The organism is Microbacterium dextranolyticum (genome assembly GCF_016907295.1).
In the GTDB taxonomy this organism is placed as follows: domain Bacteria; phylum Actinomycetota; class Actinomycetes; order Actinomycetales; family Microbacteriaceae; genus Microbacterium; species Microbacterium dextranolyticum.
In genome coordinates, this window is record NZ_JAFBBR010000001.1 from 2,854,662 (window position 1) to 2,910,730 (window position 56,069).

Consider the following 56,069-nt stretch of genomic DNA (forward strand, 5'->3'; position numbering starts at 1 on the left):
CGTGCTGTTCGCCAACTGCGGCTCGCTGCCGGCCGGACTCGAGCTGATCCCGGAGGCATCCGTCGCCGACGGCGACCTCGATGTCGTCGTCTTCCAGCCGAAGAACCCCATCGGGTGGATCGCGGTGTGGCGCCGGGTCGCGTGGGACAACAGTGTGCTGCGCCGGTTCCGCGCGGGGCGACGGATCCTACGACTGCGGACGAAGGACAACTCGGTGCGCTACGCCAAGGGGCCGGGCCTCGAGCTCGCCGCCTCAGGCCCCCAGCCGGTGCAGCTGGACGGCGACGAGTTCGGCCAGGCGAAGTCGGTCAGTGTGCGCGTCGACGCGGGCGGTCTGCTGCTCAGCATGCCGCGGGGCCACCGCTCGCCGGTGATCTAACCCGCGCCGCCGACATCGCGAGAGATGTCGTCGAGATGCCGCGCCAGAATTCCGGCCGCCCGATCGGGAGCCACCGCCGCGACATCCCACACCAGCTGCAGCGCGACGCCGTCGATCAGCGCGTGCAGACGGTCGGTCTCGACGTTTACGTCTCGGCCCGACCCGAGCGCGCCGGCGCTGTCGAGGATGCCCAGACATGCTCGACAGGCCTGCCCGACCGCGTCATTCAAACGCGTCGTCGAGGCACGCAGACGAACATCCGACAACGCAAGCACACCCAACTGGATCTGGGCGACGAGCTCGCTGCGACGCTCCGCGTCGAGAGGCAGCAGCTGCGCGAGGATCGCCTCGACGAGCGCCCTGCCCGCGGCTCCGCCACGCACGTCGGCGATACGCGCGGTCACACGCTCCTCGATCAGGACGAGGCAGTACTCGCGCAACGCGTGCTGGGTGGGGAACGCGCGTCGCAGCGACGCCGCGGCGATTCCCGCCTCGTCTGCCACGCCGCGAACCGACAAGGCACCGAGCCCATCGCGTTCCAGCACACGCAACGAGGCCGCCGCGATCTCGCGATGACGGGCGTCGTGGTCGATGAGCCGAGGCACGCCCCTCAGCTTTCCACAGCCGCCGAGGCCCTCGGCGACCGCTTCGGCCAGATCGTATAGCTCAGCGCCCACACGACGTCGACGACGAGGATGACGCCCAAGATCCGGGCGTTCACAAGAAGCTCGGCTGTGCTCACGGGGTCGTTCGCCACGACGATCAACCCCCAGGTCAGGCCGCCGGCGATGACGACCATGAGGCCCGTGCGTGCCACGTCCTTCCAACAGGCCACCGTGTACGACACCCCCGCGAGCCGCACCGGCGCGGGTCCGCCGGCGAATCGATGGGCGAATCGGACGTCGGCCCAGGCGATGACCCGGTGCCCGAACGCCACCGAGAAGCCGATGTAGATCGCTGCGACACCGTGCTGCCACGAGGCGGTGCCGCCGCGGAGGAGGTCCGTGGCGACGAGCACGAGCAGCACCACGTCGATCACGGGGGCGGAGACGAGCAGGGCGGCCCCGAGGCGCGGCCTTCGCAGCGGGTAGCGGACGACCAACCCGGTGAGGATCGCCATCCAGAAGCCCACCTCGCACGCCACGATCAGTGTCAGGATCACGGATTCCCCACCTCTCGGTCGCCGTCGGCGCTCGTTTTATTAGTACGAGTGTACTCACAAAGTCTCTTCAGTAGCCATCGGCGCCGGCGCCGCGCAAGCCCTCGCGACGATCCGGAACCGGCGGCACGATGGGAGCATGACGACCACGCCCTCCCTCGTCTGGTTCCGCGACGATCTGCGGCTCGCCGACAACCCGGCTCTGCGCGCCGCGGTCGATCGCGGCGCGCCGGTCATCGGCGTCTACCTCCTCGACGAGGCCTCCCCCGGCGTGCGCCCGCTCGGCGGAGCCGCGCGCTGGTGGCTGCACCACAGCCTCGCCGAGCTCGGCGAGCGCTGGGCAGAGAAGGGGTCGATGCTGGTGCTCCGCCGCGGCGCCGCGGCCGAGGTCATCCCTGCGCTCGTCGAAGAGACCGGGGCGGGTGCCGTGTTCTGGAACCGGCGCTACGGCGGCGCCGAGCGCGAGATCGACACGGCGCTGAAGGCGTCGCTGCGCGAGACGGGCATCGAGGTGTCGTCGTTCGCGGCATCCCTGCTCTTCGAGCCGTGGACCGTCCGCACGGGCGCCGGCACGCCGTACGGCGTGTTCACGCCGTTCTGGAAGGCGTGTCAGCAGCTCCCCCCGCCGCGCGCTCCCCTCCCCGAGCCGCGTGAGATCTCGGGCCCGCCCCGCAGTCCCGCATCCGACAACCTCGATGAGTGGGCGCTGCTGCCCACGACGCCGGATTGGGCCGGGGGCCTGCGCGAGCGCTGGACGCCGGGCGAGCGGGCAGCGAAAGCGAGGCTGCGCGAGTTCCTCACCGACGATGCCGACGACTACGACCGCGCGCGCGACGAACCGTCGGCGGGTGCCACGTCGCTCCTCTCGCCTCGACTGCGCTGGGGCGAGCTGAGCCCCCACGAGGTGTGGCACGCGGCCGTCTCGTCGGGGCAGCCGCTCGGCGGGTTCCTGTCCGAGCTCGGCTGGCGCGAGTTCGCGTGGCACACGCTGTTCCACTTCCCCGATCTCGCCACGAAGAACCTCCGCTCCGCGTTCGATGCGTTCCCCTGGCCTCGCCTGCGCCCGGCGATGCTGCGCGCGTGGCAGCGGGGCGAGACGGGCATTGCGCTCGTGGATGCCGGCATGCGCGAGCTCTGGAGCACCGGATACATGCACAACCGGGTGCGGATGGTCACGGCATCCTTTCTCATCAAGAACCTGCTGATCGACTGGCGACGCGGTGAGGAGTGGTTCTGGGACACCCTCGTCGACGCCGACGAGGCGAGCAACCCGTTCAACTGGCAATGGGTCGCCGGGTCCGGAGCCGACGCAGCCCCGTACTTCCGGATCTTCAACCCGGAACTGCAGGCGAAGAAGTTCGATGCGGGCGGCCACTACGTCCGCGAGTGGGCCCCGGATGCCTCAGGCCGCGACCCGATCGTGGACCTGGCCGAGACGCGTCGAGAAGCCCTCGACGCCTACGAGGTGGTCAAGCGCTCGGGCTGAGCCGGGCCGAGCCGTCGCCCCGAGCCGGGCTCCGCGCGCCCCGGAATGCGAACCGGCGGTCGCGCGTTCGGTAGGAGTGATGTCTTCTCCCGCTCTCTCCGTCCTCGATCTCGTCCCGGTGCGCGCCGGTCAATCCAGCGCACAGGCGATCTCCGCGTCCCTCGACCTCGTGCAGCGCGCCGACGCGCTCGGCTACCGCCGGTACTGGTTCGCCGAGCACCACAACATGCCCGCCGTCGCCTCGACCACGCCTCCCGTGCTGACCGCGGCCGCCGCGGCCCGCACCCAGCGGATCCGCGTCGGGTCGGGCGGCGTCATGCTGCCCAACCACTCGCCCCTCGTCGTGGCCGAGCAGTTCGCCGCGCTCGAGGCGATCGCGCCCGGCCGCATCGACCTGGGCATCGGACGCGCGCCCGGCAGCGACCCCGTGATCACGCAGCTGCTGCGGATGTCGGGCACGACGAGCGACGTCGATCGGTTCCCCGATCACATCCGAGACATCCTCGCCCTCGCCTCACCGGACGGTGCCACGCTCCGCCTCACCGGGCGCCCGAGCGGCGACGACCGCTACACGGTCCACGCCACCCCCGCCGCCGGCGGCTCGCCCGAGCTCTGGCTGCTCGGCTCGTCGGACTACTCCGCGCAGCTCGCCGCGGCCTTCGGCCTGCCATACGTGTTCGCGAACCACTTCACGGGCGAGGGCCTCGAGCGCGCCCTCGGCCTCTACCGACAGGCGTTCCAGCCTTCGGAGCACCTCGACGCGCCGCGCACCTTCCTGACGGCCAACGCGGTCGTCGCCGACACCGCCGCCGAAGCCGACGAGCGCATGCTGCCGCAGGCACGGATGATGGCGCGGCTGCGCGGTGGCCGCCCGTTGACCGCTCTCGAGACCGTCGAGCAGTCGGCGGATGCGGAAGGCTCCGATCACCTGGCCGCACCGCTCATCGACGCGCTGCGCCGCCGCTGGTTCGTCGGCGATGCGGGTTCGGTGCGCGAGCGTCTGGACGCCTTCGCCGCCACGCACGGGGTCGACGAGATCATGATCTCGCCCGTCGCCGGCGCCTACGACGGCGAGCCGCTGGACGCCGCCTCCGGCCGCACGCGCACCCTCGAGCTGCTCGCCGCCTGATCGGCTCGCCCCGGTCGCTTCCGGGCGAGCGGAACAGCGGAACCGCGCGCGCTCAGCCCTCGGGCTCGCCCGAGATGAGCCCGCGCAGCCAGTCCCTCGCCTCGACGAACACGTCGTCGGAGTACCGATCGGGATAGTGCACGATCGCTCTGTCCGCCCGAGGGTACGAGCCGAGGAAGAGCACCTTCGGGCTGAACCGACGCAGCCCCAGCAGCGCGTCGGCCATGCGCTCGTCACGGACGTGCCCGTCGGCGTCGATGACGAAACGGTACCTCCCGAGGGCGTCACCGATCGGCCGCGAGGCGAGCAGCGACAGGTTGATCCCCCGCGTCGCGAACTGCTCGAGCAGTTCCAGCAGTGCGCCCGGGTACTCCTCGGGCAGTTCGACGATCAGCGACGTCTTGTCGGCACCGGTCGGCGGCGGAGCCACCACCGTACGGCTGACGAGGACGAACCGCGTCACGGCGTTCGCGTTGTCGCCGATGCCCTCCGCGAGGAGCTCCAGGTCGTAGTGGTCGAGGATGCCCGGTGGCGCGATCGCGGCATCCGCATCGCTCACCCCGTCGACGATCCCCACGGCCGACGCGACATTGCTCGCGGCAGGCAGGTGGGCGTGTTCGGGGAGGCGGGCGGTGAGCCACTGCAGGCACTGGGCGTAGGCGACCGGGTGAGCGGCGACCAGCGCGACATCGTCGAGGCGCGTTCCCGGGCGGCCGACGAGGACGAAGTTCACCGGCACGAGGTACTCGCCGACGATCCGCAGGCCCGGCATCGTCGCGAGGGCGTCCTGCGCCGTCGAGACTCCGCCGTCGACCGAGTTCTCGATCGCGATCATGGCGGCATCCGACCGCCCCTCGACGACGTCCGAGAGCGCTTCTCCCACGTTGCGGACGGGCCGCCAGATCTGATCGCGCGCCTCGGGCACCTGGCTGAGCGCGGCCTCGGTGAACGTCCCTGCGGGACCGAGATAGCTGTAGGTGCGGCGCGCGGGCGAGGGCGCCTCTGCCGAGTCCGCGTGATCGTCGGAGGAGCCACCGGAGTGGTCGGGCGCGAGAGTCACGCGCCTCAGCCTAGTTGCGTCCGCCGGGCGGATGGACGGGCGGACGGATGACGGTGGACGCACCTACTGTGGAGACATGATCCGTCGCGCCGCCCCCGTCGCCGCTCTGGCCTGCGCCCTCGCCCTGACTCTCGGGCTGTCGGCATGCGTTCCCGAGAGCGCACGCCCGCAGACGAGCGCGAGCGCGACCCCCACGGGAACGAGCGGCGCCGTCGGTGTCACGCCGTCGCCGGATGCCTCGGCGCCCAGCGTGCCGTCGACGCCGGCTCCCGGCGCGACCCCAACCGGCCCGGCGGTCGACCCGGCGGCGTGCCTCGCCGGCACGTGGACGATGGATCAGGCCGCGCTGGAACGGTTCTTCACCGACGTCAACACCGCGATGGCGGGGACGGGCGCGACGTTCGCCCCGACGGGATCGGCGACGCTGACGCTCACCCCGACCGGTGGATTCACGTGGTCGCCCGCCGCGTCCATCGACGCCGCCGTCGCCGGCACGACGGTGCTCATCTCGGTCGGCGGCAGCGCGCAGGGGGTGTTCACCGCGACATCCGACCGCATCTCGACGGGATCGACCTCGACGGACGGCCTGACCGTCACCGCCACGATCAATGGATCGGCGACCGATCCCGGCCCCATCGCCCGGCAGATCGTCGAGCCCCCTGTCACGGATGCCTCGTACACGTGCACCTCCGACACCCTCACCCTGGTCTCCGCGATCAGCGGCGGCACTGCGACGAGCGTTCTGCACCGCTGAGCAGCGCCGGACGGGTATCCCGACGCCTCTCGACGGGCTCTCACGGCATGACGCCAGGAAGGACGCCCTACCCTGGGAGAATGATCCGCCGTCTGCTGCCCCTCACCGCCGGGGTCACCGCCGTCGCCCTGACCCTCGTGCTGAGCGCCTGCTCGCCGGAGAACGCCGAGCCGGCCGGTGCGGCGTCGCCGACGCCGAGCGAGACGGCATCGACCGCCCCCTCCCCCACGCCGAGCGCGGTGTCTCCCACGCCGAGCCCGTCGCCGACGACGGCGGCGTGCCTCGTCGGCACCTGGACGATGGGGCAGGAAGACCTCGTCGGCTACTACGACGATGTGAACCGCCTGATGTCGAAGTCGGACGGCACCTTCCTGCCCGCCGGCAACGCCACCCTCACCCTGAACGCCGACGGGACGTTCGTGTGGGCGCCGGAGATCGCCGTCACCGGCGAGGTGTCGGGCCAGACGATCGTGATCTCCTTCGCCGGCCAGGTCACCGGTTCGTACGATCAGAAGCGCTCCAGCCGCGGCGACCGCATCTGGGCGCCCAGCCAGTCCACCGAGGCGCTGCGCGTGCTCGCGACCGCCAACAGCAAGCCGACCGATGGCGGCGCCCTCAGCCAGCAGATCGGCGCCGTGCCGATCGCCGATGCCCGGGTGTCGTGCACGAGCGACACTCTCGTGCTGGTCTCGACGTTCTCGGACAGCATCGCGACCTCGATCCTGCACCGCGGCTGACCCGGGCCGTCGCACGGAAGGCAACCCGGCGATGCGAACGTGGCGGCGCGGTGCCAGACTGGCCTCATGAGCCGCGCAGGATCCCCCGCTGAAGCATCCGACCTCATCGACATCGATGAGCTCATCGCCGCGTATTACGACCGCAAGCCGGATGCCTCGGTGCCGGCCCAGCGCGTCGCGTTCGGCACGAGCGGCCACCGCGGCTCGTCGCTGAGCACGAGCTTCAACGAGGACCACATCCTCGCCACGACCCAGGCGATCGTCGACTACCGCGCCGCACAGGGCATCACCGGTCCCCTGTTCCTCGGCCGCGACACGCACGGGCTGTCGCTGCCGGCCGAGCGCACCGCGATCGAGGTGCTGGTGGCCAACGGCGTGGACATCCGCGTCGATTCGCGCGACTCGTGGGTGCCGACGCCGGCGCTCAGCCACGCGATCCTGGCGTACAACAGGGGGCGCGCCACGGATGACGCCGGTCGCGCCGACGGCATCGTCGTCACCCCCTCGCACAACCCGCCGCGCGACGGCGGCTTCAAGTACAACCCCCCGCACGGCGGGCCGGCCGACACCGACGCCACGGGCTGGATCGCCGATCGCGCCAACGCGCTGATCACCGCGGGCCTCGAGGGCGTCCACCGCACCCCGTTCAAGGACATCGACGGCGACACGCTGGGCACCTATGACTTCCGCGAGGGCTACGTCGCCGACCTCGCCGACATCATCGACGTCGCCGCGATCGCGAAGGCGGGCGTCCGCATCGGCGCCGACCCCCTCGGCGGGGCATCCGTCGAGTACTGGGCGCTCATCGCGGAGCGCTACGGCCTCGATCTCACGGTCGTGAACCCCGAGGTCGACCCGACCTGGCGTTTCATGACGCTCGACTGGGACGAGAAGATCCGCATGGATCCCTCGTCGCCTTCGGCGATGGCATCCCTCGTCGCGCGACGCCACGAGTACGACATCCTCACCGGTAACGACGCCGACGCCGACCGCCACGGCATCGTGACCCCCGACGCCGGGCTCATGAACCCCAACCACTACCTGGCCGTCGCGATCGACTACCTGTACGCGAACCGCCCGCAGTGGCCGGCGGATGCCGCCATCGGCAAGACCCTCGTGTCGTCCATGATCATCGACCGCGTCGCGGAGGCCCTCGGCCGGACGCTGCTCGAGGTCCCGGTCGGGTTCAAGTGGTTCGTTCCGGGACTGCTCGACGGCTCGGTCGCCTTCGGCGGCGAGGAGTCGGCGGGGGCATCGTTCCTGCGCTTCGACGGCACCGTGTGGACGACGGACAAGGACGGCATCCTGCTGTGCCTGCTCTCCGCCGAGATCCTCGCCGTGACGGGCAAGACGCCGTCGCAGCGCTACGCCGAGCTCGAAGCCCAGTTCGGCGCGTCGGCGTACCAGCGGGTGGATGCCCCGGCATCCCCCGCTCAGAAGGCGGCCCTCGCGAAGCTCGCCCCCGAAGCCGTGTCGGCGACGGAGCTCGCCGGCGAGCCGATCACGGCCAAGCTGTCGCACGCGCCCGGCAACGGCGCGGCGATCGGCGGCCTCAAGGTGCAAACGGAGCACGCCTGGTTCGCCGCGCGCCCCTCGGGCACGGAGGACGTCTACAAGCTGTACGCCGAGTCGCTGCGCGGCGAGGAGCACCTGCGCGAGGTGCAGGCCGAGGCCCGCGCCGTCGTCTCTGCGGCGCTCGGCGGGGTCTGACCCGCCCGGCGCGCCCGTGCCGGGCGACGACGGAACCCTGCCGCTCCCGGGGGATCGCTTCGCGCGCACACCTCCGGAAAGCGGTCGTCAGGAGCGGCGGGTGGCGAGCGCGGCTCCGGCCGCGTGCAGCCAGCGAGCCGGCTCGTCGAGAGCGCCGCGCGCGCTGCCGGCGAACGCCGTGAGCGAGAGCGCCGCGGCGAAGCCGCTCGTGTCGGCATCGGGGGCGATGCGGCCGGCGACCAGAGCGATCGGCACCCCGGCGCCGGCGGCGAGCGCCGCGACGTGTGCGGGAGCCTTGCCCGCGGCGGACTGCCCGTCGTAGGCCCCCTCCCCCGTCACGACGAGGTCGGCGCCCGCGATCGCCTCGGCGAGTCCGATGAGTCGGGCTACCTCCGCGGCCCCCGGAACGAGGAGCGCGCCCCACGCCCGCAAGGCGAGGCCCGCGCCGCCCGCAGCGCCGGCGCCCGGCGCGTCCGGATCGACGGCTGTACCGACGGAGGGGTCTGCGGCCAGGTGCGCAGCATAGCCCCGAAGGTCGGCGTCGACGGATGCCACGGCGCACGCGTCCAGTCCCTTCTGAGGCCCGAACACCGCCGCCGCGCCCCGCGGGCCGAGGAGCGGATTCGTCACGTCGGTGAGCACCGTCGCGCCGCCCGCAGGCACGGGCCGCAGCCCCGACAGGTCGACGGAGGCGATCTCGCCCAGGCCGCGCGCCCCCGGCGCGACGGGCCGCCCCGCGGCATCCCGGAATCGTCCGCCCAGGGCGGAGAGCATGCCGGCGCCGCCGTCGGTGGACGCGCTCGAACCGATGCCCAGCACAAGGCGACCGACGCCGTGGTCGAGGGCCGCCGCGATGGCCTGGCCGAATCCTCGGGTGTCGGCGTCCCAGGGGCGCAGCCGCCCGCGGAGGAGCTCGATCCCGCTCGTCGAGGCCAGGTCGACGACGCCGGTGCCGTCCGGCAGGAGCAGCCACTGCGCCGCGTGGTCGCGCCCGTCCGGTCCCGCGACGACGACGGGCATCCTCCGCGCACCGGGCACCGCGGCGGCGAAGGCGTCGAGCGTGCCCTCTCCGCCGTCGGCCATCGGCCGCCGTACGACCTCGTCACGGGGCCGCACCGACAACCACCCCTGGCGGAGTGCGTCCGCGGCGTCTCGAGCGACGATCGATCCCTTGAAACTGTCGGGCGCAACGACGACGCGGGTCATGGTCGCGATGCTACGCGCTCGGTCCCGCGTGGCATCGCGGGCAGTCGCCGATCGGGCAGGATGGAGTCATGACGTGGCTTGTGACAGGCGGAGCAGGATACATCGGAGCGCACGTGGTGCGCGCACTCCAGGCATCGGGCATCGCCCCGGTCGTCGTGGACGACCTCTCGAGCGGCCACGCGTCGTTCGTCCCCGACGGCGTGCCGTTCGTGGAGGGGACGATCCTCGACCGGGATCTGCTCGCCGACGCGATGCGCACCCACGGGGTGACCGGCGTCATCCACGTCGCCGGCTTCAAGTACGCGGGGGTCTCGGTGCAGCGCCCCCTGCACACGTACGAGCAGAACGTCGAGGGCACCCGCGTCGTGCTGGCCGCGATGGCGGATGCCGGTGTCCCCAACATCGTGTTCTCGTCGTCGGCCGCCGTCTACGGCACCCCCGACGTGCCGCTGGTCACGGAGGACCTGCCCAAGCGCCCGGCGTCGCCCTACGGCGAGTCGAAGCTCATCGGCGAGTGGCTGCTGCGCGATCAGGGCGTCGCCACGGCATCCGACGAACACCCGCTGCGGCACACGTCGCTGCGCTACTTCAACGTCGTCGGCTCGGCTGACCCGTCGGTCTACGACACGAGCCCGCACAACCTCTTCCCGATCGTGTTCGAGAAGCTGCTGGCCGGCGAGACCCCGCAGATCAACGGTGAGGACTACGACACTCCCGACGGCACCAACGTCCGCGACTACGTCCACGTCGGCGACATCGCGGCGGCCCACGTCGTGGCCGCCCAGCGACTCGAGTCGGGTGAGCCCATCGAGGCCGCCTACAACCTCGGCTCGCAGAACGGCCTGAGCGTGCGCGAGATCATGGATGCCATGGCCCGCGTCACGGGGATCGACTTCACCCCGAAGATCGGCCCGCGCCGCCCCGGCGACCCCGACCGCATCGTCGCGACGGGCGAGCTCGCCGCGCGCGACCTCGAGTGGCAGAACCGGTACACGGTCGACGAGATGGTCCGAACGGGCTGGGAGGCGCGCCGCGCCGCGCGCTGACGCCCCCGAGCTCACCCGCGAGAAACCATGTTCGGCGCGAGAAACACCCCGTGGGGTGGTTTCTCGCGCCGATTGTGGTTTCTCACCCGACCGATGGGCAGTTCTCCCCATAGGCGCGGCGAAATGCCTGCACGTAAGCTCGCATCGACATCAGGAGGCGACCCGCAGTGAGCGACATCCAGCTGGACACGGCCACACTCTCCGACTCGCGCTCGCGGGTCGACACCGCCGTGAGCACGTTTCAGGGCGCACAACGATTCGGCGACGACATCGCGGACCTGACGGGCGAGGATCGTCTCGCGGGCAAGGTGCGAGACTTCGCGGGCAACTGGGATGCTCATCGTGCCGCCCTCGAGAAGCAGCTCATGTTCATCCGCGACGCGCTCGGCGCTGTCGTCGACGTCATGACCGATCTCGACGTGAAGCTCGCCGACTCGCTGAACAAGAACATGGTCGACGCCGTGATCCCGGGGGGCGAACGATGACCATCATCGAGGCGGACTACGCCGACATCTTCGCGGGGAAGCCGGATCAGCTGGGCGCGCGCACGCAGGATCTCGGTGCCGCCGCCGACGCCATCGCGGAAGCCACGAATGCCCTGAACGATCTCGTCGACGGGCAGAAGAGCGACGCCATCGACGCCATCTCCTCCGTCGCGGTCGAGACCCGCTCCGCGCTCACCGGGGCGGAGAGGAGATATCGGGGAACGGCGGCGGCTCTGAAGGAGTTCGCGATCGCCCTCGCACCGATCCAGGCGACCGCGCGTCGAGCCATCGAATCGGCCCAGTACTACGAGAAGCAGACCTACAGCATCCAGTCGGGCCTCTCCAAGAACCAGAACGACACCACTCGAGCCGAAGCCCTCGGGCAGCCGACGGACGATCTGCGGGACGAGTATCTGCAGCTCAACCGGCGTCTCGGCACAGCCATGCAGTCCGTGGAGGATGCCCGCAAGACGCTGCACACGGCTCGTGACGACATCCGGACCGCCGCGGATCGAGCGATCGCCGCGATCGAGACGGCGATCGCGGACGGCGCAGACTCTTTCGCCGACAACTGGAACCAGTTCTGGGGCGGCGTCGGCGACGTGTTCGCCGCGATCGGGAAATGGGTCGGCGAGGTCCTCACCGTCGTCGTCTCGAAGCTGATCGACATCATCGCCGCGGTGCTGGGCGTGTTGCTCGTCGTCCTGATGCTCGTCTTCGCGATCGTCGCCGCCATCGCACTGATCGGTGTGCTGCTCGTCGCGCCGGAGCTGCTCATCCCGATGCTTCTCTCCGTGGCCGCCGTGGTCGCGCTGTTCGTCGCGACGCTCGTGGCGATCCGCGTCGCCAGCGACGTCCAGAAGCTCACGCCGACGGTGCGCCCGTACAAGCCCGATCACGTGGTCGAGGCCAGTGGCTTAGACGGAGTGTTCAACGAGGCGGGCTCCGTCGACGTCGAAGGCGGTGCCGACAAGACCGTTGTCAAGATCGAGAAGATTGTCCAGGCCGACGGAACGGTGTCGTGGCGGGTCGTGCTCCCCAGCACGCAGGACTGGCAGGCGCTGGCATCCACGATGTCCGGCAAGGACTTCGAGCTCTTCCAGGCAATGAAGGACTCCGGGGCGGTCAACGACGTCGACAGCAACATGGCGCTTGTCCTGTTTCCGAGTCTGCGCACCCAGTACGAGCGCGCCACGCTCGAGGCGATGGACCAGGCCGGGATCAAGGGCGGGCCGAACGGCGACCCCGTCATGCTCGTCGGGTTCAGTCAGGGCGGCATCCTCGCCGGTCACCTCGCCGCCTACCGCTCGAACGACTACAACTTCGGCGCCGTCGTCGTCTGCGGCGCGCCGATCGACAACATGCCGATCCCGGACCGTACGCGCGTGATCTCCGTGCAGCACGAGGGCGACCCCGTCCCGCAACTCGACTTCTTCACGCCTCCTCCCACCCGCCCGAACTGGCAAACGATCACAGACACGGCTCCCGGGAATCCGACCGATGTCGCCCAGATCCATCAAATCGATCAGTACGACGGGACACTGGAAAAACACCTGCCGGATCTTGGAGATGTGCACGACCTGGACCACTTCTTCGGCGGTTCGACGTCCTATACGGAAACGGAGTACTACGCGTGGCAAGAATGAGGCGTGCATGGGTGGCTGTGGTGGCGTCAGCCGCCGCGTTGGTGTTGTGTACGGCATGTTCAGGTTCGTCGAGCGATTCCGACGAGGCGCGGGCATCGAAGGTCGTCGCCGGTGTCACCGCAGCAGACTCGCGAGTGGTGAGCGCGTCCGCAAAGCAGAGCGTCAGCGGATTCTCGTTCGGATGGCTCATCGACCTGGTCCTGTCCGGCGATGCTCCTGTCAGCTCGAAGGAGCTCTCCGCAGTGCTGCTGGCTGCACGGCATGCCGGCGACCCCGACCCCGGTCATCTCTACCTCTACGCGACCGATGAAGCCGGCGCGTCACTCGATCTCAGCACCGCAGCGAGTGAGCTGGGCATCCGGTACAGCACGATGGGCGATGGAATCGGCGTCGTCCGCGACGCGATCGACGACGCTCTCGGCACAGGTCGATGACGGACACCGACACGGCGACGACGCCGATGCTCCGCTTTCGGCTGGCCGGCGCGTGGCATCCGGTGCTGTGGAACGAGCTCAGTTCTTCGGAGCTCATCGCCGAGTTCGTCACGTCGGTGGTCGGCACGCGCGATATCGATGCGACCGTGCGGGCCAGGATGCGCCGCGACCTCGCCGAGGCCATCGCCACGGCGAAAGAGGGCCACGCGCAGGCGATGTTCATCGCCACCGAGATCAGGCCGGGGCTGCCGATGCCGGTGACGCTGACCATCTACTCCCCACCCGATCTGCGGATGAGCCCGGCCCTCGGGACGGCTCCCGACGAGGTCATCGACGTGCTGCAGAAGTCGTTCGCGGAGAGCGGTCAGCCGCACCACGAGACGGCGCGGCGGCTCTCCATCGACGGCTCCGAGATCCTGCGTCTCCACCATGTCGACCACCAGATGCTGCCCGAACAGCCCGAGGCGCATGCCGTCACCCTCACTGCGGACTACTGGTACACGGTCCCCGCATCCAAGCAGGTCATGGTCGCGACCTTCTCCACCCCGCTCGGCGACATCGCGAACATCATGCTCAGCTTCTTCGACGGCCTCGTGGCCGCCTCCTCCTGGGACGACGCGGCCGCCTGACGTGCCGCGCGCCCCGAGTCGCGCGCCCGCGAGAAACCACATTCGGCACGAGAAACACCCGCTGCGGTGGTTTCTCGCGGCGGATGTGGTTCCTCACGCGGGAGAAACATCTTGGAGATGTGAACGACCTGGACCACTTCTTCGGCGGATCGACGTCATGTACCGAAACGGAGTACTACTCATGGCAGGAATGAGACGCGGGTGGACGGTCGCGGCCGCTTTTGCGGCGGCGACCGTGTTGTGCACGGCGTGCTCGCCGTCGTCGGGACAAGGCGGGGATGCTGACGCTTCGGCTGTCGTCAGCGCCGTGGAAGCGGCCGATTCTCGCGTCGCGAGCGCAACGGTCGAGCAGGGGCTGAGTGGTTTCTCCTCGGGCTGGATCGTGGAGGTCGTCATGTCCGGTGAAGACCCCGTCACCTCCGATGAACTCTCTGCATTCCTGCGGGCCGCGCGCCACGCGGGCAGCCGCGAGCCCGGTCACATCGATCTCTTCACGAAGAGTCAGTCGGGCGCCTCGCTCGACCTCACCGCCGCAGCCGACCAGCTGGGCATTCTCTACAGCAAGATCGGTGATGGGATCGACGTCAGCAGCGACGCGATCGACGACGCTCTCGGCACAGGTCGATGACGGACACCGACACGGCGACGACGCCGATGCTCCGCTTTCGACTCGCCGGCGCGTGGCCGCAGGACTGACCCTCAGGCCGACACGCGGCGCACGAGTTCGGGTGCGATCACGACCGGATCGGCCGCGTCGCCCGCCATGCGCGCGATGAGCGAGTCCATCGCCGCCACCCCGAGCGCGTCGAAGTCCTGACGCAGCGTCGTCAGCGGCGGGCGGTACTCCGCGGCATCCGCGATGCCGTCGAAGCCCACCACCGCGACATCGCCGGGAACGTTCCGCCCTTGTTCGGCGAGGGCACGCAGGGCGCCGAGCGCCATCTGGTCGTTCGCGGCGAACAGCGCCGTCGCGTCGTGACTCAACGCGCGCGCGGCGGCGTGGCCCGAGGCCGCGGTCCAGTCCCCCCGCAGGACATCGGGAACGCCCCGCCCAGCGTCCTCGAGGACCTCGCGCCACGCGCGTTCACGCGCCGCGGCCGCGAACGACGCGACCGGCCCCGCGATGTGATGGACGGTGTCGTGCCCGAGGCTCAGCAGGTGACGGGTCGCCGTGCGTGCGCCCGCGGCATGATCGGTCTGCACGACCGCGAAGCGGTCGTCGGGCAGCGAGTCCACGACCACGAGGGCGAGTCCCTCGGGAACATCGAGCCCTCGTGCCAGCGCCGTCGCCTCGTTGAGGACGACGGCCCCGTCCACGCCCTGGTCGCGCAGTCGCGCGAACCCGTCGGCGACGGCGTCGCGCCCCGTCGCGGTGACGACGGTCAAGGCGAGACCGCGCGCCGCGGCCGCGTCGGCGAGCGCCTGCAGCATGCGGGAGTTGCCGACGGATGCCAGCGTCGACACGATCACGCCGACGGTGTCCGTGCGCCCCGTCCGCAGTGCCCGGGCCGCACGGTGGATGCGGTACCCGAGATCGGCCATTGCCGCTTCGACGCGGGCCCGGGTGACCGGGTCGACACGCGGGCTGTCGTTGACGACGCGAGAGACGGTCTGGGAAGACACCCCCGCCATCGCGGCGACGTCCGCCATCGACACTCTGCGCTGCATTCCGTCCGGCCCCCTGCTCTCGGCGATGAGCCTATCCCGCGTCACACCGAGTGTTGCTGAGGACATTCACTCGATGTACCGTGTGATCGTGAACATGCAGGACTTCGAACCGACGCCGACGGTGGATGCCGCGACGCTCGGTGCGGGTGTCGTCAAACGCCCCACGCGACTGGCCGACGGACGCGATCTCATCTACTTCGACGACCCCGGAACGACGCTCGGGCCCGAGCGGGCGGTCGACGCCCGCCTTCTCGACCCACGCCCCGGCACGGCGACGATGCGCCAGGACGTCCTCACCGGCGACTGGATCTCGATCGCCGCCGCGCGGCAGAATCGCGCGTTCCTGCCTCCGGCCGAGCTCGATCCCCTCGCCCCGCAGTCGTCGACGAACCCGTCCGAGATCCCGTCGACGTACGACGTCGCGGTGTTCGAGAACCGTTCGCCGTCGTTCGGCCCCGCCCTCGCCGCCGGAGACGATACCCCCCTCGCCCCCGATGCTCCGCGCGGGCTCGACGACCTCGACCATCTCGGACTCGGCCGCACGCGCACGAGTGTCGGTCGATGCGAGGTCGTGTGCTTCTCGCCCGAGCGCACGGGATCGTTCGGCACCCAGAGCGTCGTTCGTGCGCGCACGGTGATCGAGGCCTGGGCCGACCGTACGGCGGCGCTGTCCGCTCTCCCCGGCGTCGAGCAGGTCTTCCCGTTCGAGAACCGCGGAGAGGCGATCGGCGTCACCCTTCACCACCCGCACGGTCAGATCTACGCCTATCCCTACATCACGCCGCGCACGCAACGGCTGCTCGATGCGGTCGATCGCACCGCACCCGACCTGTTCCAGCGCATCCTCGAGCACGAACAGGCAGGGCCGCGCGTCGTGCTCCGAGGAGAGCACTGGACAGCGTTCGTGCCGTTCGCCGCGAGATGGCCGATCGAGCTGCACGTGCTGCCCCATCGCCACGTCCCCGATCTCGCGGCGCTCACCGATGCCGAGCGCGACGAGCTCGCTCCCTTCTACCTGCGTCTGTTGCGCGGTGTCGACGCGCTGTACCCGGACCCGACTCCGTACATCGCCGCCTGGCACCAGGCACCCGTGCACGTCGGACGGGGCGCCGTGCGCCTCAACCTGCAGCTGACCAGCCCGCGCCGGGCCGCGGACAAGCTGAAGTACCTCGCCGGCTCAGAAGCGGCCATGGGCGCGTGGATCGGTGACATCCCACCCGAAGAGGCCGCCGACCGGCTTCGCGACGCGATCGAAGGGGTGCAGCTGTGAGCGCTCCGGCCGCGGCGCCGGCGCAGACGGCGCACGCCCTGTTCATCCAACTCACCGGCGCCGAGCCGGACGGTCTCTGGTCGGCGCCCGGGCGCGCGAACCTCATCGGCGAGCACACCGACTACAACGACGGGTTCGTGCTGCCGTTCGCGATCGACAGCCGGACCACCGCAGCCGTCCGGCGACGCGGCGATGGCCGGATCCGCGTCGCGTCGACCTTCGACGGCACCGTAGTCGACTTGGCCTTAGCCGATCTCGACGGGTTGTTCCCCGCCCGCCGCGACGAGATCGTCGAGTGGGCACGCTACCCGCTCGGCGTGGCGTGGGCCCTGCGTGCCGCAGCGTGCGCCGCAGGCCTCGACGCCACGGCGTTCGCGGGCGTCGACATCGCCGTCGCCTCGGACGTCCCGGTCGGGGCGGGCTTGTCCTCATCCGCCGCGATCGAGGGCGCGACGGCATCGGCGCTGAACGACGTGTGGGCGGCGGGGCTCTCCCCGGTCGACCTCGCGCAGATCGGCCGTCGTGCCGAGAACGAGGCCGTCGGTGCCCCCACCGGGATCATGGACCAGATGGCATCGATGCTCGGCAAGCGCGACGCCGCGATCTTCCTCGACTGCCGGAGCCTCGAGACGCAGATCGTGGATCTCGGGTTCGACGCCGCGGGCCTGTCGCTCCTGGTCATGGACACGGGCGTCACGCACGCGCACTCGACCGGCGGGTACGGCGAGCGCCGCGCCGCCTGCGAGCGCGGCGCGCAGATCCTCGGCGTAGCGGCTCTGCGCGACGTCGCCGTCACCGACCTGCCTCGTGCGCGCGAGCTGATGGACGACGTGACCTTCCGCCGCGTGCGCCATATCGTGACCGAGAATCAGCGCGTGCTCGACACCGTCCAGGCCCTCCGCACGGACGGTCCCCGCGCGATCGGACCGTTGCTGGATGCCTCGCACGTGTCGATGCGCGACGACTTCGAGATCTCGGTGCCCGAGCTCGATCTCGCCGTCGAGACGGCGCGGGCCGCAGGCGCGGTCGGCGCACGGATGACCGGTGGGGGTTTCGGCGGCGCCGCGATCGCGCTCATCGACAACGACCGCGTCGAGGCGACGGCCGAGTCCGTCACGGAGGCGTTCGCGGAAGCCGGCTTCGCGGAGCCGCACATCTTCACCGTCCGCGCCTCCGACGGAGCCCACCGCGACAGCTGACCGGGGAGAGACCCGCGCGAACGCTCTCGACTCGCACGCACGGCGGCGGGCGCAGGTGAACGCCTGTCGAAGAATCCGAGGCCCCCTGGCATCCGCCCGCGGACGTCCGTAGCGTCGATGACAGGCGTCGGCATCGGGCCGCCGCCGGAAGGAGTCACCGTGGCCTACATCACCGTCGCGACCGAGAACTCGACCGACGTCGAGATCTTCTACACCGACCAGGGACCGATGGATGCCCAGCCGGTCGTCCTGATCCACGGCTTCCCGCTGAACGGCGAGTCGTGGGACCTGCAGCAGCGCGCACTGCTCGCGGCGGGCTTCCGCGTCGTCGCCTACGACCGGCGCGGGTTCGGGGCGTCGTCGAAGACGGCGTCGGGCTCTGACTACGACACCTTCGCGGCCGACCTGCACGCCCTGATCGAAGACCTCGACCTGACGGATGCCGTGCTCGTCGGCTTCTCGATGGGCACCGGCGAGATCGCGCGCTACCTCTCCCGCTACGGCGCGGGACGCGTCGCGAAAGCGGCCTTCCTGGGGTCGCTCGAGCCGTACCTGCTGATCACCGACGACAACCCGGACGGCGCGGGCGACCAGGCGTTCTTCGACGGCACCGCGGCGGCGGTCGCCGAGGACCGGCACGCGTTCCTCACCGGGTTCTTCCGCGACTTCTACAACCTCGACGAGTTCCTCGGCGAGCGCATCTCGCAGGAGGCCGTCGACGCGTCGGTGCAGGTCGCGCACCAGGCCGGGAACGCCGCCATCGCCGCCGCGCCGCTGACCTGGCCGACCGACTTCCGAGCGGACATCCCGGCGATCACGGTGCCGACGCTGATCCTGCACGGCACGGCCGACAACGTCCTGCCGATCGACAAGACGGCGCGGCGGTTCAAGGATGCGATCCCCGACGGCACGCCCCTGACCTACGTCGAGATCGAGGGCGCGCCGCACGGGCTGCTGCGCACGCACGGCGTCGAGGTCAATGCGGCGCTGCTCGCCTTCCTCGGCGAGGGATCCGAGCACGCCGACGACACCCAGGACATCCAGGACTGACCCGGCACGGCGCCCCGCGCCGCGCTCGGGGGACCGTACTCTCGAGGAATGGTCGCGCGCAGGGGTCGGATGCCGGGGCGCCGGCGCGCCGCGGCATCCGCCCTGGCCGTGGTCGCCGGGCTCGGGTGCGCCCTGCTCGTCTGGGGTGAGGTGCAGGCCGCGAACGTCGCCCGCGCCGACTACCCGGACACGGATATGCGCCTCGAGGGGCCGCCCGATGGCCGCGACGTGGTGCTGGTGCTCGGCTTCCGGTCGCGCACGGACGGGCGCCGGAACGCCGTGCAGGTGTGGCGCACCCGGATCGCGGTGCGCTCCGCGCCGCGCTCGCACGCATCATCGGCCGGCACGCTCTTCGTCTTCTCGGGCGGGGCCGTGCGCGGGTCGGTGCCCGAGGCCGACCTCATGGCGCGCTACGCCGTTGCCCATCTCGGTGTCGCCGCGGCGGACGTCGCGATCGAGCGCCACGCGACCTCGACGCGCGAGAATCTGACACTGTCGCTCCCGTGGCTGAGCGGCGCCCGCACGATCCGGATCGCGTCGAACACCGCGCACGCGCGACGGGCGCGCCGCTACCTGCGCGAGCTGGACCCGGAGCTGTGGCGGCGACTGCGACGCACCCGCGACTTCATGCCTCTCGAGCTCGGTCCGCTGCGGCTCGCCCTCACGTTCTACGACTTCGTGGCGGGGCGCAAGGCCGCACGGGACGACGCCGACGCGAGCCGCGACGCCGTCCGCTGAGGCTTCTCAGCGCAGAGCCGCATCCGGCATCCGGCGGCGCATGACGGCGATCGCCTCGGGATTGTCGTCGACGAGCACGGCGTCCCGGCCGAGGGCGGCGGCGACGGCACCGGTCGTGCCGCTTCCAGCGAAGAGGTCGAGCACACGGTCGCCGGGGCGCGTCGAGGCCTGCACGATGCGGCGCAGGATGCCCTCGGGCTTCTGGGTCGGGTAGCCGGTCTTCTCGCGGCCGCTCGTGGGCACGATCGTGTGCCACCAGACATCCGTCGGCAGCTTTCCCCGGGCGGCTTTCTCGGGCGTCACGAGGCCGGGCGCCATATACGGCTCGCGATCGACGGCCTCCGAGTCGAACCAGTACGCGCGGGGGTTCTTCACGTAGACGAGGATCGTGTCGTGCTTGGTCGGCCACCGGCGCCGGCTCTTCGCCCCGTAGTCGTAGGCCCAGATGAGCTCGTTGAGGAAGCAGTCCCGTCCGAAGACGGCATCCATCAGCACCTTGGCGTAGTGCGCCTCGCGATAGTCGAGGTGCAGGTACAGGGTGCCGTCGTCGGCGAGTAGCCGCCACGCCTCGCGCAGGCGCGGCTCGAGGAACTCCCAGTAGTCGTCGAAGCTGTCGTCATAGACCCTCAGCCGCCCGCGGACGCGGGCGTAGTCCGTGCCGCGGAACCCCGCCTTGACCGGAGCACGGTCGTAACGCCTCCGATCCGACGCGGATTCCGCCGGATCGGGGGGCTCCGCAGAGTCCGCGTGCGAGATCGGAGGAGTGAGGACCGCCGACTCGATGGCTCTGCTCTGTCGCCGACCCGTGTTGAACGGCGGATCGAGGTACACGAGCGTGAACGAGGCGTCCGGCAGCGTGCGCGCGACGGAGAGGTTGTCACCCTGGACGATCTCGACGCGGCCCGCGGCAGGTGCGTCGTCCGGCACGGCCGGCGTCACGGAACGCGGTGCAGCCACGCGTCGGTGGCGAACTTGGATGCCACGAGGGCTTCCGCCTCGGCGTACTCCTCAGCGGTGATGCGCCCGGGGGCGGCACCGTAGAGGGTCGCGAAGGTGTCCTTCAGCCGCTCGATGATCGCCTCGCGCGGAAGGCCGGTCTGACTGCGGAGCGGGTCGACACGCTTGGCGGCGGAGGTCGTGCCCTTGTCGCTCAGCTTCTCGCGCCCGATCCGCAGCACCTCGGTCATCACCTGACCGTCCATGTCGTACGACATCGTCGCGTGGTGCAGCACGCCGCCGCCGGCGAGACGCTTCTGCGCGGCGCCCCCGATCTTGCCCTTCGGCGAGGCGATGTCGTTGAGGGGCTGGTAGGTCGCGTCGACGCCGAGAGACCGCAGCGCCTGCAGCACCCAGTCGTCGAGGAAGGCGTACGAGTCCGCGAAGGTCATGCCGGCGACGAAGGATGCCGGGACGTACAGCGAGTACGTGACGATCGAGTCGGCGCCCATCATCATCGCGCCGCCGCCCGAGATCCGACGCACGACGTCGTAGCCGTGCCGGGCGGCGCCCTCGGGGTCGACCTCGTTGCGGTAGGACTGGAACGATCCGATGACGACGGCGGACTGATCCCACTCCCAGATGCGGAGGGTGGGGTTGCGCAGGCCCGCACCGACCCGGGCGGTGAGCACTTCGTCGAGGGCAAGGTTCATCCGCGGCGAGACGGCACGGTCGTGGACGATCTCCCAGGTGAAGTCCTTCCAGCCCGGCGCCGTGATGAGGGCCCGCCGCACGGCGGTGCCCACGGACTCCGGCGTGAACCCGAGCAGCTGGGCTCCCTCGGGGAGCGCTGCACGCACCGCCGCGGCGATCGCCGAGGCATCCGTCTCCACCGGCAGCCCCGTGACGGCGGCGTCGATCGCGCCGAGCGCCTCGTCCGGTTCGAGAAAGAAGTCCCCTGCCAGGTGGAAGGCGGCGATGCGTCCGTCCTCCACATCGAGATCGACGACGACGAGCTTGCCGCCCGGAACCTTGTACTCCCCGTGCATGCTCCCCAGCCTACGAGCTGGGGGCGATCGTCAGTCGCGCACGGGCAGCCGGCGATCGAGCCAGGCGAGCAGATCGGCGATCACGTCGGCGCGAGTGACGTCGTTGAAGATCTCGTGGCGGACGCCGGGGTAGACGAGGGTCGTGACATCGGACAGACCGGAGCGGCGCCGGTACGCCTCCGCGAGGCGGTGGGCGCTGCGGGGCCCGCCCAGGGTGTCGTCCCGGCCGACCATGATGAGCACGGGCACGTCGGGGGTCAGATTCCGCGCCGGCAGCCCGAACAGCCGCGCCCCGTCGACGAGGCCGAACAGCGTGCGCACCGTCGCCGTGGTGGTGAGCGGGTCATCGAGGAAGGCCCGCCCGACGGAGAGGTCGGACGAGAGCCATTCCGTTCCCATCGCGTCGGCCGCCTTCCACGGAGCGTTGAGATCGCCGGCATTCATCGCGCCGGGCCACCGCAGAGCGGTGCCGGTGAGGACGACGGCGTCGTACGCGTCGGGATGCCCGTCGAGCAGCATCTGCGCGAGGAGAGACCCCCACGAGTGACCGAGCAGCACGAGCGGAAGATCGGGATGATCGGCGCGGATCAGGCCTGTCAGCCGGGCGCACGCGTCGCGCGCCGCACGCACACCGCCGGGTCCGAGACGCCCGAGCTTCGTGCGGTCGCCGTGGTGCTGCGCCATGCCGGTCCGACCGTGACCACGGTGGTCGTCGGCGTACACGACGTATCCCGCAGCGACGAGGTCTGCGATCGTCCGTGCGTAGCGCCCGGCGTGCTCGCCCACCCCGTGCAGCAGCTGGATCACGGCGCGGGGAGTCGCCGCGGGCGAGTGCACGTCGTAGAAGATCCGGATGCCATGGGAATCGACGAACGCGCGTTCCTCGCGACGGGGTTCGGCCATGGGGGCGAGTCTAGGGAGCGATGCGCGGTCCAGGCGAGCCCCACCGAATCTGCCGGGGCATCCATCCCCAGGTCGTTAGCAGAGCTAATGAGCTATGCTAAATATTCGTATGAGCGCCTCTTCCCCCTCCCCCGCAGCCGCTGTCGCCCGACGCGGCGACGCCGCTCCCTCCGCTGCCGACCCCGGCCTCGAGACCGACCTCGCGACCGAGGCATCCGAGTTCCGGATGGCCACTTTCCGCCTCGCCCGCCGGCTGCGCTCGCAGCGCGCCATCGACACCATGAGCGACGGGCAGTTCGCCGTGCTCGCCGCCCTGTCCGCGCACGGTCCGCACACGCTCGGTGAGCTCGCCGAACGCGAGCGTGTCTCCGCCCCCTCGATGAACCGCACCGTCAATTGCCTCGAGGAGTCCGGCTACCTCACCCGCACCCCCGACGAGACCGACCGCCGCAAGGTCAACATCGCACTCACCGACGCCGGTCGCGAGGTCGTCGTCGAGACTGTGCGGCGACGGGACTCCTGGCTCGAGCAGGCCTTCGCGGAGCTCAGCGCTTCGCAGCGCGAGATCCTGCGCGCCGCCGGCGACCTCATGAGAGAGGTCGCCGCCCGATGAGCCCCCTCCGCTCCGCCCGCACGGCTGCGCGGTCTGCGCGCCGGGCCCCGTCGCCCATGTTCCGCTCCTTCTCGGTCTTCAACTATCGCGTCTGGTTCGTCGGCGCTCTCGTGTCGAACGTCGGCGCCTGGATGCAGGCCACGGCGCTGAGCTGGGTCGTGCTGACCGAGCTCACCCACGGCGACGCCGGCGCGATGGGCATCACGATGGCGCTGCAGTTCGCGCCGCCGTTGCTGCTCGTGAGCGTCACGGGGTGGGTCGCCGACCGATTCGACCGACGGCGACTGCTCATCCTCACCCAGAGCCTGCTGATGCTGCTCGGAGCGACGGTCGGGCTCCTGATCCTCGCGGGAGTGATGACCCTCCCCCTCATGTACGTGTTCGCCTTCGTCCTCGGTCTCGTCGCGGCGTTCGACAACCCGAGCCGACAGGCCTTCGTCTCCGATCTGGTCGACCGGGAGCATGCAGCCAACGCGGTCGCCCTGAACTCCGCATCCTTCAACGCAGCGCGCATGTTCGGTCCGGCCGTGGCCGGCGTGGTCATCGTCGCCGTCGGGACGGGGTGGGTGTTCCTCGTCAACGCGGCGACGTTCCTCGCGATGATCGTCGCTCTGATGGTCATCCGCACCGACGAACTCGTGCCGCGGGTGAAGGCGCCCGGAGCGTCGCGACTCGCCGACGGATTCCGCTACGTGGGCCGGCGGCCCGACCTTCTCGTGACGTTCGTGATGGTGTTCCTGCTCGGCGCCTTCGGCATGAACTTCCCGATCTTCGCGTCGACGATGGCGCTCGAGTTCGGGCAGACTGCCGACGGGTATGGATTGCTCTCCTCCATCCTTGCGATCGGCTCCCTCGCGGGTGCACTGCTGGCAGCACGCCGTGATCGCGCCCGGATGCGCCTCGTCATCATCGGCACGGGCATGTTCGCGGTGGCGTCGACCGTGTCGGCGTTCATGCCGACCTACTGGCTGTACGCCATCACCCTCATGTTCACGGGCTTCGCCGTGGTGACGACGCTGACGACCGCGAACGGCTACGTGCAGACCACGACCGACCCCGCCCTGCGGGGCAGGGTGCTCGCGCTCTACATGGCCATCCTCATGGGCGGGACCCCCGTGGGCGCCCCGATCGTGGGCTGGATGGCCGCCCAGTTCGGTCCCCGTGCGGCGATCCTGCTCTCGTCCGCGATGGTGTTCGTCGCCTTCGCGATCGGCTTCGGATGGTTGGTCTGGTCGGGCCGCCTCCATCGGCACGCTACGCGGCGCTTCGCGCTCTCGATCGATGAGACCCGCTCGATCTCGGTGATCGACCCGATCGCACCGGAGGAGTTCAGCGATGAGGTGGCCGGCACGACCCCGATCCGGATTCCGGGAGGCCGGGACCGGTGACGTCGGCGAGGGCGTCGGTCAGTGCAGGGCGGCGTCGGGGGCCGTACGCCACCACTGCGTGAACGCGACCTCGAAACCCGGTCGCGTGGGTGCGCAGACGAACGGGCCGGCCTCTGCGGCGAGGTCTCCGGGGAACGGAGCGACCCGCAGCAGTCGGAGGGGACCGCCGTCGATGCCCCCGCGCACCGTGAGGGCATCCGCGCCGCGACTCACCCGCACCCGCAGCGGATGCGACACCCAGTCGGGGACCGCCCCGATCGACCAATCGGATCGACCGTCGGTGACGACGGCGCCCGCACCGAGGACTCCATCGGCGAACTCGACTCCCGCCTTGACCCACCGCTCATCGTCCGCTCGCACGAACAGACCCGCCTGATCGAACTGCTCGGCGTAGTCCGCGGAGAAGACCACCTCCATCGCCGTACCGACGGCAAGCGGAGCGACGAGCGCATGTTCGCTGTCGTGCACGAATCCATAGGAGGTATGGCGCCAGGCGTCGCTTCCGGCGGCCGCCGTGACGTGAAGCCCGTCCGTATCGAGGCGGGACTGCGCGGGCGCATGGGTCCAGCGCCCCTCTGCCCAGTCGATGCGGGCCACGGGCGATGATTGGACAGCCATGAACCCATGCTAGGGTCCCGCTCCGGCGGGCCTCGAGCGAGCCGCACCGGCGGAGAACGGCTCCGCCGGAGGCATAATGGCAGGACACCCCCGACTTTTCGAGGATTAGAGGCCCGATGCCCTACCGCAACCAAGCCACCATTCAGGCATGGGTGGACGACTATCTCGCCGCCGCTCCCGATGAGACCACGGCCATCACCGTCCTTGAGAAGGACTTCACTCCCGGCCCGGAGTCGGGGATGGTGGTCGTCTCGCTGGCGAATGCATCAACCGTCACGTACATCCAGGCGGTCAACGCAGACACTGTGCCACGGTGGGTGGTCACCTTCGAGCCCCGCTCCGATTCCTTCGATCTCGACGCCGAGGGGGTTGCCCGGCTCGCCGCCGATCTGGCCATGATCTCGAGCCTCTGCGCATACCTACAGCGTCGAACCGACGACATCATCGCCGGCACCGCGGGCGTAACTGTCCCGCCGTCCGCCGGAGCATCCGCGCTCGCCTGATCATCGACGACCCCGGTCCGACGCCCGGAAAGCGAAACGGCGTCAGACGCCCGGAAAAGTCAACGCGGCGGCACCGAGGGCACCGAGTGCCACGAGGCCTGCGACCGTCGCCGCGCCCTGGAACACCCCCAGGAGGCGAGGAGACATCGATGGCTCGGAGTCTTCCGACGGCGCAGGCGCAGATTCGACCGCACGCTGAGCCTCCGCGAGCGTCTCGTAGCGACCGACCGGGGTGGACCGTCCGTCGAAACCGACGACGTGCCCGTCGGGCGTCCGCTCGGCGAAGCCGACGAACTCTCCCGCCCGCGACGCCACGTGGAACCCGCTCTCGACACGCACCCATGTGACGCGCGTGCGTTCCGCCCGGAGCGGCAGCACGGCGGTCATGCGACGACCGCCAGTGCGGGCTTGGCGTCCTCGATCGCGCGGTCCAGGTCGATGACGATACCCATGGCGGATGCGGCAGCCTGGGCCAGCTCGTTGACATAGGCGGGATCGAGGCGGATCGGCTCGACGCTGTCGAACTCGAAGCGAAGGGGGATCGCGCAGTGGATCCAGACGGTCGAGCGCCCTCGGTCCTGCGAGAAGAACGAGATGCTGAACCCTTCGGAGCGGCGGAGCTTGGTGGTCGCAACCACCTTCAGATGGGCGAGGTCGCGGTCGTCCACGACGATGGCATCCGTGCTGTTTCCGTAGTACAGGCGTCCCATGGTGTCTCCTCGAGATCGATTGATCGAAAGGTTATTCCTTAGATAAGTAGTTAGTCAAGCGAGCTATTTTGAGAGCTATCGCCGAACTGAGTTATATTGATGAAGAAACATCCGGGAGCGAAGACATGGGCGCATCGGTGAGCACCGCGCAGGTGCTGCAGGCACTTGCGCGCTTCCGCGCGTCCGACACGCAGATGCATCAGCGCGTTCGCGCGACGGCATCCCTCGGCGAGAACGAGTTACGCATCCTCGATTTCCTGCTCCGGGAGGATCGGGACGCCCGCGTGGTGAAGCCCAGCGATATCTCGCGCCACCTGGGAATCAGTTCGGCATCGACGACCGCCCTGCTCGATCGCCTGGAGCGTCAGGGCAGCATACAGCGAGTGAGTCACCCGACCGATCGCCGGAGCATCCTCATCGAGCCGACCTCGCAAGCGGAGCAGGAGGTCGCTGATCTGGTCGACGCCTTCGAGGAGCACGCGGCCGACGTGGCCGACGCGCTCGGCGACGACGGCCGGGCCGCCGTCCTCGCCTTCCTGGCTTCCGTGTCGGACGCGGCGGACCGCATCGGCGTCACAGAGCGCGTCGGGTCTTACGCCTGAGCTGACGTTGCGGTCGATGCCTGCACTCAGGAGGCATCGATCTGGTCGACGGCGGATCGCATGGCATCGAGGAACTCGATCACCGTCGCGCGCTCGTCCGGACCCATATCCCGGACGACGCTCATCATGCGGTCGTGCATCGCGGCGAGCGTGTGACGCACTTCGGCATCCGACCTATCGGTCGAGGTGATCAGCACGCTGCGACGGTCGGCGGGATTCGGCGCACGCGTGATGTGACCCGATTTCTCGAGCCGATCCAGGAGCGCGGTCGTCGATGCAGAGGTGATGCCGAGATAGCGACTCAGCGTGACGGGCGTCACCGCCTCGTCGCGTAGCCGGGCCCGAGCGAGGAAGCGCAGCACCAGCAGCTCGTTCTCACCCATGTCCATCGACTGCTGAGTCCGCCTGCGCATCGCGACCTCGGCGGCTCGATACGAGCGCAGCGCCTCCATGACCGATGTCGATCGCGCATCGTCCTCCGCATACCAGTACGACGGCGGCTGCGGGGGTGAGGACGTCATCCCGATATTCTCACCCCTCCGCGCCACCGAGTGAAGCGCTGGACCCGCCATCCCTCCCACCGCTATCCTCGCGACCCGCATCGAGGCTTGCGCAGGGCTCACGTCTCGCTATATCGTTACGGCGACACTATCGAAGCTTTATTAAGTATCTGAAAGTGCATAGTCAATGACGACCAGATCATCACGGCGCCGACGGAGGAACCTGATGCCCGACATCCCCACGACCGAGTACGACGTCATCGTCGTCGGAGCCGGAGCCGGAGGGCTCGCTGCCGCCATCGCCGCCGCGCACGGCGGCAGTTCCGTGCTCGTCCTCGAAGCCGCCGACGTCTGCGGCGGCGCGACGGCCTGGTCGGGCGGATGGCTCTGGGCACCGCGCTCCGTACTCGCGCAGCGCGAGGGAGTCGACGAGTCGGTCGACGACGTCAAGGCCTACCTGCGCGCCACGCTCGGCGACGACTACGACGAGGCGCGCATCGACGCGTTCCTCACGGGAGCGCCGCAGATGATCGAGTTCTTCCACACGAAGACGGCGATGCAGTTCGTCCCGGGCTCGAAGATCAACGACATCTACGGCGACTTGCCCCACGCCGGCACCGGGAACCGCTCCGCCGGGGCGAAGCCCATCAACGCCCGGCGCCTGAGCCCGTCGGTGCGGCGCCTGCTGCGCGGTCAGCTGTACGAGACCTCATTCCTGGGAATGGGGATCATGGCCGGCCCCGACCTCGGAGCGTTCCTCTCCGCATCACGAGGCAACGTGCGCGGCATCTGGCACGCCGGCTGGCGTGTGGGTCTCCACGTGATCGACCTGATCCTGCACCGTCGCGGCATGCAACTGGTCAACGGCACGGCGCTGGTCGGCCGCCTGCTCCAGGCGGCCGAGGACGCCGGTGTGCAGATCCGGGTCTCGTCCCCCGTCCGCCGCCTCGTGACCGATCCAACCGGGCAGGTGACCGGCGTGGTCGCCGACAGTTCGGACGGCGAGCGCACGTTCACGGCGCGACGCGGCGTCGTCCTCGCCGCCGGCGGTTTCCCGCGCGACGTGGAACGCCGCCGCGAGAGGTTCCCCCGCACTCCCACCGGACGAGAGCACTGGACCCTCGCCCCCGAGACCGCGGACGGCTCGGGGATCACTCTCGGCGAAAGCGTCGGCGGGGTGCTGGTGCAGCAGGCATCGGCGGGCGCCTGGTGCCCCGTCTCGCTCGTGCCGTACCGCTCGGGTCGGGTCGGGATCTTCCCGCACATCATGGATCGGGCAAAGCCCGGCAGCATCGGTGTCGTCTCGACCGGCGAGCGCTTCGTCAACGAGGCCAACGGGTACTACGACTACGTGACCGCCATGTTCGAGGCCGCTCCGGCCGACGAGCCCGTGCAGGCGTGGCAGATCGCCGACGCACGATTCGTGCGTCGCTTTCCCCTCGGCATGGCCAAGCCGCTGCCCGTGCCGCTCTTCCCGTACCTGCGCAGCGGATACCTCGTGAAGGGCCGCACCTTGCGCGAGCTGGCGCACAAATGCGGGATCGACCCGCAGGGGCTCGTGCGCACCGTCGAGCAGTTCAACGCCGACGCACGCGCCGGCGTCGATTCGCGCTTCGGGCGCGGCTCGACCCCGTTCAACAGATACGGGGGCGACGCGTCCGCGCGGCCGAACCCGTCCCTGGCTCCCCTGGAGAAGGGCCCGTTCTACGCGGTCCGCATCGTTCCCGGATCGTTCGGCACGTTCGCGGGGCTGGCCACCGATGCCCGATCCCGCGTGCTGGATGCCTCCGGCACCCCTGTCCCGGGACTGTACGCGGCCGGCGCCGACCAGGCGAACGTCATGGGCGGCCACTATCCTGCCGGCGGGGTCAACATCGGCCCGGCGCTGACCTTCGGTTACCTGGCCGGGCGCGAGCTGGCGGCCGCCCGTACGGCGGTCGGACGATGACCCGCCCGCTGGGCGTCGGGCATCTGACCCTGCTCGACCTCACGCCGCCCGAGATGGTCACCGCCGCAGCCGCCGCAGGGTTCGACTTCGTCGGTCTGCGTGTGAGGGCCGTGACGGCGAACGAGATCGCCTTCCCGATGCACGCGGGCTCGCCCATGCTCCGCGAGACCGTCACGCGTCTGGACGATACCGGCCTCGAGGTCCGCGACATCGAGTTCCTTCCCCTGACCGCAACGACCACGGCTGAGGACTGGCTGCCCGCACTCGCCTCCGGCGCGGAGCTCGGCGCCAGCGCGCTCACGGTGACCGGTGCGGATCCCGACCGGCCGCGCCTGATCGACACCCTCGCGCAGCTCACGGCGGATGCGGCGACGTTCGGCATCCGACCCGTTCTGGAGCCGATCTCCTACCAGCCGGTCGCGCGGATCGACGACGCGGCCGACGTCGCGCGCGCCACGGGGGCGGCGCTGATGCTCGACGCCCTGCACATCGCGCGGGGCGGTTCGACCCTCGACGACGTCCGGGCGCTCGATCCCGATCTCGTGCCGGTCGTGCAACTGTGCGATGCCCCGCTCACCCTGCCTACGGCGACGGGTGCGGACCGCATCGCCGCCCTGCAGCACGAGGCACGCATCCAGCGTCTGCTCGTCGGCGAGGGCGAGCTCGCTCTCGCCGATCTGCTGCGCGCCGTCCCGGCGGGCGTCCCCGCGAGCGTGGAGGTGCCGCATGCGGCCCTGCGCGCGCACCTGAGTGCGGCGGAGTACGCCGTCCGCGCTGCCCGCTCCGCCCGCGCACTGCTCGATCTCGTCGACGCGCCCGACGCTCAGGCTGCGGAGTGACCGTGGCCGAGAAGACACCCACACCAACATCGAAGGAGACGACCATGGCGCAGACGGATGCCTGGGACCGCGAGACCGACCTGCTGGTGCTCGGCACGGGAGCCGCCGGTCTCTCCGCCGCGGTCACGGCAGCGGCATCCGGGCTCGATGTCCTCGTGCTCGAGAAGACCGAGTATCTCGGCGGCACGACGGCCTACTCGGCCGGCACGTGCTGGGTTCCCGGCCACCGGCACCAGCGCGCGGTCGGCGCGACCCACGAGCGCGAGGATGCCTCGCGCTACCTCGACGGCGTCGTCGGCGACAAGGCTCCGCGCGAACTGCGCGAGGCGTACCTCGACAGCGGTCCGGACATGATCGATTGGTTCGACAGCCTCGGCGTGCGCTTCTGGCACTCGCGCACCGTCGTCGACTACCACCCCGAGATCGACGGCGCGGGTGTCGGTCGCGCCCTCGAACCCGAGACGTTCGACGGGCGGCTCCTCGGTGCCGAGGACTTCCGTCGCGTGCGCCCGCCGGTGCCCGAGTTCGCCCTCTTCGGGGGCACGCTCATGGTCCGCCGCGCCGAGGTGAACCAGCTGCTGGAGCTGTTCCGCTGGTCACCGCGTGCCGCTGCGACAGCTCTGCGCCTGGGCATCCGATGGTTCTTCGACCGCCTGCGCCACCCACGGGGCACTCGCCTGGCGATGGGGAACGCGCTCGTCGCGAACCTCTTCCACACGCTGAAGAACCGTGGTGGCCGGGTCCTGTTCAACAGCACCGCGACGCGCCTCGTGCGCGAGGACGGCGTCATCGTGGGCGCCATCGTCGAAAGCGGCGGGCGCGAGCTCCGGGTGCGCGCGCGCCGGGGCGTCGTGCTCGCCGGCGGCGGATTCGCGGCGAGCGCCGCGTGGCGTGCCGCGCACCTGCCCCACCCCACGCCGCAGTTCACCCGTGCCGCCGAAGGCGCCACCGGAAGCACGCTCGAGCTGGGCCTGGACGCCGGCGCCGTGCTCGGCCCGGATCACGACGACAACGGCTTCTGGTTCCCGAGTTCGATCGGGCGGCGCCGCGACGGATCGCTCGTCGTCTTCCCGCACATCTGGGACCGCGCCAAGCCGGGCATCGTGGCGGTGACCGGATCGGGGCGCCGGTTCGTCGACGAGTCGGTGTCGTATCACCGCTTCGTGCGCGCGATGTATGCGGCCCAGCGCACCGGAGAGGCGATCCCGGCCTGGCTCATCATCGACTCCCGCGCGCTCCACGAGTACGGCCTGGGCATGATCCGACCGCACACCGCACGTGTGTTCCTGCGCACGTACGTCGCCGACGGCTACATCCGCCGTGCCGACACGATCGCCGAACTGGCGCGCAGGATCGGGGTCGACCCCGCCGGCCTCGCCGAGACCGTGCGACGCAACAACCACGCGGCCGAGACGGGTGTGGACGAGGAGTTCGGCAAGGGCACGAGCCCCTTCGGCCATCAGTACGGCGACGCGCGGCACCAGCCGAACGTCAACCTCGGGCCGATCGCGACGGCGCCGTTCTACGCCCTCCCGCTCGTGCCCACCCCCCTCGGGACCGCACGAGGTCTGCGGACCGACACCGACGCACGCGTCCTCGACGAGAACGGCGCCGTCATCCGCGGGCTCTACGCCGCGGGCAACGATGCCGACTCGGTGATGGCGGCGGAGTATCCCGGCGCCGGCGGGCAGGTCGGCGCCGGCATGATCTTCGGCTACCTGGCCGCGCGCCATGCGAGCGGCCAGACCGTCGACCGCCCGGACGCGCCCGCTCCGTCGCAGGTCGGCCAATGAGCGCCGACCTGCTCGCCCTCTCGAGCGCCCTCGACCAGATCGGTGTGGTCGTGCGCGACCTCGCGCCTGCCGAGGCCGCGATGCGGGCGATCTTCGGTCTCGAGCCCCGGCTGCGCGCCACCAACCGCTACACCGGCAGCGCGTACCGCGGCGAGCTCGTCGATACCGCGGTCGACGCCCTCTTCTACGACCTGCACGGCATCGAGATCGAGTTCCTCTCGCCCCGCGGCGGACCCGACATCTGGCGGGAGTTCGTCGACGAGCACGGCGACGGACTGCACCACATCCGCTTCGCCGTCGAGGATCACGACGCGGTCGTGGCGGCGATGGCCGGGATCGGCGTGCCCGTGCACCAGGAGGGCGACTCGGTGCGCGGCGGCGGTGTCCGGTACGCGTACTTCGACACCCGGCCGGGCCTCGGGTTCTTCCTCGAGGTGCTCTCGACGCCGCGTGGGTGAGGGCGACGCGGCCTCGACGAGAGGCGGCCGGTATGCTCGCGACGTGGAGATCCGCTGGCTCGAGGCATTCGTCGTGGTCGCGGAAGAACTGCATTTCGGACGCGCCGCGCAGCGTCTGCACGTCGCCCAGTCCCCGCTCAGCCAGACCATCCGCCGCCTCGAGGCGAGCATCGGCGCCGATCTGTTCGAGCGGAACACCCGTAGTGTCTCGCTGACGCCGGCAGGCCGGGCGCTGCTGCCGAAGGCCTACCGCGTCATCCAAGACCTCGCCCTCGCCACCGATGCCGCCCGCACCGCCTCGGGGGCGGTGCACGGCACGGTGCGGATCGGGTTCTCCGGCGCGTTCAACCACCTCACCCTGCCCGTGCTCGCCCGATCGATCAGGAGAGAGCTTCCCGAGATCGACCTGCAGTTGGTCAGCAGAGTGCGCACGGGCGACGGCGTCGCGAAGCTCCGCAACGGAACCCTCGATCTGGCGTTCGTCGGCCTGCCGCTGGTCGCAGACGACATCGATTCGCGCCTCATCGCCCGGACGCGGCTCGGGGCCGTCGTCCCCATCGACCATCCCCTGGCCGACGCGCCGTCGCTCGTCGCGCGCCAGCTCGCCGACGACGACTTCCTGTCGATGCCCGTCGACGGCTCATCGGCCATGACCGAAGCACTCCTGCGGTGCTGCATCGCCGCGGGTTTCCGCCCCCGGATCACGCAAGAGGTCACCGACCCGTACATCATGCTCACCCTCGTGGCGGCGGGCCTCGGGGTGACCATCGCCGCCGAGGATCTCGCGTCGATCATGCCCCGCGGTGCTCGCTGGATCCCCCTCGACGACGCGCCGCTGTTCATGCTGCACGGCATCGGCTGGATGGCGGACGAGCAGTCCTCGGCGCTGCGGGCCGTGCTGCGGCTGTCCGAGGCCATCCTCCCGACACCGCCGGATTGAGCTTCCATCTGCACATAGTTCTAGACGAATTCTGTTCTGGACGCGACACAATTCGACTGTCACCCTTGCTCCAGGCGGAATCCTCCGCCGGCGACAGTTCACAGGCGTCTGTTCGCAGCGCCCCTCACTGAAGGCACACGACATGTCAACGAAGACATCCGCCCCTCCGAAGAAGGACAACGCGCGCATCGCCGCCGTGTCCGGCTTCATCGGCAGCGCACTCGAGTACTACGACTTCTTCATCTACGCGTCTGCTGCGGCGCTCATCTTCCCCCATCTGTTCTTCCCCGAGGGGACGCCGGGCGTCTCGACGCTCCTCTCGTTCGCCACCGTCGGCGTCGCCTACGTCGCGCGACCGTTCGGGGCGATCCTGTGGGGCCACGTCGGCGACCGCTGGGGTCGCAAGAAGGCTCTCCTCGCCTGCCTCGGCATCATGGGCGTGGCGACGTTCCTCGTCGGCTGCCTGCCGACCTGGGACACGATCGGCATCGCCGCGCCCATCATCATCGTCGCCCTGCGACTCGTGCAGGGCGTCTCGGCCGGAGGCGAATCGCCCGGCTCCAGCGCGCTGACGCTCGAGCACGCCCCCGATCACCGTCGCGGCTTCTTCACGAGCTGGACGATGAGCGGCATCATGTTCGGCATCGTCATCTCGAGCCTCGTGTTCATCCCCGTCGCGGCCATGCCGGAGGAGGCACTGCTGAGCTGGGGGTGGCGCGTGCCGTTCTGGGCGTCCCTGCTGGTCACGGTGGTCGCGATCATCCTGCGCCGCAAGCTCGACGAGCCCGAGGTCTTCGAAGAGGTCAAGGAGACCGAGGAGGTCGCCAAGATCCCCCTCGTCACGCTGCTGCGCTACAACGGCGGAACCGTCGTGCGCGTGACGCTGATGGCTGTCTTCGCCGCCGTCAACACGATGTTCAACGTCTTCGTCCTCGCCTACGGGACGACCGTCGCCGGCATCCCGCGCGCGGAGATGCTGCTCATCATCACGGTCGCCAACTTCGCCGCCGTGTGCTTCGGCCCCGTGGCCGGCGCGCTGTCGGACCGCTTCGGCCGCAAGCCCGTGTTCCTCATCGGGCTGGTCCTGCAGTCGATCACCATCTATGCGCTGCTGGCGGCGGTGGATGCCGCGAACATGCCGCTCGTCTGGACGCTGAGCATCCTGCTGATCGGCGGGACCTACACCCTCAGCAATGCGGTCTACCCGGCCTACTTCCCCGAGCAGTTCCCGGCGCGCGTGCGATACACCGGCATGGCGGTGAGCCTCATGCTCGGCCTGCTGCTCGCAGGATTCACCCCCGCGATCGCCCAGGGCTTCGTCACGGGCGACGGCAACCAGAACAACTGGCCCGCGGTCGCGTTCTTCACGATCGCCATCGTGCTGGTGTCGGGCATCGCGACGCTGTTCGCCCCCGAGACGGCCTTCACGCCCACCGCGCGTCTGGGCCTGAGCCGCCGCCAGCTCGCCGAGATCGAGCGCCGCGAAGACATCGGCGAAGCGCTCACCGAATCGGTGCGCACCACCCCGTACGATCGCCTCCGCAACCGCCGCTGACCTGAGACACCTCAGACTCCTGAGATCTCGGGGCCGCATCCTCCGGGATGCGGCCCCGAGGCGTCCCCACACCCTCGAAGGAACCCGCATGTCCTCATCGCACCTGGTCGGACTCATCGGCACCGGGATCGGCTCGTCGGCCACCCCCGCACTGCACGAGCACGAGGCGGACGCCCTCGGCATCCGCTATCTGTATCGGATTCTCGACCTCGACGACCGGGGCCGCTCGGCGGAACAGGGCATCGACGTGCTCCGCGCCGCGCAGCTCGCCGGTTACGACGCCCTGAACATCACGCATCCATGCAAGCAGCTCGTCCTGGCCGCCCTCGACGAGCTGTCGCCCGACGCGCGGCTGCTGGGAGCGGTGAACACGGTGCTGTTCCGGGACGGCCGTGCGATCGGGCTCAACACCGACCACTCCGGCTTCGCCGCGGGGCTCCGCGACGGACTGGACTCACCGGTCCTCGACACGGTGGTGCTGCTCGGCTCCGGCGGCGCCGGGTCGGCGATCGCCTACGCCCTGTTGACGGCGGGAACGCGGTCCCTGCGGGTCTTCGACCCGCTCCTCGAACGCGCCGTCGCGCTGCGCGACGCGCTCGCTCCCGCGATCGGCCCGCACGCCGAGGTCACGGCGATCTCCTCCGACGATCTGCCGGGCGCGGTGGCCGAGGCGGATGGTCTCGTGAACGCGACGCCGATCGGGATGGTCGGGCACCCGGGCCTGCCGCTGGACCCCGACCTGCTGCACGCTCGCCTGTGGGTGGCCGATGCCGTCTACCGGCCGTTGCGGACGGCGCTCATCCAGGCGGCGGAGGCGCGCGGATGCGCCGTGCTCGACGGCGGCCGGATGGCCGTCGGACAGGCGGCCGACACCTTCCACCTCATCACGGGGCTCGAGCCCGACCGCGACCGCATGCGTGCGCACTTCCTCCGGCTCGCCGGTGCCGCGGCGGCACGCTGAGGCCCCGGTGGACCACCGACTGCTGACCGACCGCGCCGGTCAGTAGTCGGCGCGCCCACCGGAGAGGTCGAAGACCTGCCCGGTGGTGAACCCGCAGAGGTCGCTGGCGATCCACGCGACCGTCGCTGCGACCTCGTCGACCGTCAGAAAGCGGCCCATGGGGATCAGCGCCCGGGTGCGCTCGATGAAGTCGTCGGTGAGCTGCGAGAACAGCTCCGTCTCGACCATCACCGGGGCCACGGCGTTGACCGTCACACCGTCGCGGACGAGCTCGCGAGCGAGGGCTTTGGTCATACCGACGACGCCGTGCTTGGCGGCTGTATAGGCCGAGAGCGACGCCGTCGCCTCTTTGCCGGCGATCGACGCGATCGTGATGATCCGCCCGGATCCCCGCTCGCGCAGATGCGGCACGACCGTCTTGGCGGCCAGGAACGCCCCGGTGAGGTCGATGTCGACGACGCGACGCCAGTCGTCCGCCCCGCATTCCCACAGGGGCCCCACCGGACCGGTGATGCCGGCGGACGAGACGAGCACGTCGACGGCGCCGACCGTGCGGAGCGTCTGGGTCATCGCCGCAGCCAGCGACGCCTCATCGGTCACGTCCGCGGACACGACGAGAGCCGGATGCCACGTCCCTGTGAAGGCCGCGGGATCCCGGTCCCACACCGTCACCTCCGCGCCCGCTGCGGCGAACACGGCGCCGATGCCGGCCCCGATCCCCCGAGCCCCTCCCGTGACGACGACGGACATGCCCTGAAAATCGAATGACACCTGTGACATGGCGACACCGTAGCGCGGAATTGAGTCGATAAACAGACATAAATAAAGACTCATTCAGTCGTTCAGTTCACACTATTTCCCACACATGCTGGACCCATCGACCGCACGACGAAGGAGTCGACCATGCCCAAGACTGCTGCCCAGAAGTCCGAGCTCTCCGACCGATCGTCACGCCCGGACGCGACCGTCCGCATCGGCCTGATCGGCGCCGGCGCGATCGGGCGTACACACATCGAGACGATCGCCGCGGCGGCCGGCGTCGAACTCGCCGGCATCGCCGACCCCTTCGACGCGGCCGCCGAGCTCGCCACCCGAGCCGGCACCCGTCACCACCGTTCGCCGCAGGACCTGTTCGACATCGAACGACCCGACGCCGTCATCATCGCCACGCCGAACGAGCTGCACGTGCCGCAGGCACTCGAGGCCCTCTCCCGGGGCATCCCCGTGCTCGTGGAGAAGCCTGTCGCCACGACCTTCGCCGAGGCGCAGGAACTCGTGGCGGCATCCGCGGAGACCGGCGTCCCGGTGCTCGTCGGACATCACCGGCGCCATCACCCCGCGACCGCACGCGCGAAGGAGATCATCGCCTCCGGCGAGCTCGGCCGGATCGCCGCGGTCAGCGCCACCTACTTCCTGAGCAAGCCCGACGACTACTTCGACACGCCCTGGCACCGCACCGTCGGCACCGGCGGCGCATTCCTCATCAACCTCATCCACGAGATCGACCTGCTGCGCCACCTCGTGGGAGAGATCGTCGCGGTCTCGGCGATGTCCTCCTCCGCCGTCCGCGGCCTCGATGTCGAAGACACCGGGGCGCTCGCGTTCTCCTTCGAGGGCGGCGCCCTGGGCAGCCTCGTCGTCTCCGACACGGCGGCGGGACCGTGGAGCTGGGACCTGACCGCGGGCGATTCCCCCCGCTTCCCCGCGCACGGCGTCGAGTCGCACCGTATCGGTGGCGTCGCCGCCTCGCTCACGATCCCGACCCTCGAGGTGTGGCGGCACGACGGCGCCCCGAACTGGACCACGCCGCTGCACGCCCACCGGCACGCCGTCGAGCCGACGAGTCCGTACGTGCGACAACTCGCGCACTTCGTCGACGTCGTCGCCGGCCGCGCCGAGCCCCTGGTCAGCGCCCACGAGGGCGCACGCAACCTCGCCGTCATGGAAGCGGTCGCCGAGGCGGCGCACTCCGGACGGACCGTCACCGTCCCGGAGTGAGCCCGCGCGAGACTACGCCTCGCGCGTGATCGTCACCCGTACGTGCAGTTCGCTCTTGAAAGGGCCGGCGTACACACCGCGCAGCGGCGGCACGTCGTTGTAGTCGCGACCTCGCCCCACCAGGACGTGGCGGTCGCCGATCTCGACGCGATTGGTGGGGTCGAACCCCTGCCATCCGCCCGTGAACCATTCGACCCAGGCGTGCGACTCGCCCGTCACGGCGACACCGACCTCGGGGTGCGCACTCGGGTGCAGATAGCCCGAGACGTACCGCGCCGGGATGCCGACCTCGCGCAGGGCACCGAGGGTGATGTGGGTGATGTCCTGGCACACGCCCTTGCGCTCGGTCCAGGCCTCGGCTCCCGTCGAGTGGACGCCGGTGATGCCGGGGACGTAGTGCATGGCATCCCCGATCGCCGTCGCGATCGCGAGCGCCGCGCTGCACGGGTCGTCGTGCTGGGACGCGATCGACCGGGCGATCTCGGCGACCTCGGGATGCGGGGCCGTGCGCGCCGTCTGCCCGAGCATCTCGACCGTCGCCACGGACCGACTCGCCTCGCGCTCGAGGTCGCTCCAGCCGAGATGACCGGATTCGATCGGTCGGGGTCGCACCTCGACGAGCGACCGCGCGGTGATCGCGAGCGAGGAATGCCCCGCGAGCACGTCGAACGCGGCCACGCGCGTGCCGAAGTAATCGGTGTAGTGGTTGACGCTCGTCGACGGCTCGATGTCGAGCTGCGAGCTCAGCACGAACTGGCTGTCGGTCGCGCCCGGCAGCATGCGCGCCTCGTTGTAGGAGGCGCCGACCTCGCCCCGGTACGAGAATCCGGTCGCGTGCTCGATCCGCAGGCGCATCATGAGGTCTCTCCGATCCAGCTGGGCTCGGCATGGGTGGGGAAGAAGCGATCGCGGATCGCCTCGGATGCCTGTCGCGTGACCTTCTGCACGCGCTCCATGTGCTCGGGCAGCTCGCTGAGGATCTCGTCGATGGGGCGGTACTCCAGATCGTTGCGGATACGGCCGAGTGCACGGAGGACCGTATTGGAGTGGCCGACGCGGTCGGTGGCGGGGTCGATCGCACGCATGCATTCCTCGGCCCGCGTGATCGAGTGGATCACCGAGCGCGGGAAGAGCCGGTCGAGCAGCAGGAACTCCGCCGCGTTGGCCGCGCTCGGCATGCCGCGGTAGGTGCGCAGGTACGCCTCGTAAGCGCCGCACGAACGCAAGATCGTGGTCCACGACGGGCCAGATGCCTCGGTGAGCGCCTTGGTCGCAAGGAGCCGAGCCGTCATGTCGGTGCGCTCGATCGAGCGGCCGAGGGTCAGGAACTGCCACGCCTCGTCACGACTCGTGGACGAGTCGGTGATCCCGACGGCGAGCGCGGACCGCTCGCGCACCCACTGGAAGAACTCGTGCACCTTCTCGTTGTTGATGCGACGCGGCATCCGCGAATAGGTCGTGTTGAGCGTCTCCCAGAGCTCCGTCGACACGATCTCGCGGGCCCGCCGGGCGTTCTCGCGGGAGGCCTGCACGGCGTAGGCGATGCTCGACGGGTTCGTCCGATCGACGGCGAGGCTGGTCAGCACGTCGCCGCGGGTGACGCGCGCGGTCTCATCGGAGGGGAAGGACCCCATCACTCCCATGAGCGACCGGCAGGCGGTGTCTTCGTCGATCCAGGGGTCCTCGAGCAGAAGCTGCAGGTGGACGTCGAGGATGCGCGCTGTCCCGTCGCTGCGCTCGATGTAGCGCCCGATCCAGAACAGGCTCTCGGCGATACGGCTCAGCACGATCCCTCACCCCGCTCCTGCATCCCGCTCTGCGAGCCATGTCCCGATTTCTGCGGACCGTGTCCCGATCTCTGTCGGTTTCCGCTGGCCGAAGCGACAGAAAGTGGGACGCCCCCCGCCGGGGCGGGCGGTCCGGACTGCTGCTGTTGCTGCTGCTCCTGCTGTTCGGAGTGCGCCCGCGGCGGGTCCTGCGGCGAGTGCGCCTGCGGTGCCTGCGCGTCGTAGATGATCGGGATCGCCTCGGTGACGGATGCCTGATCGGCCACGAGCTCGGCGAGGCCGCCCGACCCGTGGATGCCGAGGGGACCGCGGCGGGGCGCGTCGCCACCGACGATCCAGGTGTCCTTCGAGCCACCGCCCTGCGATGAGTTGACCACGAGCTGCCCCTCGGGCAGCGCGACCCGCGTCAATCCGCCCGGCAGCACCCAGACCTCGTCGCCGTTGTTGACGGCGAAGGGCCTCAGGTCGGCGTGGCGCGGCCGCATGCCGTCCTCGACGAGGGTCGGGATCGTCGAGAGCATGACGACCGGCTGGGCGATCCATCCGCGCGGGTCGGCGATGAGCTTTCCGCGCAGCGTCTCGAGCTCGGCCGGCGAGGCATCCGGCCCGACGACGAGTCCCTTGCCGCCCGAACCGTCGACGGGCTTGACGACCAGTTCGTCGAGACGGTCGAGCACCTCTTCCAGCGCCTCGGGCTCTTCGAGCCGCCACGTGTCGACGTTCTTGAGCAACGGCTCCTCGGACAGGTAGTAGCGGATGAGGTCGGGAACGTAGGTGTACAGCAGCTTGTCGTCGGCGACGCCGTTGCCGACCGCGTTGGCGATCGTGACGTTGCCCAGGCGCGCGGCGAGCATGAGCCCGGGGGCGCCGAGCATCGAGTCGGCACGGAACTGCAGCGGGTCGAGGAAGTCGTCGTCCACTCGGCGGTAGATGACGTCGACGCGCTTGAGCCCGCGCGTCGTGCGCATGAACACCTTGCCCCCGATGCACTGCAGGTCGCGCCCCTCGACGAGCTCGATGCCCATCAGTCGCGCGAGCAGCGTGTGCTCGAAGTACGCGGAGTTGTAGACGCCCGGCGTGAGCACGACGACGTTGGGGTCTTCGACCCCGGACGGGGCCGACGCGCGCAGTGCCTGCAGCAGCTTGTTGGGGTACTCCCCGACCGGCTGCACCCGCATGGAGTGGAACAGTTCGGGAAGGGTCTGCGCCATGACCCGACGGTTCGAGATGACGTAGCTGACCCCCGAGGGCACGCGCACGTTGTCTTCGAGCACGCGCATCTCGCCGTTCTCGTCGCGGATGAGGTCGATGCCGGCGACCTGGATGCGCACCCCGTTGGCCGAGTGGACACCGGCGGCCTGGCGGTAGAAATACTGGCTCGAAGCGATGAGCGCGGCCGGCAGCACGCCGTCGCGGACGCAGTGCTGCTGCCCGTAGGCGTCGTCGAGGAAGGCTTCGAGCGCCTTGACCCGCTGCTGCACGCCCTTCTCGACGCGGCTCCACTCGTCGTACTCGATGACGCGCGGCACGGCATCGAGCGGGAACGGCCGTTCCTCGCCCGCGAAGTCGAAGGTGACGCCCTGGGCGAGATACGAACTGGCGAGCGATTCGGTGCGTCCGCGAAGCTCCTCCTGCGTCAGCCGGGCGAGGGCCTGATACAGCTCGCGGTACGCGGGACGCGAGGGCGCGGAGTCGCCGGAGGACACCGCGTGCTCGAACATCTCGTCGAATGCCGGCACCCCCGACACGGTCTTTCGCGGTGCCGTCGCGGCGCCGTATCCGTCGAAGAGATCACCCATGCAGCGAGCCTAGTGCGGGCCGTGTTTCGCGGATGTGTCGGATCTCGCACGGTTGTTAGGCTGTGGCCACCGACCCCCGGCGAAAGGCCTCCTGTGCGCGTTCTGGTCACGAGCTCCCGCAACACGTTCGCCCTGGACATCGTCCGCAAGCTCGGCAGCCTCGGGCACGAGGTCCACGCCAGCGACACCTACGGCGGCGCGGTCGGAAGCCACTCGTCCTACCTGGCCGGTCACCTGGTGACCTCGTCGCCGCGGTTCGCGACGGATGCCTTCGTCGCCGAGATCTCCGACTACGTCGCCGAGCACGGGATCGAGCTGATCATCCCCACGTTCGAGGAGGTGTTCTACCTCGCCGCGCGCGCGGCCGAGCTGCCCGCCGGCGTGCGCGTGTACGCCGGCAGCTTCGCCGATCTCGCACGTCTGCACGACAAGGCCAGCTTCCAGCGACTGGCGCAGGATGCCGGGGTCCCGATCCCCGAAACGGTCGTCGCCACGAGCCCCGCCGAGCTGAAGGATGCCACGGCGCGCTTTCCGCGGTACTTCGCCCGAGCCGCGTTCTCCCGCGGCGGCGTGGGTCTGCTCACCAACACGGGCCCGCTCGCCGGTGCGGTCTCGATCGACGACTGCGTCCCCACACCCGATCAGCCCTGGCTCGTCCAGCCGTACGTCGACGGGCCGATGGTCTGCTCGTACAGCACGATCGTCGACGGCCGGGTGACCGCGCACTGCACCTACACCGCCCCCGAGCAGTGGCACCACAGCACGGCGATCGCCTTCCTCGCCGTCGACAGCACCGACACGCTCGCCTACGCGCAGCGGATCGTCGACCGGCTGGACCCCTCGTTCACCGGACAGCTGTCGTTCGACTTCATCGACACCGGCGAGGGTCTGCGCATCATCGAATGCAACCCCCGCCCGACGAACGGCGTGATCCTGCTCGAGGCCGAGGGCTTCGCACGCGCCCTCGTCGGCGAGGTCGAGACGACGGTCGTCGCCGCGCCGGGCACCGAGCGCGAGATCACGCTCGCCGTGCTGGCCGACTGCTTCACCGAGCCCCTGTCGCACCTGAAGACGTCCCTGCACGATCTGCTGCACGTGCGGGACGTCGATGCCGGCTGGCACGACTCGCTCGCCATGCTGTGGAGCCCCGCATCGATCGTCCACGGGGCGAAGATCGAGCACGGTTCGCGCACCGAGATCCTCAAGGCGCTCGGCGACGACATCGTCTGGAACGGAGAACCGATCGACGGCATGAGCGTCGCCGATGCGGCCGCCCTCGAGGCCGTGCACGCGGGACGGGTCTGAGTCCCCCGGAGCTCAGTCGGGGAGAATCCCGTCGATGCGGGCGAGCGCGCCGAGCACGGCGGGAAGCCGTGCCGACCATCCGCGCAGCGGAAGCCGGTCAAGAGCGTCCTGCTCGGCGGGCAGCCGATGGTGGCGACCCGCGACGAGGCGGCGCACGGCGTTCAGCAGGGCGATCGGGTGCGTGTCGAGAGCGCTGTGTCCGTTGTGCAGGCGCACGAGCACCCCGCCGGGCGAGGATGCCACCACGCGCTCCGCGATGACGGGCGGCGTCCGCAGATCGCGGTCGCCGGCGAGGGCGACCAGCGGCCCGTCGAACGCCGGGAGGGCGGAGAAGTCGTCGGGCGCTCCCTCGAACGCCGGGAAGCGGTCGGCCAGAGGCGCGTAGGTGAGAGCCGGGTCCAGCGGGCCGCCGTCGGCGGGTGCGCCGTAACCGAGCTCGCGGAAGCCGATCGCGCCGACGAGGTCGAACTCGTACACCCCGGGAATCCGCGCGATCGAGGCATCCCGCGTCGCGTAGGCGCTCGCCACACGCCACGCGAGACCGCTGCGCCCCTCGGCGCGACGGCGCACCAGCGGCTCGACGAGCGCGCGACCGCCGAGCTCGTACGCGGCGCGTGCGACGTCGAGCAGCGTGCGCTCGTCGACACCACGCCGGGCGAGCGTGCGGATGTCCGCCGACAGCCGGTCGCCGCCGTCCCAGAACAGCCCGCGCAGCGCCCGTCGCTCGATCTCGATGTCGGCCGGCGAGCGCAGCGCCGAATCCAGCAGGAGCCCCGCGACGCGATCGGGGCGGCGCGCCGCGAGGGCGGCGGCGAGGTAGCTGCCGTAGGAGGATCCCACGACGAAGGCGCGGTCGACACGCTCGTGATCGAGCACCGCGACGAGGTCGTCGAGCACGAGGTCGATCCGCATCGCCGTGAGCGGCAGATCGCGGCCGGCGAGGTCGTGGCGCGACCGGCCGACACCGCGGTGCTCGACCATCAGCAGGTCAAGGCCGCCCTGCGCCGCCCACCGACGGAGACCGCGATACGGCACGAGGGAGGCGAGACCGGGGCCGCCGGGGATCACGAGGACGGGCGTCGCGGTGCGCGGCCCCGAGCGCACGAACGTCAGATCGAACGCCGGACCGTTCGCACCTGCGCGCCGGCGGACCGTCAGGACCTGCTCGCTCATCACGACTCCCCCTGTCATCGGCACACCCAGGCGCAGCCGGGCTTAGGCTTCGCATGTGGCGCCGACGATTCGAGCATTCCACACCGACGGGGCCCTCGCGGGCGTGGCATCCGTCGCCCTCGGCGCGGGTCTGGGTGAGCTCGTCGGTGCGCTCGTGGGCGGCAGCCCCGTCGCGGCCGTCGGATCGGTTCTCATCGATCTGGCTCCGCCGTGGGGCAAAGACCTCGCGATCTCACTTTTCGGCACCGGCGACAAGGCGGCGCTCATCGCGGCCGTCGCGATCGTGCTGCTGCTCGTGGGCGCCGCAACGGGCCTGCTCGCGCGCCGTTCGGTCGCCGGCGCGCAGACGGTCGTCGTCGTCGCGGGTCTGCTCGGCGTGGGGGCTGCGGTCTCGCGGGCTGATGCGAGCACCCTCGCCGCGGCACCACCCGTCGTCGGCGCCGCCGTGACGCTCCTCGCCCTGCACCTGCTCCTGCGTCGCGCGACCGCGTCACCGGCGCCGGTCTCCGGCCCCGTCCCGGCATCCCCGCCGCCGTCCGAGGGCGTGGGGCACCACGCGAGCCGCCGGGAGTTCCTCGTCTGGACGACCGGAGCGGCGGCGGCCGGGCTCCTCGCCGCCGCGGGCGGCTGGGCGCTGCGCGCCGGCTCCCGCGCCGTCGATGCCGTGCGCACCGCGATCGCGCTCCCCCGGGCACCCGTTCCGGTCGTGGTTCCGGCGACGGCGGACCTCGGCATCACGGGACTCGCCCCCGTCCTCACGCCCACCGCCGACTTCTACCGCATCGACACGGCACTCGCTCCGCCGCAGATCGATCCCGCGACCTGGCGCCTGCGCATCCACGGACTCGTCGACCGCGAGGTCGAGATCGGCTGGGACGAGCTGCTCGCCCTGCCGCTGGAAGAGAGCGTCACGACGCTCACGTGCGTGTCGAACGAGGTCGGCGGCGACCTCGTCGGCACGGCCCGGTGGCTCGGCTACCCCATCCGGCACCTGCTCGCGCAGGCCGGCGTGCACGCCGACGCCGACATGGTCCTCTCCACCTCGGCCGACGGTTTCACGGCGGGCACGCCTCTGGAGACCCTCACCGACGAGCGCAACGCGATCCTCGCCGTCGGCATGAACGGTGAGCCCTTGCCGATCGCGCACGGCTTCCCCGTGCGGATGGTCGTACCCGGGCTCTACGGCTACGTCTCGGCGACGAAGTGGGTGACCGACCTCGAGGTGACGCGATTCGCCGATGCCGAGGGCTACTGGATCTCGCGCGGCTGGGCGGCGCGCGGACCGATCAAGCTCGCGAGCCGCATCGACGTGCCCCGCCGCGGGGCGGCCGTGACGGCCGGCGAGACGGTCATCGCGGGCGTCGCCTGGCAGCAGCACGTCGGCGTGCGGGGCGTGCAGGTGCGCATCGACGACGGCGAATGGCAGGATGCCGCGCTCGCCACCGCGATCTCGGACGACACCTGGGTGCAGTGGTCGCTGCCGTGGCGGGCGAGCGCCGGGCGGCACACCCTGACGGCCCGGGCGATCGGCGTCGACGGCACGCCGCAGACGCAGGATGCCGCGCCGCCCGCCCCGGACGGGGCGACCGGCTGGCCGAGCGTCGCCGTGACCGTCGCTTGATCAGGCGGCGAGGACGAGCCGCAGCTGCTCCACGGCCCAGTCGAGCTCGGTGGCGCGCACGACAAGCGGCGGGGCGATGCGGATCGTCTGGCCGTGGGTGTCCTTCACGAGCACGCCGCGGGCGAGCAGACGCTCCGCGACCTCGCGGCCGGAGCCGTGCGCCGGGTCGATGTCGACGCCTGCCCACAGGCCCGCGACCCGCGTCGCGGTGACGCCGTGCCCGACGAGCGCGTCGAGGGCTCCGGCGAGGTGCTCGCCGAGGGCCTGCGCCCGGGTCTGGAACTCGCCCGACGCGAGCATCTCGACCACCTGCAGCCCGACGGCGCAGGCCAGCGGGTTGCCGCCGAACGTCGAGCCGTGCTCACCCGGACGGATCACCCCGAGGACGTCCCTGTCCGCGACCACGGCGGACAGGGGCACGATGCCTCCGCCGAGCGCCTTGCCGAGCAGATAGACGTCCGGCACGACTCCCTCGCGCTCGCACGCGAAGGTGGTGCCGACGCGGCCGAGCCCCGATTGGATCTCGTCGGCGATGAACAGGACGTTCTCCCGGTCGCAGATCTCGCGGAGCGCCCGCAGGTACCCCTCCGGGGGGACGATGACGCCGGCCTCGCCCTGGATCGGCTCGACGAGCACCGCGGCGGTGTCGGCGTCGATCGCGGCGGCGACGGCTGCGGCATCCCCGAACGGCACCGTCACGAACCCGGGCGCGAACGGACCGAACCCGTCACGGGCCTGCGGGTCGTCGCTGAAGCCGACGATCGTCGTCGTCCGCCCGTGGAAGTTGCCGCCGGCGACGATGATCTTCGCCCGCCCGTCGGCGACGCCCTTGCTGCGGTAGGCCCACGCCCGCGCCAGCTTGATCCCGGTTTCGACGGCTTCGGCGCCGGTGTTCATCGGCAGCACGAGCTCCTTGCCGCACAGCGCCGCCAGCGCCGCGGCGAAGGGGCCCAGCCGGTCGTTGTGGAACGCGCGACTGGTGAGGGTCACCCGACCCAGCTGCTCGGTGGCGGCGGCCAGAAGCGCGGGATGCCGGTGTCCGAAATTGAGCGCCGAGTACGCCGAGAGGAGGTCGAGGTACCGCTTGCCCTCCACATCCGTCACCCACGCGCCCTCGGCGCGCGCCACGACGACCGGCAGCGGGTGGTAGTTGTGGGCGACGTGCGCGTCCGCGACGGCGATCGCGGCCGTCATCGGGTCGTCGGGGGTGATGGGTGCGGTCATCGCTTTCCTCGCAGTTCCAGCGTGCAGCATTTGATGCCTCCCCCGCCGAGCAGCAGCTCGGAGAGATCGACGGGGACGGGGCGGTACCCGCGCTCGCGCAACTGCTCGGCGAAGCCGGTGGCGCGCGGCGAGATGAAGACGTTGCAGCCGTCGGATGCCGCGTTCAGGCCGAACACGGCACCGTCGGCATCCGAGACCCGGATCGCGTCCGGGAAACGCTCCTCCAGCACCTCGCGCGATGCGTCGTCGAAGGCCGTCGGCAGGTAGGCGATGCTCGCCGCACCCGATCCGGGTTCGGTCGGCGCCCCGGAGGAGGGGTCGAGCACGGCGATCGCGGTGTCGAGATGGTAGAAGCGTGGATCGACGAGCCTCAGCGAGACCACCTCGAGGCCGAAGACGTCCGCGACCTCGCGATGGCTGTGCCCGGTCGAGCGGAAGCCGGTTCCGGCGAGGATCGTGTCGCCCACCAGCAGGAAGTCGCCCTCGCCCTCTTGGACCTCGATCGGCTCGACGACCTCGAACCCGTGGGCGGCGAACCAGTCCATGAAGGGCTGCTCCTCGCCACGACGTTCGTCGACGCGGAAGCGCACACCGAGCGCGCGTCCATCGACGGTGAACCCGCCATTGGCGGTGTACACCATGTCGGGAAGGCCCGGCACGGGGTCGATCAGTTCCACCTCGTGTCCGAGGGACACGTACGTGTCGTGGAGCGTCTGCCATTGCGCGAGAGCGCGCGCCGTATCGGTAGGCCGCTCCGGCTGCATCCACGGGTTGATGCGGTAGCTGACGGTGAAATGCTCGGGCCGGCACATCAGATACCGGCGGGGCTGGGCGATGCGGTGACTCATCTGATCGCTCCTCACTCCTTGTTCGTTCGCACAGAGGGGGGCGGACGCTGTCCCGAGGCCCGTCGGCACTTCGACTCGCGATCACGGGATCGCCGAGGAAATGTCGGGGCGGGCACGCCGGCATCCATTCTGCCAGACGCACGCTCGCTCCTCTGTGGACATCTCGCGCCCGCATCCCCGCAAAGTGAGTAGATTTCTTTTGTATGGGACGTCGTACCGGCGACGAGACGCGGGCACTGCTGCTACGGGTGGGCATGCAGTTGCTGCTCGAGCGCGGCGTCTCGGCCGGCGTTCAGCACATCCGCCTGCAGGACGTCCTGCGGCACGCGGGGCTCACGACCGGCGCCGCGTACCGGCTCTGGGCCGACCAGAGCGACTACCAGCGCGACCTCGCCGTCGCGATGGTGCGTCTGCGCCTGAGCGGTCCCGCCGACTACGCGCGTGCCGCGGTCGAGGCTCTCGTCGCGAACGGCGCCACCGGCGACGAAGTCATCCGTGCCGCCGCCGAGGCGCACGTGCGGTCGGCCATGGTCGATGTCGACGACCCCGCCGACGCGGCCGACGCACAGCAGTTCCTCGTCTCCCTCGCGCTGCGCACGACGGCGCAGACCTGGCCCGAGCTGAAAGAGGCCAGCTCCGAGCGGCACCGCGAGTCCATCGCCGCGTTCGCCGAGCTATACGGGTTCCTCATGGACGCGTACGGGCTGCGGATGAAGTCCCCGCTGACCCTCGAGGACTTCACCGAGGCGATGGCGGCGATGGGCGAGGGCTTCGCGGTGCGCGCGATGGAAGGCATCGAGCATCCCCGCTACGACGTTGCGGAGGGCGATGAACTGCCGACGGGCACCTGGAGTCTGTTCGCTCTCGGTGTCCGTGCGCTGGTCAGGGAGTTCATGACGCCGATCGAGCCGCCTGAGCACCCGGATGCATCCCGCGGGGGTGGGAGCTCTGGGGCCGAGTGAACCCCCAACCCCAGAGCGACACTCCCCCCGGCGTGTCATGACGGCGAGACCACAGGCGTATGCCGCTGGAACCGGTCTCCGTCGACGCTCCCCAGATGCGCCAACCTCATCGTCACTCCGACGACCTTCAGAAACCAGAAAGATAAGTTCTTTCTCTTGGACGCGTCAGATGACGCCCTCGCTCCAGCGGTCGGGCGTGCCGAAGCGATGCGCGGTGATCGAGATCGACTGCTCGTGGAGGAACGGCAGAAGCTCGATCCGGCCGGCCGTCGTCACCGGCTCGGCATAGACCGCGATGCTCGGGTCGCCCTTCGTCGCCGCTCCCACCGCCGAGCGCAGTGCCGCGACGGATGCCGCCGGCCCGACCAGGCGCACGCGCACCCCGTCGTCCTCACTCGCCACGATCCGCACCCGGTCGATCCATTCCTCGTCGCTCTCCACGAAGACCGGCACATCGCGGTCGCCGAGGGCATGGCGCACGGCGGCGGGCAGTCCCAACGGTGCGCTCAGCGTGAAGCCCGCACCGGCTCGCACACCGGCCACGACCACGCGCAGCAGCTCGTGCCACGAGGCATCCCGCGCGGCCCGCACGGCCACCTCCACCGGACGGTAGCGGAACAGGTTCCGCTCGACGCCCAGCCGCGAGACGTCGCGGACACGACCGAACTCCCGATCCCACGCGACCGCGTCCGACAGCGCTCCGCGACGGAGCCATTCGAAGGACTCGTACTCGAGGGAGGGCTGGGCGGATTCGATGAGGTCCGTGATCCGCGAGTCCAGCCCGCGCAGATGCAGCGTCGACGAGATCGGGCCCGGCGAGGACGGACGCCACGAGCCGAGCCCGACGAGGTAGTTCGGGCCGCCGGCCTTCGCACCCGGGCCCACCGCCGACCGCTTCCAGCCGCCGAACGGCTGGCGTTGGACGATCGCACCGGTGATCCCCCGATTGACGTACAGGTTGCCCGCGCGCACCTCGGTCAGCCACACCGCGAGGTCTTCGGGGTTCTGGGTGTGGAGCCCGGCCGTGAGCCCGTAGGCGACCGCGTTCTGGATCTCGATCGCGTCGGCGAGCGACGACGTATGGATCACGCCCAGCATCGGCCCGAAGAACTCCTCGAGATGCGTACGCGAGCCCGGACGCACTCCCACGCGGATGCCGGGGCGCCACAGGCGTCCGTCACCGCCGCCCGGCGCACCGCTCTCGACCGGACGAGGCTCGACGAGCCACTCCTCCCCGTCGTCGAGCTCGGTCAGCGCCCACGCGAGCCTGCCGTGCGGCCGTTCGATGACGGGACCGACCTCGCTGCGCGGGTCGGACGGCAGGCCGACCCGGAGCGACTCGGTGGCATCCACCAGCTGGCGGGCGAACCGCTCCGACCGCGCGACGGATCCGACGAGGATCGCGAGCGATGCGGCCGAGCACTTCTGCCCGGCGTGGCCGAACGCGCTCTTGACGAGATCGGATGCCGCGAGATCGAGATCGGCCGACGGCATCACGATCATGGCGTTCTTGCCGCTCGTCTCCGCCAGCAGCCGCAGGTCGTGACGCCACGACCGGAAGAGCGCCGCCGTCTCCCACGACCCGGTGAGGATCACACGGTCGACGCCGTCGTGGGCGATCAGCCGACGACCGAGGGCATCCTCGTCGAGGTCGACGAGCGCGAGGACATCTCGCGGCACCCCCGCGTCCCACAGGGCATCGGCGAGGACGGCGGCGCACCGGCGCGCCTGCGGCGCCGGCTTGAGGACGACGCCCGACCCCGCGGCGAGCGCGGCGAGCACCCCACCCGCGGGGATCGCGAGCGGGAAGTTCCACGGCGGGGCGACGACCGTGAGCCGCGCCGGCACGAAGACGGCGCCGGCCACGCGGTCGAGCTCCTTCGCCGTCGCCGCGTAGTAGTTCGCGAAGTCGACCGCCTCGCTCACCTCCACGTCGGCCTCGGCGAGCACCTTGCCGGTCTCAGCGGCGGCGACCTCGATCAGCTCGCCACGGCGGGCCTCGAGCGTACGGGCGGCGGAGCGCAGCACGGCGGCCCGCTCCGCCGCCGAGCGCGCACCCCACGCGGCACCGGCCGCGCGGACATCGGCGACGATCGCGTCGAGCCGCGTCTCGTCGTCCACGCGGGCGTCCGAGATCGTCCGGATGCCGGCGTCGGAGGCCTCGACGCGGGCCAGGATCTGCGCCGCCCATGCACGGTTGCCGGGGAGCGAGGGGTCGGAGTCGGGGGTGTTGTGGAATCCGGGAGCGCCCGCCTCGGGCCGCCCGGCGGATCTCTCCTCGCGGCCGGCGAAGACCGCGGTGTCGACGAATGCCTCCCCACCGAACATGTCGGCGCGACCGCCGCCGTCGCCCTCACCCTGCGCGATCTGCAGCACCACCTGGGTGAGGTCGGGTCCGTCCGAGGCATCCTCCGTCTCCGGCATGGTGAGGAGAGGCGCGGCCTCGGAGGTGTCGGAGGCGTCGGCCCGGTCGACGCCGGAGGCATCGTCCGGTGCCGTCGACCCCTCGCCCGCGCGGTCCTGACGTCGACGCGCCGACGCGGGCAGGTCCGCGCCGGACGCGCGGGCCACCGAGGCGACGAACCGCTCGCGCTCCCGCTCACGCAGCGCCGCATCGGACGCGAGATCGAACGCGGCGGACAGGAAGTTCTCGCTCGAGGCGTTCTCCTCCAGCCGGCGCACCAGGTAGCTGATCGCCACATCGAACTCGTCGGGCCGCACCACGGGGGTGTAGAGAAGCACACCCCCGACCTCGCGCGCGACCGCGTCGACCTGGCCCTGGGCCATGCCGAGCAGCATCTCGAACTCGATGTCGTCGCGGACCCCGCGCTCGCCCGCGAGCTCCCACGCATAGGCGATGTCGAAGAGATTGTGGCCTGCCACGCCGATGCGCACGGCCCGGGTGCGCTTCACGTCCAGCGCCTCGTGCAGGCAGCGCAGGTACGAGGCATCCGTGTCGAGCTTCGAGGCGTGCGTCGCGAGCTCCCAGCCGTGCATCGCGGCATCCACCCGCTCCATCGCGAGGTTCGCACCCTTCACCAGGCGGACCTTGATGCGGGCACCCCCGTCGTCGACGCGCCGCTGCGCCCACTCCGTGAGCCGCCGCAGCGCGGGCAGCGCGTCGGGGAGATAGGCCTGCAGCACGATGCCCGCCTCGAGCCTCGCGAGGCGATCGTCGTCGAGCAGGCGGGTGAAGACCGCGATCGTGAGGTCGAGGTCGCGATACTCCTCCATGTCGAGGTTGAGGAACGTGCCCCGTTCGAGCGCCGAGAGGTACAGGGGCATCAGGCGCTCGACGACGAGATCGACGGTCTGATCGAACGCCCACATCGACAGGCGGCTCGCGATCGCCGACACCTTCACCGAGACGTAGTCGACGTCGTCGCGACGGATGAGGTCGTGGATGCCGTCGAGACGCCGCCGCGCCTCGTCCTCGCCGAGCACCGCCTCACCGAGCAGGTTGAGGTTCAGCCGCGCGCCGGACCCGCGGAGCGTCGCGAGGGCGGGGCCGAGCCGGTCCGGTCGCGCGTCGACGACCAGATGGCCCACCATCTCGCGCAGCACGCGCCGGGCGATGGGCACGACAGGGGTGGGGAGTACCGGCGCGAGAGCACCGCCGGCCCGGACCGCGGCGCGCAGGTACCACGGCAGGAAGCCGGGGACGAGCGGCGCGACGCGCTGCAGGTTCGCGGCGGCGGCGGTGAGCGACTCGGGGCGCATGACGCCGTCGACGAAGCCGACCGTGAAGGGCAGACCGTCCGGGTCTTTCAGGACGCCGGCGAGGCGCTCCGCCGCAGGGTCGACCGGGACACCCGACTCTTCGGCGATCCACCGCTCGGCCAGGGCGATCGCCCGGGCGGTGACCGCGTCGTCGGCAGAGTTCGGCATCGCAGTCCCGTCGGTCATTCCTCCAGCCTGCACCGTGGTCCGCGCAACACGGCGAGGCGCACGTACGATTCGGCAAACGCACGGATGCACCGCCCCGCCGTGCGCGGTCCCGTCACGACGCGGGCTCGTCACAGCACCGTGTCGCCCCCTACCCTGTTCGGGTGACCATTCCGCCCGCCGCACCCACCGGTGCCCCCGAGCCGCGTGATCGCTTCACGCGGCTGCGGAAGGCGACCGACCGAGTGCCCACGAAGTGGTTCGCCGCGATCGGAACGACTCTGTTCCTCGCGGTGACGGCGGTTTTCGGGGGCCTGAGTCCGGTCGCCGCCGAGGAGAAGCCGCTCGCGCAACTGTCGGACGGCCAGACGCACACCAGCGCCCAGCTGAACGTCACGGTCGAACGCGCCGCGTTGATCGACCGCCTCCCCGGCTCGGGCGCGATCGCCGACCGCGAGAAGGGCGAACGCATCCTCGTCGTGCTCGTGCGCCTGGAGAACCTCTGGACCCGGCCGCTCTCCTCGGGATCACAGCCCGGCTTCGCGCAGTCGGTGCGGCTCGCCGCGGACTCCCGACCCGCCGACGGGGTCGTGCGCGAAGACGACCAGACCGCGCCGTTCTGGCTGCAGCCGAACGTCCCGGTACTCGTCGCCTTCAGCTGGGTGGTCCGCGGATCCGACTACGCGGATGCCTCGGAGGTCACGATCGTTCTCGAGGACGGATCTCTCGTCGTCGGCCAGATGCTCTACGTCGGCGAGGACTGGGGCGACTACGCGCCCGCCGCCGAGGTGACGCTGCCCCTCGCCGACGTGGGCGCGGGGGTCGGCTCGTGAAGCGCGCGCTGACCTGGGTGGCCGCCCTCGCGATGCTCGTCGCGGCGTGGGTCATCTCGGGCGAGACACCGGACGGCGAGCAGCGGATCGACGACCCCTTCCCCGTGACCGCCCGGGTGGGAGAAGCGGTCACTTCGGACAACCTCGGGGTGACCGTGCACGACGTGCGCCTCACCGACCGGCTCTCGACAGGCGGGTGGTCCGCGGACGGGACCTGGCTCGTGGTCAGTCTCGACGCCTGGCTCGTGCGCCGCGAGCCCGCGTCGCTGAAGCTCGGCTACCTGGTCGTCGGCGACCGGACGTTCCTCGCGAGCGAGCGCGTCGCGACCTACGACGTGGACGCGTCACTGAGCGGTTCCGGCCTGCACACCGGCATCCCGCGTACCGGCACGCTCGTGTTCGAGCTGCCCGCCGACATCGCCTCGGACCCGGATGCCGCGAACGCATCGCTGCAGCTGTCCCTCGGCACGCCGCTCCCCGCGCTCTCTCCGCGGCAGAATCAGCGCGGCGCCGCCGTGGCCGAGTTCGCCGTCGATCTCACCGCGCTGCCGCACGACACGACGACGGCACTCCCCGACACCTCCTGGACGACTCCGTGACCGGCCGCTGGTGGCGTCGCAACGCGCTCGCGCTCGTCGCACTGGTCATCCTGGTGCCGACGAGCGTCTGGGCGTTCGACCAGATCCAGGGAGGACTCTCGCGCGACGCGCAGCGCGACCTCGATCCCGGCCGGAGCGCCGAGGTGCTCGACTGGACGTTCGACGTACCGCGCCTCGAACCCGTCGATGCGACGGAGGTGCGCGCGCCCGCCGGGAGCATCCCCGTCGTCGTCCGCGTGCGCGTGACTCCCGGTCAGGGCCAGGTCAGCTGCAGCGAGCCGTCGGTCGTCGACCCCGCGACCGGGCGCACCTGGGCGGTGGCACGGGACCTGCGCTGGACACGCGATGCCGACGACTCGTCGTCGTGCATCACCGGTGGCGACCCGAGCGGGTCAGGCGCCCCGTTCGACCTCACGACGCTCGTGCTGCTCCCCGGAGACGCCCCGAAGGACCTCACCGTGGTCTTCCCCGGCTACCCGTCCCACGACGAGATCGCCACGAACCTCCGGTTCCCCGTGAGCCGCTGACGCAGCCGCGTCCTCGCGGCGGACGAGGCGCGCGACGGTCGCATCGTAGGTCGCAGCGATCACGCTCATCCGCACGGGCTCGACCAGCACGGTCACCACGGTGACGAGCGCGAACGATGCGGGCACCCAGAACGAGGGCAGCTCGTGCGGCCCGAAGGCGCGCGAGCCTGCGACGAGCAGCCACTGCTGGCCGAAGCCGACGAGCACGAACAGCAGCACGTATCCCGCGATGAGCAACGGGCCCGCGCGCCACATCAGCACGATCGCCGCCCAGACCGGCCGGAAGCGGCCGACGACGAGACTCTCCCAATAGTCCGAGATGCGACGACGCGCACGTCCGGGGATCGCCGCGTACCTCGCCCGGGCCCGCGCGAGACGGCTGCCCTCGCGCACACCGCTGAGCTGGGGGGCGGCGGCCTTGACGGCCTGGCCGTACACGACGCCCGCGATCGTGAGCCAGGCGAGGGGCAGCAGCACGATGCCGCCCGCTTCGGTGAGGACGAGCCCGACGGCATCCCACGCGTAGCCGAGCGGCGTGAGCCACCCGGTCATCCCCCCGCGCAGGTCGGCGAGCCAGGCCGTCCCCTGCCGGGTCTGGACCCAGCCCGTCACGACGGCGACGAGGTCGGTGACCAGGTAGGCGGCCAGGTAGACCCAGAGCGCCTCGAGGTAGACCGCGATCACGCTCGCGACCCGTGCCGTTCCCGCGCGGCGCGGCAGCCGCGCACCGAAGCGCTTGTAGGCCCAGCGTCCTGCGAACGCGATCGCCAGCAGCCCGATCGTCAGCGGATTGATCCCGAGGTCGGAGATCGTGCCGCTGCGGTCGTACGCGGTGCCCTCGACGGCGGCGCGCAGCCCCCACGCGATCTGCCAGCCGAAGGCGTCGTTGGTGTACGAGATCACGTCCTGCCGGATGAAGCCCCACGCCGCATAGAACGCGACGAAGGGCAGGATGCCTCCGAGCAGGCTGTCGAGGAAGGCCGAGCGGCGCTCGGCACCGTCGGTCGGCAGCGGCGAGACGGTGCGCAGCCCCGGCATCCCGTCGCGCAGGACGAGGAACATCGCGACGTAGGCGACCAGCAGGGCGAGTGCCGCGACGGGAAGAAGCAGGATGCCCCCGACCGCCGTGCGCGCGCCGACCCAGGCGGCGAGCTTCAGCACCAGGAAGTGCGCGAGGGTGCCCGCGAGCATCCAGGCGAGCAGCGCCGGCCATCGCGCGAGCCACAACCGGGCGATGCGCGAAAGGAGCGAGGGCACGCGTCGAGGCTAACGGGCCGACGCGTTCCACGCGAGCGCGGCTGGCGGCGGATGCACGGCGACCGAGATACGGCCTCAGTCCCAGAGGCTCGGCGCCGGGGCCTTCGTCGACGGCAGAGCCGACCCCGCCGCCCAGTCCGGGATCCAGGC

General features: G+C 70.7%; 55 protein-coding genes (2 of these 55 cut by a window edge). 33 read left to right on the forward strand and 22 right to left on the reverse strand.

What is annotated here, in order from left to right; genetic code table 11:
- On the forward strand, nt 1-379 hold the 3' portion of the coding sequence (locus JOE64_RS13005; RefSeq protein ID WP_204964633.1) for a diacylglycerol/lipid kinase family protein. Its footprint begins 644 nt before the window's first position; the window shows 379 of its 1,023 coding nt (coding positions 645-1,023); its start codon lies off the left edge, out of view; its stop codon occupies nt 377-379.
- Here the strand turns inward: JOE64_RS13005 and JOE64_RS13010 are convergent.
- Both JOE64_RS13010 and JOE64_RS13015 read right to left on the reverse strand, forming a co-directional pair.
- Nucleotides 376-984 (reverse strand): TetR/AcrR family transcriptional regulator, encoded by a 609-nt coding sequence (locus JOE64_RS13010; protein ID WP_204964634.1) that lies wholly within the window; start codon nt 982-984, stop codon nt 376-378. The two genes, JOE64_RS13005 and JOE64_RS13010, sit on opposite strands and share 4 nt — an antisense overlap.
- A gap of 5 nt (nt 985-989) precedes the next feature.
- A complete protein-coding gene (locus JOE64_RS13015) occupies nt 990-1,541 on the reverse strand; it encodes a hypothetical protein (protein ID WP_204964635.1) in 552 nt (183 codons plus the stop codon).
- A gap of 136 nt (nt 1,542-1,677) precedes the next feature.
- On the opposite strand from JOE64_RS13015, the gene JOE64_RS13020 reads away from it, so the two are divergent.
- Nucleotides 1,678-3,024 carry a cryptochrome/photolyase family protein gene (locus tag JOE64_RS13020; protein WP_204964636.1) on the forward strand — a complete coding sequence of 449 codons (1,347 nt, stop codon included), beginning with the start codon at nt 1,678-1,680 and terminating at the stop codon, nt 3,022-3,024.
- A 79-nt stretch (nt 3,025-3,103) separates the two neighbouring features.
- A complete protein-coding gene (locus JOE64_RS13025) occupies nt 3,104-4,153 on the forward strand; it encodes an LLM class flavin-dependent oxidoreductase (RefSeq protein WP_204964637.1) in 1,050 nt (349 codons plus the stop codon).
- Between the two features lie 52 nt (nt 4,154-4,205).
- Here the strand turns inward: JOE64_RS13025 and pheA are convergent, their stop codons facing one another.
- Nucleotides 4,206-5,213: a prephenate dehydratase gene (pheA, locus tag JOE64_RS13030; protein WP_204964638.1), complete on the reverse strand. Its 1,008-nt coding sequence runs from the start codon at nt 5,211-5,213 to the stop codon at nt 4,206-4,208.
- A 76-nt stretch (nt 5,214-5,289) separates the two neighbouring features.
- On the opposite strand from pheA, the gene JOE64_RS13035 reads away from it, so the two are divergent.
- The 3 genes from JOE64_RS13035 (at nt 5,290) to pgm (ending at nt 8,414) form a co-directional block, all read left to right on the forward strand.
- Entirely contained in the window at nt 5,290-5,967 is a 678-nt protein-coding gene (locus JOE64_RS13035; RefSeq protein ID WP_204964639.1) for a hypothetical protein, read from the forward strand.
- Nucleotides 5,968-6,047: 80 nt separating this feature from the next.
- Nucleotides 6,048-6,704: a hypothetical protein gene (locus JOE64_RS13040; protein WP_204964640.1), complete on the forward strand. Its 657-nt coding sequence runs from the start codon at nt 6,048-6,050 to the stop codon at nt 6,702-6,704.
- A gap of 66 nt (nt 6,705-6,770) precedes the next feature.
- Nucleotides 6,771-8,414: a phosphoglucomutase (alpha-D-glucose-1,6-bisphosphate-dependent) gene (pgm, locus tag JOE64_RS13045; RefSeq protein WP_204964641.1), complete on the forward strand. Its 1,644-nt coding sequence runs from the start codon at nt 6,771-6,773 to the stop codon at nt 8,412-8,414.
- 87 nt (nt 8,415-8,501) lie between these two features.
- Here the strand turns inward: pgm and JOE64_RS13050 are convergent, their stop codons facing one another.
- Nucleotides 8,502-9,620: a glycerate kinase gene (locus JOE64_RS13050; protein ID WP_204964642.1), complete on the reverse strand. Its 1,119-nt coding sequence runs from the start codon at nt 9,618-9,620 to the stop codon at nt 8,502-8,504.
- Nucleotides 9,621-9,688: 68 nt separating this feature from the next.
- Here JOE64_RS13050 and galE point away from each other — a divergent pair, with 68 nt between their 5' ends.
- The 6 genes from galE (at nt 9,689) to JOE64_RS13080 (ending at nt 14,488) form a co-directional block, all read left to right on the forward strand.
- Entirely contained in the window at nt 9,689-10,666 is a 978-nt protein-coding gene (gene galE / locus JOE64_RS13055) for a UDP-glucose 4-epimerase GalE (RefSeq protein WP_204964643.1), read from the forward strand.
- 167 nt (nt 10,667-10,833) lie between these two features.
- Nucleotides 10,834-11,151: a hypothetical protein gene (locus JOE64_RS13060; protein ID WP_204964644.1), complete on the forward strand. Its 318-nt coding sequence runs from the start codon at nt 10,834-10,836 to the stop codon at nt 11,149-11,151.
- Complete coding sequence (locus JOE64_RS13065; protein WP_204964645.1) at nt 11,148-12,797, forward strand: alpha/beta hydrolase; 1,650 nt, start codon at nt 11,148-11,150, stop codon at nt 12,795-12,797. The genes JOE64_RS13060 and JOE64_RS13065 overlap by 4 nt, the downstream gene beginning before the upstream one ends.
- A 137-nt stretch (nt 12,798-12,934) precedes the next feature.
- Entirely contained in the window at nt 12,935-13,231 is a 297-nt protein-coding gene (locus JOE64_RS13070) for a hypothetical protein (protein WP_204964646.1), read from the forward strand.
- Nucleotides 13,228-13,860, forward strand: a complete 633-nt coding sequence (locus JOE64_RS13075; RefSeq protein WP_204964647.1) for a hypothetical protein — start codon at nt 13,228-13,230, stop codon at nt 13,858-13,860. Before JOE64_RS13070 ends, JOE64_RS13075 begins: the two co-directional genes overlap by 4 nt.
- A 307-nt stretch (nt 13,861-14,167) precedes the next feature.
- Entirely contained in the window at nt 14,168-14,488 is a 321-nt protein-coding gene (locus JOE64_RS13080; protein WP_204964648.1) for a hypothetical protein, read from the forward strand.
- 71 nt (nt 14,489-14,559) lie between these two features.
- Here JOE64_RS13080 and JOE64_RS13085 read toward each other — a convergent pair whose 3' ends face one another.
- Nucleotides 14,560-15,510 (reverse strand): LacI family DNA-binding transcriptional regulator, encoded by a 951-nt coding sequence (locus JOE64_RS13085; protein ID WP_204964649.1) that lies wholly within the window; start codon nt 15,508-15,510, stop codon nt 14,560-14,562.
- A gap of 112 nt (nt 15,511-15,622) precedes the next feature.
- On the opposite strand from JOE64_RS13085, the gene galT reads away from it, so the two are divergent.
- The 4 genes from galT to JOE64_RS13105 all read left to right on the forward strand — a co-directional run bounded on the left by galT (nt 15,623) and on the right by JOE64_RS13105 (nt 19,785).
- Nucleotides 15,623-16,798: a galactose-1-phosphate uridylyltransferase gene (galT, locus tag JOE64_RS13090; RefSeq protein WP_204965087.1), complete on the forward strand. Its 1,176-nt coding sequence runs from the start codon at nt 15,623-15,625 to the stop codon at nt 16,796-16,798.
- A complete protein-coding gene (galK, locus tag JOE64_RS13095) occupies nt 16,795-17,997 on the forward strand; it encodes a galactokinase (protein ID WP_204964650.1) in 1,203 nt (400 codons plus the stop codon). The genes galT and galK overlap by 4 nt, the downstream gene beginning before the upstream one ends.
- 159 nt (nt 17,998-18,156) lie before the next feature.
- Complete coding sequence (locus JOE64_RS13100) at nt 18,157-19,047, forward strand: alpha/beta fold hydrolase (protein WP_204964651.1); 891 nt, start codon at nt 18,157-18,159, stop codon at nt 19,045-19,047.
- Between the two features lie 48 nt (nt 19,048-19,095).
- Nucleotides 19,096-19,785, forward strand: coding sequence for a YdcF family protein (locus JOE64_RS13105; RefSeq protein ID WP_239531772.1), 690 nt, complete (start codon nt 19,096-19,098; stop codon nt 19,783-19,785).
- Nucleotides 19,786-19,791: 6 nt separating this feature from the next.
- On the opposite strand, the gene JOE64_RS13110 is transcribed toward JOE64_RS13105, so the two are convergent.
- The 3 genes from JOE64_RS13110 to JOE64_RS13120 are packed head-to-tail and all read right to left on the reverse strand — an operon-like array spanning nt 19,792 to nt 22,673.
- Nucleotides 19,792-20,742, reverse strand: coding sequence for a DNA-methyltransferase (locus JOE64_RS13110; RefSeq protein WP_204964652.1), 951 nt, complete (start codon nt 20,740-20,742; stop codon nt 19,792-19,794).
- Entirely contained in the window at nt 20,721-21,770 is a 1,050-nt protein-coding gene (lplAB, locus tag JOE64_RS13115; RefSeq protein WP_204964653.1) for a lipoate-protein ligase LplAB, read from the reverse strand. Before lplAB ends, JOE64_RS13110 begins: the two co-directional genes overlap by 22 nt.
- A 30-nt stretch (nt 21,771-21,800) precedes the next feature.
- Nucleotides 21,801-22,673 carry an alpha/beta hydrolase gene (locus JOE64_RS13120; RefSeq protein WP_204964654.1) on the reverse strand — a complete coding sequence of 291 codons (873 nt, stop codon included), beginning with the start codon at nt 22,671-22,673 and terminating at the stop codon, nt 21,801-21,803.
- A 109-nt stretch (nt 22,674-22,782) separates the two neighbouring features.
- Here JOE64_RS13120 and JOE64_RS13125 point away from each other — a divergent pair, with 109 nt between their 5' ends.
- Nucleotides 22,783-23,286, forward strand: a complete 504-nt coding sequence (locus JOE64_RS13125) for a MarR family winged helix-turn-helix transcriptional regulator (RefSeq protein WP_372432893.1) — start codon at nt 22,783-22,785, stop codon at nt 23,284-23,286.
- Nucleotides 23,287-23,342: 56 nt separating this feature from the next.
- Nucleotides 23,343-24,674 carry an MFS transporter gene (locus tag JOE64_RS13130; RefSeq protein WP_204964656.1) on the forward strand — a complete coding sequence of 444 codons (1,332 nt, stop codon included), beginning with the start codon at nt 23,343-23,345 and terminating at the stop codon, nt 24,672-24,674.
- 18 nt (nt 24,675-24,692) lie between these two features.
- On the opposite strand, the gene JOE64_RS13135 is transcribed toward JOE64_RS13130, so the two are convergent.
- A complete protein-coding gene (locus JOE64_RS13135; RefSeq protein WP_204964657.1) occupies nt 24,693-25,292 on the reverse strand; it encodes a DUF1349 domain-containing protein in 600 nt (199 codons plus the stop codon).
- A 116-nt stretch (nt 25,293-25,408) separates the two neighbouring features.
- Between JOE64_RS13135 and JOE64_RS13140 the strand changes: the two genes are divergently transcribed.
- The gene (locus JOE64_RS13140; RefSeq protein ID WP_204964658.1) at nt 25,409-25,795 is read left to right on the forward strand and encodes a protein-L-isoaspartate carboxylmethyltransferase; all 387 of its coding nucleotides are present in this window, start codon (nt 25,409-25,411) and stop codon (nt 25,793-25,795) included.
- A 42-nt stretch (nt 25,796-25,837) separates the two neighbouring features.
- Here JOE64_RS13140 and JOE64_RS13145 read toward each other — a convergent pair whose 3' ends face one another.
- On the reverse strand, nt 25,838-26,182 hold the full coding sequence (locus JOE64_RS13145; protein WP_204964659.1) for a peptide ABC transporter permease: 345 nt from the start codon (nt 26,180-26,182) through the stop codon (nt 25,838-25,840).
- Entirely contained in the window at nt 26,179-26,505 is a 327-nt protein-coding gene (locus tag JOE64_RS13150; RefSeq protein WP_204964660.1) for a DUF7882 family protein, read from the reverse strand. The genes JOE64_RS13145 and JOE64_RS13150 overlap by 4 nt, the downstream gene beginning before the upstream one ends.
- A 68-nt stretch (nt 26,506-26,573) precedes the next feature.
- On the opposite strand from JOE64_RS13150, the gene JOE64_RS13155 reads away from it, so the two are divergent.
- The gene (locus JOE64_RS13155) at nt 26,574-27,107 is read left to right on the forward strand and encodes a MarR family winged helix-turn-helix transcriptional regulator (RefSeq protein ID WP_239531773.1); all 534 of its coding nucleotides are present in this window, start codon (nt 26,574-26,576) and stop codon (nt 27,105-27,107) included.
- Nucleotides 27,108-27,133: 26 nt separating this feature from the next.
- Here JOE64_RS13155 and JOE64_RS13160 read toward each other — a convergent pair whose 3' ends face one another.
- Nucleotides 27,134-27,628: a MarR family winged helix-turn-helix transcriptional regulator gene (locus JOE64_RS13160; RefSeq protein ID WP_204964661.1), complete on the reverse strand. Its 495-nt coding sequence runs from the start codon at nt 27,626-27,628 to the stop codon at nt 27,134-27,136.
- 205 nt (nt 27,629-27,833) lie between these two features.
- On the opposite strand from JOE64_RS13160, the gene JOE64_RS13165 reads away from it, so the two are divergent.
- The 7 genes from JOE64_RS13165 to JOE64_RS13195 all read left to right on the forward strand — a co-directional run bounded on the left by JOE64_RS13165 (nt 27,834) and on the right by JOE64_RS13195 (nt 36,101).
- Complete coding sequence (locus tag JOE64_RS13165; protein ID WP_239531774.1) at nt 27,834-29,555, forward strand: FAD-dependent oxidoreductase; 1,722 nt, start codon at nt 27,834-27,836, stop codon at nt 29,553-29,555.
- On the forward strand, nt 29,552-30,394 hold the full coding sequence (locus JOE64_RS13170) for a sugar phosphate isomerase/epimerase family protein (protein ID WP_204964663.1): 843 nt from the start codon (nt 29,552-29,554) through the stop codon (nt 30,392-30,394). Before JOE64_RS13165 ends, JOE64_RS13170 begins: the two co-directional genes overlap by 4 nt.
- A gap of 44 nt (nt 30,395-30,438) precedes the next feature.
- Complete coding sequence (locus JOE64_RS13175) at nt 30,439-32,187, forward strand: FAD-dependent oxidoreductase (RefSeq protein WP_204964664.1); 1,749 nt, start codon at nt 30,439-30,441, stop codon at nt 32,185-32,187.
- Entirely contained in the window at nt 32,184-32,645 is a 462-nt protein-coding gene (locus JOE64_RS13180; protein ID WP_204964665.1) for a VOC family protein, read from the forward strand. Before JOE64_RS13175 ends, JOE64_RS13180 begins: the two co-directional genes overlap by 4 nt.
- Nucleotides 32,646-32,688: 43 nt before the next feature.
- Nucleotides 32,689-33,585, forward strand: a complete 897-nt coding sequence (locus JOE64_RS13185) for a LysR family transcriptional regulator (RefSeq protein WP_204964666.1) — start codon at nt 32,689-32,691, stop codon at nt 33,583-33,585.
- 142 nt (nt 33,586-33,727) lie between these two features.
- Entirely contained in the window at nt 33,728-35,140 is a 1,413-nt protein-coding gene (locus JOE64_RS13190) for an MFS transporter (protein WP_204964667.1), read from the forward strand.
- 88 nt (nt 35,141-35,228) lie between these two features.
- A complete protein-coding gene (locus JOE64_RS13195; RefSeq protein ID WP_204964668.1) occupies nt 35,229-36,101 on the forward strand; it encodes a shikimate dehydrogenase in 873 nt (290 codons plus the stop codon).
- A gap of 39 nt (nt 36,102-36,140) precedes the next feature.
- Here JOE64_RS13195 and JOE64_RS13200 read toward each other — a convergent pair whose 3' ends face one another.
- Entirely contained in the window at nt 36,141-36,881 is a 741-nt protein-coding gene (locus JOE64_RS13200; protein ID WP_204964669.1) for an SDR family NAD(P)-dependent oxidoreductase, read from the reverse strand.
- 123 nt (nt 36,882-37,004) lie between these two features.
- On the opposite strand from JOE64_RS13200, the gene JOE64_RS13205 reads away from it, so the two are divergent.
- Nucleotides 37,005-38,099, forward strand: coding sequence for a Gfo/Idh/MocA family oxidoreductase (locus JOE64_RS13205; RefSeq protein WP_204964670.1), 1,095 nt, complete (start codon nt 37,005-37,007; stop codon nt 38,097-38,099).
- Nucleotides 38,100-38,111: 12 nt separating this feature from the next.
- Here JOE64_RS13205 and JOE64_RS13210 read toward each other — a convergent pair whose 3' ends face one another.
- The 3 genes from JOE64_RS13210 to JOE64_RS13220 are packed head-to-tail and all read right to left on the reverse strand — an operon-like array spanning nt 38,112 to nt 41,685.
- A complete protein-coding gene (locus JOE64_RS13210) occupies nt 38,112-38,957 on the reverse strand; it encodes a transglutaminase family protein (RefSeq protein ID WP_204964671.1) in 846 nt (281 codons plus the stop codon).
- On the reverse strand, nt 38,954-39,886 hold the full coding sequence (locus JOE64_RS13215) for an alpha-E domain-containing protein (RefSeq protein WP_204964672.1): 933 nt from the start codon (nt 39,884-39,886) through the stop codon (nt 38,954-38,956). The genes JOE64_RS13210 and JOE64_RS13215 overlap by 4 nt, the downstream gene beginning before the upstream one ends.
- On the reverse strand, nt 39,880-41,685 hold the full coding sequence (locus JOE64_RS13220; RefSeq protein ID WP_239531775.1) for a circularly permuted type 2 ATP-grasp protein: 1,806 nt from the start codon (nt 41,683-41,685) through the stop codon (nt 39,880-39,882). The genes JOE64_RS13215 and JOE64_RS13220 overlap by 7 nt, the downstream gene beginning before the upstream one ends.
- 93 nt (nt 41,686-41,778) lie before the next feature.
- On the opposite strand from JOE64_RS13220, the gene JOE64_RS13225 reads away from it, so the two are divergent.
- The gene (locus JOE64_RS13225; RefSeq protein WP_204964673.1) at nt 41,779-42,990 is read left to right on the forward strand and encodes an ATP-grasp domain-containing protein; all 1,212 of its coding nucleotides are present in this window, start codon (nt 41,779-41,781) and stop codon (nt 42,988-42,990) included.
- A gap of 12 nt (nt 42,991-43,002) precedes the next feature.
- Here JOE64_RS13225 and JOE64_RS13230 read toward each other — a convergent pair whose 3' ends face one another.
- Complete coding sequence (locus tag JOE64_RS13230; RefSeq protein WP_204964674.1) at nt 43,003-44,163, reverse strand: alpha/beta fold hydrolase; 1,161 nt, start codon at nt 44,161-44,163, stop codon at nt 43,003-43,005.
- Between the two features lie 55 nt (nt 44,164-44,218).
- Between JOE64_RS13230 and JOE64_RS13235 the strand changes: the two genes are divergently transcribed.
- Nucleotides 44,219-45,784: a molybdopterin-dependent oxidoreductase gene (locus tag JOE64_RS13235; protein ID WP_271202489.1), complete on the forward strand. Its 1,566-nt coding sequence runs from the start codon at nt 44,219-44,221 to the stop codon at nt 45,782-45,784.
- Here the strand turns inward: JOE64_RS13235 and rocD are convergent, their stop codons facing one another.
- Together rocD and ddaH are read right to left on the reverse strand one after the other, a co-directional pair.
- Nucleotides 45,785-47,008 carry an ornithine--oxo-acid transaminase gene (gene rocD / locus JOE64_RS13240; protein ID WP_204964675.1) on the reverse strand — a complete coding sequence of 408 codons (1,224 nt, stop codon included), beginning with the start codon at nt 47,006-47,008 and terminating at the stop codon, nt 45,785-45,787.
- Nucleotides 47,005-47,856, reverse strand: a complete 852-nt coding sequence (gene ddaH, locus JOE64_RS13245) for a dimethylargininase (RefSeq protein ID WP_204964676.1) — start codon at nt 47,854-47,856, stop codon at nt 47,005-47,007. The genes rocD and ddaH overlap by 4 nt, the downstream gene beginning before the upstream one ends.
- Before the next feature lie 203 nt (nt 47,857-48,059).
- Between ddaH and JOE64_RS13250 the strand changes: the two genes are divergently transcribed.
- The gene (locus JOE64_RS13250; protein WP_204964677.1) at nt 48,060-48,818 is read left to right on the forward strand and encodes a TetR/AcrR family transcriptional regulator; all 759 of its coding nucleotides are present in this window, start codon (nt 48,060-48,062) and stop codon (nt 48,816-48,818) included.
- 165 nt (nt 48,819-48,983) lie between these two features.
- Here the strand turns inward: JOE64_RS13250 and JOE64_RS13255 are convergent, their stop codons facing one another.
- Nucleotides 48,984-52,724 (reverse strand): bifunctional proline dehydrogenase/L-glutamate gamma-semialdehyde dehydrogenase, encoded by a 3,741-nt coding sequence (locus JOE64_RS13255; protein WP_239531776.1) that lies wholly within the window; start codon nt 52,722-52,724, stop codon nt 48,984-48,986.
- A gap of 143 nt (nt 52,725-52,867) precedes the next feature.
- On the opposite strand from JOE64_RS13255, the gene JOE64_RS13260 reads away from it, so the two are divergent.
- The gene (locus JOE64_RS13260) at nt 52,868-53,536 is read left to right on the forward strand and encodes a hypothetical protein (RefSeq protein WP_204964678.1); all 669 of its coding nucleotides are present in this window, start codon (nt 52,868-52,870) and stop codon (nt 53,534-53,536) included.
- Nucleotides 53,533-54,135, forward strand: coding sequence for a DUF4352 domain-containing protein (locus JOE64_RS13265; protein ID WP_204964679.1), 603 nt, complete (start codon nt 53,533-53,535; stop codon nt 54,133-54,135). Before JOE64_RS13260 ends, JOE64_RS13265 begins: the two co-directional genes overlap by 4 nt.
- Before the next feature lie 392 nt (nt 54,136-54,527).
- Here JOE64_RS13265 and JOE64_RS13270 read toward each other — a convergent pair whose 3' ends face one another.
- On the reverse strand, nt 54,528-55,919 hold the full coding sequence (locus tag JOE64_RS13270; protein WP_204964680.1) for a hypothetical protein: 1,392 nt from the start codon (nt 55,917-55,919) through the stop codon (nt 54,528-54,530).
- Nucleotides 55,920-55,994: 75 nt separating this feature from the next.
- A protein-coding gene (locus JOE64_RS13275) for an acyl-CoA thioesterase (RefSeq protein WP_204964681.1) crosses the window boundary here: on the reverse strand, nt 55,995-56,069 show its end. It continues 486 nt past the right edge of the window; the window shows 75 of its 561 coding nt (coding positions 487-561); its start codon lies off the right edge, out of view — the gene reads right to left on this strand; the stop codon is at nt 55,995-55,997.

What these genes read in the sequence shown, in the direction of transcription:
- JOE64_RS13020 (WP_204964636.1), top strand. Translation starts at nt 1,678, where the DNA reads ATGACGACCACGCCCTCCCTCGTCTGGTTCCGCGACGATCTGCGGCTC.
- JOE64_RS13025 (WP_204964637.1), top strand. Translation starts at nt 3,104, where the DNA reads ATGTCTTCTCCCGCTCTCTCCGTCCTCGATCTCGTCCCGGTGCGCGCC.
- JOE64_RS13035 (WP_204964639.1), top strand. Translation starts at nt 5,290, where the DNA reads ATGATCCGTCGCGCCGCCCCCGTCGCCGCTCTGGCCTGCGCCCTCGCC.
- JOE64_RS13040 (WP_204964640.1), top strand. Translation starts at nt 6,048, where the DNA reads ATGATCCGCCGTCTGCTGCCCCTCACCGCCGGGGTCACCGCCGTCGCC.
- pgm (WP_204964641.1), top strand. Translation starts at nt 6,771, where the DNA reads ATGAGCCGCGCAGGATCCCCCGCTGAAGCATCCGACCTCATCGACATC.
- JOE64_RS13050 (WP_204964642.1), bottom strand. Translation starts at nt 9,620, where the DNA reads ATGACCCGCGTCGTCGTTGCGCCCGACAGTTTCAAGGGATCGATCGTC.
- galE (WP_204964643.1), top strand. Translation starts at nt 9,689, where the DNA reads ATGACGTGGCTTGTGACAGGCGGAGCAGGATACATCGGAGCGCACGTG.
- JOE64_RS13065 (WP_204964645.1), top strand. Translation starts at nt 11,148, where the DNA reads ATGACCATCATCGAGGCGGACTACGCCGACATCTTCGCGGGGAAGCCG.
- JOE64_RS13075 (WP_204964647.1), top strand. Translation starts at nt 13,228, where the DNA reads ATGACGGACACCGACACGGCGACGACGCCGATGCTCCGCTTTCGGCTG.
- JOE64_RS13085 (WP_204964649.1), bottom strand. Translation starts at nt 15,510, where the DNA reads ATGGCGGACGTCGCCGCGATGGCGGGGGTGTCTTCCCAGACCGTCTCT.
- galT (WP_204965087.1), top strand. Translation starts at nt 15,623, where the DNA reads ATGCAGGACTTCGAACCGACGCCGACGGTGGATGCCGCGACGCTCGGT.
- JOE64_RS13105 (WP_239531772.1), top strand. Translation starts at nt 19,096, where the DNA reads ATGGTCGCGCGCAGGGGTCGGATGCCGGGGCGCCGGCGCGCCGCGGCA.
- lplAB (WP_204964653.1), bottom strand. Translation starts at nt 21,770, where the DNA reads ATGCACGGGGAGTACAAGGTTCCGGGCGGCAAGCTCGTCGTCGTCGAT.
- JOE64_RS13120 (WP_204964654.1), bottom strand. Translation starts at nt 22,673, where the DNA reads ATGGCCGAACCCCGTCGCGAGGAACGCGCGTTCGTCGATTCCCATGGC.
- JOE64_RS13125 (WP_372432893.1), top strand. Translation starts at nt 22,783, where the DNA reads ATGAGCGCCTCTTCCCCCTCCCCCGCAGCCGCTGTCGCCCGACGCGGC.
- JOE64_RS13130 (WP_204964656.1), top strand. Translation starts at nt 23,343, where the DNA reads ATGTTCCGCTCCTTCTCGGTCTTCAACTATCGCGTCTGGTTCGTCGGC.
- JOE64_RS13135 (WP_204964657.1), bottom strand. Translation starts at nt 25,292, where the DNA reads ATGGCTGTCCAATCATCGCCCGTGGCCCGCATCGACTGGGCAGAGGGG.
- JOE64_RS13140 (WP_204964658.1), top strand. Translation starts at nt 25,409, where the DNA reads ATGCCCTACCGCAACCAAGCCACCATTCAGGCATGGGTGGACGACTAT.
- JOE64_RS13145 (WP_204964659.1), bottom strand. Translation starts at nt 26,182, where the DNA reads ATGACCGCCGTGCTGCCGCTCCGGGCGGAACGCACGCGCGTCACATGG.
- JOE64_RS13150 (WP_204964660.1), bottom strand. Translation starts at nt 26,505, where the DNA reads ATGGGACGCCTGTACTACGGAAACAGCACGGATGCCATCGTCGTGGAC.
- JOE64_RS13160 (WP_204964661.1), bottom strand. Translation starts at nt 27,628, where the DNA reads ATGACGTCCTCACCCCCGCAGCCGCCGTCGTACTGGTATGCGGAGGAC.
- JOE64_RS13165 (WP_239531774.1), top strand. Translation starts at nt 27,834, where the DNA reads ATGCCCGACATCCCCACGACCGAGTACGACGTCATCGTCGTCGGAGCC.
- JOE64_RS13170 (WP_204964663.1), top strand. Translation starts at nt 29,552, where the DNA reads ATGACCCGCCCGCTGGGCGTCGGGCATCTGACCCTGCTCGACCTCACG.
- JOE64_RS13175 (WP_204964664.1), top strand. Translation starts at nt 30,439, where the DNA reads ATGGCGCAGACGGATGCCTGGGACCGCGAGACCGACCTGCTGGTGCTC.
- JOE64_RS13180 (WP_204964665.1), top strand. Translation starts at nt 32,184, where the DNA reads ATGAGCGCCGACCTGCTCGCCCTCTCGAGCGCCCTCGACCAGATCGGT.
- JOE64_RS13190 (WP_204964667.1), top strand. Translation starts at nt 33,728, where the DNA reads ATGTCAACGAAGACATCCGCCCCTCCGAAGAAGGACAACGCGCGCATC.
- JOE64_RS13195 (WP_204964668.1), top strand. Translation starts at nt 35,229, where the DNA reads ATGTCCTCATCGCACCTGGTCGGACTCATCGGCACCGGGATCGGCTCG.
- JOE64_RS13200 (WP_204964669.1), bottom strand. Translation starts at nt 36,881, where the DNA reads ATGTCACAGGTGTCATTCGATTTTCAGGGCATGTCCGTCGTCGTCACG.
- JOE64_RS13205 (WP_204964670.1), top strand. Translation starts at nt 37,005, where the DNA reads ATGCCCAAGACTGCTGCCCAGAAGTCCGAGCTCTCCGACCGATCGTCA.
- JOE64_RS13210 (WP_204964671.1), bottom strand. Translation starts at nt 38,957, where the DNA reads ATGATGCGCCTGCGGATCGAGCACGCGACCGGATTCTCGTACCGGGGC.
- JOE64_RS13220 (WP_239531775.1), bottom strand. Translation starts at nt 41,685, where the DNA reads ATGGGTGATCTCTTCGACGGATACGGCGCCGCGACGGCACCGCGAAAG.
- JOE64_RS13230 (WP_204964674.1), bottom strand. Translation starts at nt 44,163, where the DNA reads ATGAGCGAGCAGGTCCTGACGGTCCGCCGGCGCGCAGGTGCGAACGGT.
- rocD (WP_204964675.1), bottom strand. Translation starts at nt 47,008, where the DNA reads ATGACCGCACCCATCACCCCCGACGACCCGATGACGGCCGCGATCGCC.
- ddaH (WP_204964676.1), bottom strand. Translation starts at nt 47,856, where the DNA reads ATGAGTCACCGCATCGCCCAGCCCCGCCGGTATCTGATGTGCCGGCCC.
- JOE64_RS13250 (WP_204964677.1), top strand. Translation starts at nt 48,060, where the DNA reads ATGGGACGTCGTACCGGCGACGAGACGCGGGCACTGCTGCTACGGGTG.
- JOE64_RS13255 (WP_239531776.1), bottom strand. Translation starts at nt 52,724, where the DNA reads ATGACCGACGGGACTGCGATGCCGAACTCTGCCGACGACGCGGTCACC.